The organism is Nocardia arthritidis (assembly GCF_011801145.1).
GTDB lineage: Bacteria > Actinomycetota > Actinomycetes > Mycobacteriales > Mycobacteriaceae > Nocardia > Nocardia arthritidis_A.
Genome location: NZ_CP046172.1, coordinates 5,618,938 through 5,676,608 on the forward strand (window position 1 = coordinate 5,618,938; position 57,671 = coordinate 5,676,608).

Genomic DNA, 57,671 nt, shown 5'->3' on the forward strand with positions numbered 1-57,671 from the left:
GCGATCCTCGGCGGGGTCCCGGCCGCGCACACCGCCGCCGCGGCGGGGGTGAAGGAGGCGGTCGGGGAGATCGGCGGCACGATCGGCATCGCCGGGTTCGGCACACTGCTCGGCTCGGTCGTCGGTTTCGTGCTACCGGGCGCACTGCGCGGCACGCTCGGCGATACCGCGCTCACCGAGCTGCTGATGGCCGACCACTCGTTGCGCGCGGATGTCGAACTGGGCTTCGCACCGGCCGCCCGGGATGCCCTGCTCGGCAGGCTCATCGAGACCGGTATACCGGCCGACGCCGCCGCGCGCGCCGCCGCGGCGGTGACCGCGGCGGCGCATCGCGCCTTCGTCGACGGCATGCACGCCGTATATGCCGTCTGCGTCGGCGCGGCTATCCTGGCGAGCCTGCTCGCGCTGCTGCTACGCGACCCCCGAGCCGACTGATCAGCTCAGTCCTTCACCAATTCCGGTGCGGCCGTTTCGGCATCGTCGTGCGCCGGGGCGGTCGACCGGTTCGGCAGCAGCACCGCCATGACGATCACGATCAAGGCCAGCGCGGCCGAGAGCCCGAACGCCAGGCGCATACCGTCGAGGTGCGCGGTGACCGGATCGGTGCCCCGCTCGGCCAGCGCGTTGCTGCGGGCGGACATCACGGTCACCACCATCGCGGTACCGAAGGCCGCCGCCACCTGCTGCAGGGTGGCCAGTATCGAGCTGCCATGCGAGTACAGATGCTGCGGGAGCGCACCGAGACCCAGGGTGAACACCGGGGTGAAGGCGGCGGCCAGCGACACCATCAGCAGCATGTGCAGCGCGAGCAGCACCGCGTACGGGATGGTCGGCGAGACCTGGGTGAATCCGGCCAGTGCGACCGTGACGCCGATGGCGCCGGGAATCACCAGCACCCGCCCGCCGAACCGGTCGTAGATCCGTCCGACGGTCGGGCCGAGCAGACCCATGGCCAGCCCGCCCGGCATCATCAGCAGACCGGTCGCCAGCGGGCTCAGGCCGCGCAGGTTCTGCAGGTACAGCGGCAGCAGGATCATCGAGCCCATCATCGCCAGGAACGCGATCGCCATCAGCACCAGCGCTTTGGCGTAGGTGCCGAACAGCAGTGTCCGCAGATCGAGCAGCGGCGTGCCGGTGCGCTGCAGCCGCAGCTGCCGGGCCACGAACACGCCGACGAGGGCCAGTCCGGCCGCGACGATCAGTGCGGGTTCGATGGCGCTGCCCGCGCCGAACCGGCTGAGCCCGTACACCAGGCCGCCGAAGCCGAGCGCCGCGAAAGCCACACTGGACCAGTCGATCTCGCCGGCCTGCGGTTCGCCGATATTGTCGAGATTGCGCAGGCCGAACCAGGTGGCCGCGGCGGCGATCGGCAGCACCAGCGCGAAAAGCCAACGCCACGAAGCGATCTGCAACACCAGGCCGGAGATCACCGGTCCCATCGCAGGCGCGACCGACATGGCGAGGGTGACATTGCCCATGACCCGGCCGCGGTCCTGCTCGGCCACCACCGTCATCAGCGTTGTCATCAGCAGCGGCATCATCACGGCGGTGCCGCCCGCCTGCACGACCCGTCCGAGCAACAGCACCGGGAACGACGGCGCGACCGCGGCGAGCGCGGTGCCCGTCAGGAATACGCCCATCGCGATCGTGTAGGCCCGCCGGGTGGTGACCCGCTGCAGGAACCATCCGGTGACCGGAATCACCGCCGCCATGGTGAGCATGAACGCGGTGGACACCCACTGCGCCGACCGCTCGGTGACATCGAGATCGGTCATCAGGCGCGGGATCGCGTTGATCATGATGGTTTCGTTCAGGATCACCACGAAGGTCGCCGCCACCAGCAGCCGGATCACGGTCGGGGTCCGCGCCCCAGGTGGGCGCGCGGATACTTCTGCTGACATTCGGACAACCTCCCGGAGCGTTTCTTACGACAGGACCACCTGTGGGCCGCGAACTGTTCCGGCGCCACATCTGAATAGACGGGATCGTCCCCGGCAATTCATCGGCGACCGAACAGTTTCCTGTCGGCGGCGCGCAATATCAACCGGTTTTCGCGCGCCGCCATTCCCGGAACTCACCACATGGCGGGTAACCGCTCGGGTATCCGCTTCATGAACCGAGTGCGCCAGACCAGCTGATCAATGGGCACAGCCAGCCGCGGTGCCGGCACGCGCGCGAGCAACGCCTCGATGCCGATCTGGGCATGGCGTCGGCCGAGCGCGGTGGCCGGGCAGTAGTGCCTGCCGCCGCCGAACGAGAGGTGGGCGCTCGCGTTCGGTCGCGCGAGATCGACGGACTCCGGATCCGGGAAGACCGCAGGATCGAAGTTCGCGCCCTCGACCAGCACCAGCACCAATTCCCCGCGCCGGACCAGGATTTCGCCGAGCCGCACGTCCTCGGTGGCCAGGCGCGGCAGGCCGTCGCCGATCGAGAGGTTGATCCGCAGCAACTCCTCGACCCCGGCGGGGATGAGCGCGGGTTCGGCGGCCAACCGGGCCGAAAGGTCCGGATTTCGCAGGAGCGAGAACAGCGCCATGGTGAGGAATCCGCCGGTGGAGATCACCCCGGCGCCGAAGAGGGTGACGCCGACGGTGGCCAGCAGTTCCTCGGGCACCCGCGCGTACTCGGGATCGGTACGCAGCGCGGCCAATTCGGCCATCAGGCCGGTGGTCGCCGGATCGTCGAGCCGCTCGCGCATGTAAGCGATGTCACGATCCCAGTTGAGTTTCGCGGCCGGAATGGGTTCGGCGGAGTTCATGAACGCGATGTGCAGGCTGCGCATCAGCTTCGGCGCGTCGTCCTGCGGGATGCCGAGGATGTGGCAGTGCAGCGCGGCGGCGTACGGGTCGGCGTAATCGTTGCGCAGGTCGGCCGGTGCGCCCTCGGCGAGCAAGCGATCCACCAGCGCTGCGGCCGTCGCCCGCAGGAATTCCTCGAGCCCGGGCGCTTTCGGGTTGAGCGCCTTCATGACGGCCCTGCGCAGTCCGGCGCCGGTGATGTTGCCCATATTGTTGACCACCTCCGGTGGGATGGTCAGCGCGTACTGTCTCGGCACGCCCGGCGCCGAGGTCTCCTTCAGCGAGAAGCGGGGATCCTCCAGCACCTGCCTGCACAGTTCGTAGGAGCTCACCAGCCAGGCCGGATCGCCCGCGATGGTGCGCACCCGCCGAACCGGTTGCGCCGCACGCAGTTCCGCGACCTCCGCGGGGATACGATCGCCGCGCGCCGAGAACGGGAAATCGAGCATGGTTTCGGTGGCGGTCATCGGGACGCTCCTTCGGAACCGGTGTCGGGGGTGACGATGGCGTGGCCCTGGTTGCGCGACGCGCGCAGCCCGGCGCCACGCGCGTAGAGCAGGTCGGCCATCGGCAGCAGCTGGTGATAGCAGTTCAGCGAGGAGGGCACGCCGAGGATCGCCGGGGTGTCGAGGAATAGCGGCGCCTCGGCGCAGATGTAATCCAGACATACCTCGAGCTGGCGCCGCGTCGCTTGTCCGGCAACGGTTTTCGTTGCCAGGAAGCGGGCCACCAGCGAGTGGCAGACCGCGCGGAAGTCGGCGTCGGCGGCCAGCCTGCCGGTGATATCGCGATGGAGTTCCCGGTAGGCGGCGTTCGAGCGCAGCTCCGACATCGGGCGGACGAAGATCCGGGTGCGATCCGGATCGACGGCGGCGGCCGCCGCGGTGATCTTCGCGCGAACGCCGCGCAGGTTCTTCACCGCCTTACGGCGCGCCTCCTGCGCGGAATACCCTGACGCCTCGAACATTTCGGCGACATGGATATCGGTGTACACGAAGTCGACCCGGTCGAAACGGGCGCGGCCCCAGTGCGCGAGATCGCGCAGCCGCCGAGTCGAGAAGTAGCTGTTGCCCGGCGAGACCCCGATGACGGCGTGATCGGCATCGCGGTAGATGACCTCGCAGTGCGGTGTGAACGGGCGGACGAGAAAGCTTGGCGTAACAGCGAGAGCGGGTGATGTCACGAACAGTGCACCTTTCGTCGAAGGCTACCGATTCGATATCTCGCCGGCCGGCGGTGCCGACGGGACGGTTCGCGACATCGTCGGCGGCGGCCGATCCCGTTGGGCCCCTTGATCTTCCCGTCGCAGAACCATTGGCGGCCACCGTCGGACGCGCCGAACCGGCGACGACATCCGTTGCGCTTCTTGTACTTTCGAACAATGGTTGGTGCTCGCGGTATGCGCTACATCCCCGGGGTGCCGACATGTCACCGGCCCGGTATCGGTGACGGGTTCGTCACCGATACCGGGCCGGGTCGGATGTTGTTGGTAGATAAGTTATTTCATGCGCCGCCGGTTATCCGCGGCGATGATCAGTGGGCGTGCTTGTCCGACTGCTTGTCGGTCGCTACCTGCTGATCGGGTGCGGCCGTCTGCTTGTAAGGCGCGGCCGCGGACTGGGCGGCGGTAATGAACGACCGCTTCAGCTCCGGCCAGAAGGTGTTCGTGACGCAGGAATACTCTGGCATGAAACCACCGCAGTTCGACGCGTCATTCGGGCCGATTTCGATGGTGAAGGAGGCGAGCCCCAGTCCGCTGAACGCCTGATCGGTCGTCGTTCCCGTCGTCGAATATCCGACGGTCTCCAGATCGGTGCCGACGGTGAATCCGCGCGGCACGACCTTGGTGGTCAACGCGCGCAATTGGGCCGTATTCGTCGGGGTGGCATTGTTCGGAATGATCCCGTAATTCCCGTAGGAATGCAGATCGATCATTATTCCGGTCGCGGTATCCGGGACGTCACCGCCACCCGAGGGACGCTGATCGGGGAACAGGCTCGCGTAGAGCTGCTGAATATTCTGCGTTTCCGGTTCGGAGCCGCCCTGCGTGCCCTGATAGGTCTCGGCACAGGGGTCGTTCGAATCACCGCCCCAATTGACGGTGAAATTGCGGTTCAGGTCCACGCCGGGTCCCTGGCCGGATCCGTCGACGACGGAGCAGGACGGCGGCGTGTCACTGTTGTCGACATTCTTGCGCTGCATCAGCGGGCTGTCCCCGCCGCTGGCCACCACGTCGACGCCGTCCGGGTTGGTCACCGGGACCACCCAGACCTCGGTGTTGTTCAGGATCGATGTCGCGGTGGCATCGGTGCCGTAGCCGTCGGCGAGGTAGTCGATCCACTTCCAGCCCACCTCACCGGTCGCCAGCTCACGGGCGTGGATCTGCACGGTGAGCAGGAACCGAGGTTTGCTCGAGGTGGGCGAGAGCGCGCAACCCGCCGGTGCGGCAGCCGTTTTCGCCTGGTCCGACGAACCGCTGCCGGTCAGGCAGATCACGTCCATGGTGTGCCCGCCCTGACCCTGCCCTGCCAGCCAGGTTTTCCCGATGTCGTACACCTTCGCGATGCCCGGATATTTGGTCGCCACATTCCGGGCGTGGTCGAGCATATCCTGCGCCGTGTGATAGCCGCCGTAATAGGTATCGTCCGGAGCTTTCCGGTCCTGCGGCGAAATTTTGTATACCGGAGCCTTTTTCGTCGGCTCCAGTCCCTGATCGCGCAGGGCCTGGGCGTGCGCCTCGTCGACGGCGATGGTCACCTTGTCCGGGCCCGCCGGAACCATTTCGATACCGGCGTGGGCGATGATGTCCCGCTGCGCCTGCGACGTGACCGGCACGTCCCAGTAGTAGGGCGTGTTATCGGCGGCGTGCGCCAATACCGGATTCAGCGCGAGCGTAGTGAAACCACCGATAACCAGTGCGGAAATTGATGCAATGATATTGCGGGGACTGCTCATAGGACTTCCCTTGTCTACCGAGCCACTTTCAGATTCAGCGATACCGTGGACAACCGCACGGCCTAATACCGCGAGCCCGACCGACCTTCGCGACACATGAAAGTTCAATCAGCGCAAGCGGATTGCCTTCGTGCGCCCATGATATGTCCGGGGACATCGCGCACACCGCTCGTGGACCGGGGAAACTCCTCCCCATACGACAGGGCCCTGCCCGCGGATACGCTCGTGTCCGCGGGCAGGGCCCCGCGTCAGTTCCAGCTGTCGATCTTGACGTCGCGCGGATCCGGTGCGCCGGTTCCGGTTTCGATCAACTGCTTCAGGCTGACCAGGTAGACCGCCCACTTGGTGCTGCAGTGGTGCATGAATTCCACCGGCTCCCGCCAACCTTCGTGTTTGAACAGCACGCTGGTGTAGTCGCCGTCCTGGCCGAGCCGCCAGTTCACGTGGGTGCCGATCCATTCGTCCGGCCCGCCGACCACCTCCCACCGCACATGCTCGCCCGGCTCGAGCTCCAGCACCTTCATATCGAATCCGCCCGGCCCGAAACGGAATTCGAGCACGCCACCGATATCGTCACCCTTGCCACTGGTGCCGGTCGTCCACCAACCGGCCAATCCCTCGGTGGTGGTCAGGGCCGAATAGACCGCGGCCACCGGCGATTTGATGCCGACCTTGTGCAGGATGTCTACCATTCTTTTCTTCCTTCTTCCTGGTAATGAATCGAAGCGAGATCCGCACCGCGCCGACGCCGAGCGGTACCGGCCGTGACCATGCGGTGCGTTTCAGGACTGTTGGCCGCGATGATCGCCGGCGCGCTGGATGGCCTCGGCGATCCGCTTGATGCGCCGGAGCCTGGCATCCCATGCGGCCCCGACCGCGGACAGTTGCGCGATCGCGCGGGCGAGTTGCGCCTCGTCGACCCGATAGCGTTTCTCGCGGCCGGCGGGGGTGGCGTGCACCAGGCCGACACGATCCAGCACGGCGAGGTGTTTCGCGACGGCCTGCCTGGTCACGGGCAGCCGCTCGCTGAGGCCGGTGGCGGTGCCGTCGCCGTCGGTCAGCAGCAGATCGAGCATTCGCCGCCGGGTCGGATCGCCGATGGCGGACCACAGATCGTCGTCGACCGCGGTGCTCATCGCTTCGACACCAGCCGCCCGGTGTATTCGCCCAATCGGGGCACGAAGGTGTCCCAGCCGTTGCTGTGATCGCGGTACACCTCTTCCAATTTCGCTGCTTCCCAGCCCATTTCGCGAAATCCGGTCTCGGTGAGCCGGATTCGGGTCCCGCCGCCCGCCGGGGTGAGTTCGAAGGTGACCAGCAGGGAATCCGCGGTGTCGTCGACCTTGTCGCCGGGATAGCACCAGCGGAACGCGAACAGCCGGTGCGGTTCGGCGCGAACCACCATAATCGGCGCCACCTGCGCCCTGTCGCCCCAGACGAGTTCGCCGACGGCGCCAGGTGCTGCCACGAAATCCGCGTCGTCGCTCCACCATTCGCTGATGTGTTCCGGACTGCTGACGACCTGGTAGACCACCTCGGGCGTGGCGTCGACGTGAATTTCTCGCTCGATGCTGCCGAACTCCATCTGCTTTCCTCCATATGCAACGTTTGGTTGCTTATGAGATTAGGTGATCGTCGGCAATCGCGCAACCATTAGTTGCTCATAAGCCGATCCGGCCGACGCGGGGCGACCGCATTGGGTAACGTTCGCCCCGGCAGCCCCGATATCGCAGAGCGACAACCCGTTCGGGTCCACCGCAGAGCCGAGGAGTGCGACTTGAAACAGCTGGCCCGCCCCGCATTCCGCGCCGCAGTGCTGGCGCTGGTCGCCGCACCGGCCGTCGCGGCGGCCGCGATCGCCGCCGCCGACGAGCCGTTCCTGACGGTGTCCGGCACCGCCCACTGCGTCAACCAGACGTACACGCTCACCGTGCCGCGCATCAAAATCCAGTCGGGCACCACGTCCTATTACTTCCTGGACGGCCCCAACCTGACCAACGCCACCACGGTCGGCTCCGAGCAACCGCTCGAACCCGGCAAGGACGCCACCGCCGCATGGACCCCGGCCACGCCCGGGTCACACAACCTCTACTTCCGCGGCAGCGCGAGCGGTTCGGCGTTCGTCATCGGTCCGCAGGCCGTCGACGTCTCCGATGCGACATCCCCAGCCTGCCTCGCGGGCAACTCCGGAAGTACGAATCCCGGAGCTCGCTGAGCTACCGGCCCGAGGCCGTCGGCACCCGGCGGGTGGATCCTCGCCGACGCGACCGTCCACCGCCTCACGCAGCAGATCGGCGTGCCCGGTGTGCCGCCCGTACTCCTCGATCAGATCGCAGACCAGCCTGCGCAGGCTGATATGTCTGCCATCGGGCCAGGCGAGATGGACCAGCTGATCCAGCCCGCCAGCGGCGGCTCCCACGGGCAATCGATCACGGTGCCACCATACGCGAGCCGCGAAAACCATTCGAGCCGATCCACGACGCCCGCCTAATATCGCTCGGTGACGGAAAAGGTCAATCGGCAATGGATTCTGCGACGCAGGCCCGAAGGCGCATTGCGGGATGAGGATTTCGAACTGCGCCACTCCCCCGTACCCGATCCGGGTCCCGGCGAGGCGCTGATCCGGGTGCACTGGCTCGGCATCGATCCGACACAGCGCGGCTGGCTCAACGACGCCGACAACTACATCGAGGCGATGCCGCTCGACGCGGTGATGCGCGGCAGCGGCGTCGGACAGGTCGTGCGCTCGGACAACCCCGCGTATCCGGAGGGCAGCTGGGTCGCCGGGATGGTCGGCTGGCAGGACTATCTCGTCGCCTCCGAGGGTGGGCTCTTCGGCCTGAACGTCGTCCCCGACGGTGTGCCGCCGAAGCTGATGCTGAGCCTGTTCGGGCCGCCGGGACTCACCGCGTACTTCGGCATGCTCGATGTCGGCAGGCCGGAACCGGGACAGACCGTGCTGGTGTCGGCCGCGGCGGGCGCCACCGGCTCGCTGGCGGGTCAGATCGCGAAAACCTTGGGCTGCAAGGTGATCGGGATCGCGGGCGGCCCGGTGAAATGCGCCTGGCTCACCGAGCGGGCCGGATTCGACGCCGCCATCGACCACCGTGCCGACGATATCGACGCCCGCCTGCGCGAGCTGGCCCCCGACGGCGTAGACGTCTTCTGGGACGGCGTCGGCGGCCGAATCCTCGAATACGGCCTGGCGCATCTGGCGCGCCACGCCCGCGTCGTCCTGTGCGGCGCCATCGCGACCGGCTATCAGGGCACCGACCCCGATCAGGGCCCGCGCAACTACATGCGGCTCGCCATCGATCGGGCCCGCATGGAGGGTTTCATCTTCCTCGACTACGTCGATCGCTTCCCGGAGGCGTTCGCGGCGCTGCTCGACTGGTACCGGCAGGACAAGCTGACCATCGCCGAAACCATAAGCGGCGGACTGGAATCCGCGCCGAGCGCGCTGCGCGCGGTCTTCGAGGGCGGCAACCTCGGCAAGCAGCTCGTCGAGGTCGCCGCCTGCTGACGGCTCAGCCGACGTAGGCCGCCAGGTGTTCACCGGTGACGGTGGAGCGGGTGGCGACGAGTTCGGCTGGGGTGCCCTCGAAGACGATCCGGCCGCCGTCGTGGCCGGCGCCGGGACCGAGATCGATGATCCAGTCGGCATGGGCCATCACCGCCTGATGATGCTCGATGACGATCACCGATTTGCCCGCGTCGACGAGCCGGTCCAGCAGGCCGAGCAGCTGTTCGACATCGGCGAGGTGCAGTCCGGTGGTCGGCTCGTCGAGCACGTAGACGCCGCCCTTGTCGCCCATGTGGGTGGCCAGTTTCAGCCGCTGCCGCTCACCGCCGGACAGCGTTGTGAGCGGTTGACCGAGGGTGAGATAGCCGAGCCCGACATCGGCGAGCCGGTCCAGAATGGCTTGGGCGGCCGGTATTCGCGCCTCGCCGGTGGCGAAGAATTCCTTCGCCTCGTCCACCGGCATCGCGAGCACCTCGCTGATATCGCGCCCGCCCAAGTGGTATTCGAGTACCGCCTGCTGAAAACGCTTGCCCTCGCACACCTCACAGGTGACCGCGACACCCGCCATCATCGCCAGGTCGGTGTATACGACGCCCGCGCCGTTACAGTTCGGGCACGCGCCCTCCGAATTGGCGCTGAACAGTGCGGGTTTCACGTCGTTGGCCTTCGCGAAGGCCTTGCGGATCGGTTCGAGCAGTCCGGTGTAGGTCGCCGGATTGCTGCGCCGCGAGCCGCGGATCGCGCCCTGATCCACCGAAACCACGCCTTCGCCCGCCGGAATCGACCCGTGCACCAGCGAACTCTTACCCGAGCCCGCGACACCGGTGACGACCACCAGCATCCCGAGCGGGATATCGACGTTCACATTCCGCAGGTTGTTGGTTTTCGCACCGCGAATCGCCAACTTGCCCTTGGCCTTTCGCACCTTCGCCTTGAGCGCCGCCCGATCGTCGAAGTGGCGGCCGGTAATGGTGCCGCTGGCCCGCAGCTTGGCCACCGTGCCCTCGAAGCAGACCGTGCCGCCCGCCGCGCCCGCGCCCGGCCCGAGATCGACCACATGGTCGGCGATTTCGATCATCTCCGGTTTGTGCTCGACGACGAGCACCGTATTCCCCTTGTCCCGCAACCGCAGCAGCAGCTCGTTCATCCGCTGGATATCGTGCGGGTGCAGGCCGATGGTCGGTTCGTCGAAGACATAGGTGACGTCGGTGAGCGCGGAGCCGAGATGCCGAATCATCTTGACCCGCTGCGCCTCACCGCCCGACAGCGTGCCCGCCGGCCGGTCCAGCGAGAGGTAGCCCAACCCGATCTCGACGAACGAATCCATGGTGTGCCGCAACGCGTCGAGCAGCGGCTTCACCGAAGGCTCGTCGAGTCCGCCCACCCACTCGGCCAGATCGCTGATCTGCATCGCGCACGCGTCGGCGATGCTGACGCCCTTGATCTTCGAGGATCTGGCCGCCGCGCTCAGCCGGGTGCCATCGCATTCCGGACAGGTCATGAAGGTGACGGCCCGGTCGACGAACGCCCGGATATGCGGCTGCATACCCTCCGGATCCTTGGACAGCATCGACTTCTGGATTCGCGGGATCAGACCCTCGTAGGTCATGTTGATCCCGGCGATCTTCATCCGGACCGGCTCTTTGTACAGGAAATCATTGCGCTGCTGCTTGGTGTACCTGCGGATCGGCTTGTCCGGGTCCACGAAGCCGGATTCCTTGTACAGCCGCATATTCCAGCTGTCCGCGCCGTAGCCGGGGATGGTGACCGCGCCGTCGTCGAGCGATTTGGCGTCGTCGAAGAGCTGGGCCAGATCGATATCGGTGACCGAGCCCCGGCCCTCGCAGCGCGGGCACATGCCGCCGGTGATGCTGAAGCTGCGGCGCTCCTTGATGGTCTGCCCGCCGCGTTCGACCGTGACCGCGCCCGCGCCGCTGATCGATGCGACGTTGAAAGAGTATGCTTGCGGCGAGCCGATATGCGGTTTTCCCAAGCGGCTGAACAGGATTCGCAGCATGGCATTGGCATCGGTCGCGGTGCCGACGGTGGAGCGCGGGTCGGCGCCCATCCGCTCCTGGTCGACGATGATCGCGGTGGTGAGCCCCTCCAACACGTCCACGTCGGGCCGGGCCAGCGTCTGCATGAACCCCTGTATGAAAGCGCTGTACGTCTCGTTGATCAGCCGCTGCGATTCCGCGGCGATGGTGCCGAATACCAGCGAACTCTTGCCCGAGCCGGAGACACCGGTGAATACCGTCAGCCGCCGCTTCGGGATCTCGATGCTGACATCCTTCAGATTGTTCACGCGCGCGCCGTGCACGCGGATCAGCTCGTGGCTGTCGGCGGCTCGCTTACCGGACTTGGCAGTGCTCATGATGTCTCCATCCGTTGCTCGACCGCGTTCACCGAGATCTAACCAGCCTCGGGCGGCGCGGCCGGGTAGGTGCGGCTCAGCGCTGGTGATTGATGCGGACCAGGTTCCCCGACGGGTCGCGGAACGCGCAGTCGCGGACCCCGTACGGCTGCTCGGTCGGCTCCTGCACCACCTCGGCGCCGCGGGCCTGCACCTGCTCGAACACATCGTCCAAATCCTTGGTGGACAGGATGATGTGCCCGAAGGTGCCCTTCGCCATCATCTCCGCGATCACCCGGCGCTCCTCCTCGGTGATACCTGGATTCGCCTCCGGTGGATACAGCACGATCGAGGTGCCGGGCTGACCGACCGGCCCGACGGTGATCCAGCGCATACCGTTGTAGCCGACGTCGTTACGCACCTCGAAGCCGAGGATGTCGCGGTAGAACGCCAGCGTGGCGTCCGGATCGTTGTGCGGAAGGAAAGTGTTGTGAATGGTGATGTCCATGGCGATCACGCTATGTGCGGCGCGTGGCCGCGCGCTTCTCGATTCCTGATCGGTGTGGAACCTGCTGCGGGCATCACACAGCGGTGAGTGCGCTCGTCGATCCGGCCCCGCTGCGGTCGCCGCCGTTCCGGCGGCTGTGGGTGGGGCGGACCCTGTCCGGATTCGGCAGTCAGATGACCTTCGTCGCGGTGCTGTACCAGATCTGGCAGAGCACGCACAGCACCGTGTGGACCGGTGCGCTCGGCATCGCGCTCGCGGCGCCGATCATCGTATTCGGGCTGTTCGCCGGATCGATCGTGGATCGAACCGACCGCAGGGCCTTCTATCTGGTCACCGTCACGGGTCAGGCGGTGTGTTCGCTGGCGCTGGCCGCGCAGGGCGTCTTCGGGCAGCTCCCGGTGCTCGGGGTGCTGCTGTTGGTCGCGGCGCAGTCCACCTTCGTCGCGGGCAGCGGCCCGGCGGCGCACACCTTCGTCGCGCGGCTGCTGCCCAGATCGGAGGTGGCCGCCGGTTTGGCGTTGAACCGGATCTCCATGCAGGGCGCGATGCTCGCGGGACCGGCGCTGGGCGGCGTACTGCTCGGCTGGATCGGCCTCGGCGGGTGCTACCTCATCGATGCGCTCACCTTCGGACTGGCGTTCTACGGCGCGTTCGGATTACCGCCGATGCCACCGGAGGGCGAGCCGTCGCGGCCGGGTCTGGGCGGGGTGCTGGACGGCCTCACCTTCCTGGTCGGAAGTCCGATCGTGCGCGGCGCGCTGCTCACCGACCTCGCGACCACCGTGCTCTCCATGCCGATCAGCCTGTTCCCGCTGATCAATGCCGAGCGATTCGGGAACAACCCGCGCACCCTCGGACTGTTCCTTTCCGCCATAGCGGTCGGCGGGACCATTGCCTCGATCCTGTCCGGCGCCTTCACCCGGCTGCCCCGGCCCGGACTCGTAATGCTTTGCGGCTCAGCGGTTTGGGGTGCGGCGCTGGCACTGTTCGGCATCTCGCCGAACGCCTGGCTCGGGCTCGGCTTCCTGGTGCTCGCGGGCGCCGCCGATACCGTCGCGGTGGTGTCGCGCGGCACGATCGTGCAGTTGCACACCCCGGACGCGCTGCTCGGGCGGGTGGCCGCCGCCGAGCAGATCGTCGGTCAGGCCGGGCCGGACGTCGGAAATGTGCGGGCCGGACTCGTCGCCGGATTCACTTCGGGGACAACGGCATTGGTCAGCGGCGGGCTGCTGTGCCTGGCCGCCGTCGCCGCCATCGGCACGACGACGCCCGGTCTGCGGCGGACAATATCCGTGGCCCCGCGGCCGGATCGAGCGTAGTTTTCCGCCGTGCCTGTCTTCTCACTCTGTTGGAGCGCGTTACGCGCGACGGTCGCCGAACTACCGGACGACGCGTTCGCACAGCCGTCCGGCTGCACCGGTTGGCTCGTGCGAGATCTGGTGTGCCACTTGGTTATCGACGCTCAGGACGTGCTGATCACCCTCGTCACGCCCGCGACCGGGGAACCCACCCGCGATGCCGTGACCTACTGGGAGGTCGGCGCCACCCCGCCCGACGGCGCCGATCCGCTCGACGCGCTCACCGTCCGGCTGGCCGCCGCGTACCAGGAACCGGGCCTGCTGAAATTCCACCTCGACGATGTCGGCTCGGCCGCGGGGCGCGCCGCCGAACTCGCCGACCCGGACCTGCGGGTCGGCACCCGCGGCGAGGTGCTCACCGTCGGCGACTATCTGTCCGCGTACGTCATGGAGTGGACCCTGCACCACCTCGACCTGATCGCCCACCTCCCCGGCGCGACCGAACCGCCCGCGGCCGGACTCGCCCGGTCCCGCGAGATGCTGGAACAGATTGCGGGAGCACGGTTTCCGGCTACGTTCCCGGATAAGGACGCGCTGCTGATCGGCACCGGGCGACGAGCGCCGACGGAGGCGGAGCGTGCCCGACTCGGTTCGCTCACTATGAAACTCCCGATCATCCTCGCGTGAGCGTGTGCGTGCGTGAACACGGCTACAGCCGCAGCACAACCCGGTGGGTGTGCGCGTAGACGGCGGCGTGCACGCGGTCGCGGACGCCCAGTTTGGCCAGCACATTGGAGACGTGCGTCTTCACCGTCTGTTCGCCGACGCCGAGCGCGCGGGCGATCTCGGGATTGGTGTATGCCTTCGCGATCAGCAGCAACACCTGATGTTCACGGGCGGTGAGGGTTTCGAGTTCCGGTGCGGCCGGGAACGGTTCGATGCCGTCGGTGAGCCGGGTGATCAGGCGACGGGTCAGGCGCGGATCGATCAGCGCGTCACCGCGGGCCGCGGTGCGGACGGCGGCGACCAGATCCCGCGACGGCAGCGCCTTGGTGAGGAATCCGCTCGCACCGAGACGTAGTGCGCGATATAGGTTTTCGTCGGTATCGCGATCCGCGATGGTGAGGATGCGGGTGCCGGAGCCGAGCGCGGCGACGGAGTCGATGGCGGCGGGGTCGGCGAGTCCGGGCATATCGAGGTCGAGGATCGCGACATCCGGATCGAGCCGCCGCATCTCGGCGATGGCGGCCGCACCGTCGCCGACCTCCGCGACGCATCGCAGATCCGGCTGGGCACCGAGCACCGCGCGCAAACCGGACCGAAAGACGGTGTGCTCATTGGCGAGCAGCACCGAGATCGTCGAATTCCGCGGTACGGCCACGGGTTCCGGCTGGGGCCGCACCGGTTCGGCACCGTGCGGCAGCACGTCGGCGGGCAGTTGGCTCTCGGCGAGCGCCGAACCGACCGACAGCGTCGCCGCGGTGATCCCGAGCACGAGCGACGAAACCACCCGGAGCAGGCGGCGTTTCGAGGTAGTCGTGGCCATGTCTACCGACCGTAGATCACGCGTGCCCGCGGGTCCATCGGCCCGCGGCAGCATCCGGACTCCCCCGATGGAGGGAGTCAGCGCAGGAATCCGGTGTAGTTCTTCGTCATCAGCTGGCTTTCCAGCTGTTTGATCGTGTCGAGGCCGACGCTCACCACGATCAGCACCGAGGTGCCGCCGAATGCGAGATTCTGCGCCGGACCGGCCGCGCCGAAGTGCGCCAGCAGATTCGGCAGCACGGCGACGACGCCGAGGTAGACCGACCCCGGCAGCGTGATCCGCGTGAGCACATGACTCAGATAGTCGGCGGTCGCCTTACCGGGACGGTAGCCGGGTACGAAGCCGCCGAACTTCCGCATCTCATCCGCCCGCTCGGCCGGATCGACCGTCACCGAGACGTAGAAGTAGGTGAAGAACACGATCAGCGCGATATAGACCGCGACATGGACCGGATTTCCGGGATCGACCAGATACCGCTGAACCACCCGCTGCCATCCGGTCTGCTCGCCCGGGCCCCGCTGGGTCAGCTGCGTCAGCAGATTCGGCAGATACAGCAGTGACGAGCCGAAGATGACCGGAACGACACCGGCCTGGTTGACCTTCAGCGGCAGATAGGTCGAGGATCCGCCGTACATTTTCCGGCCAACCACGCGCTTGGCGTACTGCACCGGAATCCGGCGCTGACCCTGCTCGACGAAGATCACGCCGACGATCATCAGCAAAACCGCGGCACAGACGCCGATGAAGATCAACACGCCGCTGCTGTTCAGAATCGATCTGCCCTGGCTGGGGATTCGCGCGGCGATCCCGGCGAAGATCAGCAGCGACATACCGTTGCCGATACCGCGTTCGGTGATCTGCTCGCCGAACCACATGGCAAGGGCCGCACCCGCGGTCATCACCAGCACGATCACGAGCATCGCGAAAATGCCGTTGTCGGCGAGCACTTCCTTCGGACAGCCGCGCAGCAGCTGTTTGCGCGCGGCCAACGCCACCAGCGTCGAGGCCTGCAATGCCCCGAGCGCCACCGCCAGATAGCGGGTGTACTGGGTGATCTTCGCCTGTCCCGCTTGACCTTCCGCGCGCAGATCCGCGAACCGCGGGATCACCACCGTCAGCAGCTGGGTGACGATACTCGCGGTGATATACGGCACGATGCCCACCGCGAACACCGTGAGTTGCAGCATCGCGCCACCGGAGAACACATCGATGAGCTGATAAATACCCGCCGACTCGCCGCCGGATACGACGTCGATACAGTCGCGAACCGACCGATAGTCCACCCCCGGCGACGGCAGCGTCGCCCCGAGCCGGAACAGCGCGAGCAGTCCGAGCGTCCACAGTATCCGCCGCCGCAGATCCGGGGTACGGAAGGCCGGAACAAGGGCGGATAGCACGAAACCTCCTGATAGCCAACGATTCTGGGACCGCAGTGCGGACCTCCCACGCTACGGAGATCCGCCCCCGCCGACGTCGCCCACGAGTCGGACTTCGGACTCCCCCGATCGCGGGAAAGTCCTGTCGGGCGGGCTCGGGCGATGGCACGTGGAAACGGGACCCGTCCGGCGACCGCGCGGATACGAATAACCACCAGCCCTGTGCCACATACGAACTCGGCGACGAATGGAGTGAGCTGACTATGGGTCTGGTCCGGAACGGGATGCTGGTGTTCCTGGCGTCGGTATTGTTCGCTACGGGCAGTTCGGTGGAGGCCGTGGCGGCGGGCCCATTCCAAGACCCGGTTGTGGTGGGGTACAGGGCTTTCGAGCCGTCGATCGAGATAGCGCCCGACGGGACGGTGTACATAGCCGGACCGGAAGGTGTGCTTTCGAATGGTATTTCCAGCCCCAGCACCATCTTTCGGTCGACGGATGCGGGCGCGAGCTGGGTCGCCACCCCGCCGACCATGCGCGGGTTCTGGCCCGGTGGCGGCGACGCGGCGCTGGCGATCGCCCCCAACGGCAGCCTGGCCGTGGCCGATCTGTGGGCGGGCAGCTCGACGGCGGGCCGGTCGGGCGACCGGTCCGACAGCTGGATCGCGCTGCCGATCGCCGGCCTGCCGATCCAGGACCGGCCGTGGCTGGCGAGCACCGGATCGTCGACTTACCTTGCCTACCACCAGATCCCGAGCGGTATCGCGGTGTCGAAGTCGATCGACGGCGGCCTCACCTACCCGCTGACCACCGTCGCCGCCACCGCTATCGATCAGGGCGGATGCGTTACCTGTTCGGCGGGCAGCGTTATCGCGAGCGATGGCGGCGGCCCGCTCACCGATAAGGTCGGCGTCATCTTCAACGCGGCGAACGGCGGAGTCGGATTCAGCCGCTCGACCGACGGCGGCATCACGTGGTCGGTGAAAACCGTAGCAGCGTCCGGCAATTCGGATAACACCCTGGTCTTCCCGACGGTCGCCGACTCCGGCGACGGCCGCCTCGTCGCCGTGTGGCTGCGGGTGGCGGGCGGGCGCAGCGCGGTGCAGACGGCCGTATCCGCCGACTGGGGTCAGACCTGGTCCGAGCCGAAAACCGTTGTCGGAAACGGCACTTCGGTCTATCCGTGGGTTGCCGCGAAGGGTGACAAGGTCGCGATCTCGCTGTACTGGAACAACACCGACGGCACCGCCGACGGCACCGCTCCCGGCGTGCCCTGGTACGAGTCCTACCTGGAGAGCGACGATTTCGCGGCGAGCTTCGGCCCGCTGCAGACGGCCGACCCGACGCCGGTGAAGTTCGGTCCGATCTGTACGGGCGGTACGAGCTGCCAGGCCAACCGGGAGCTCGGCGATTTCCAATCGGTCGCCCTCGATAACGCGGGCCGGGCCAACCTCGCCTACAACCGGTCGATCGATAACGGAGCCAATGTCGAGGTGCGATTCACTCGGCAGAGCTGAACGGACCGCCGCGATTGATCCCCGCCCTACAATGCCCATCATGAGCACGCGAGCTGTGCACTTCGTCGGCAGCTATCCGGCAGGCAGCCCTGACGAGGCGATGCGGGCGATGCTCGACGGCGCGGGCGCGCGGATGCGCACCCTACCCAATGGCGAAACCGACAGGTACGAACTGTATGTGCTGCCGATCATCGACGATCTGGTCCGGCAGGGGGCACTCGAGGTGAAACAGGTGGGTCGCTGGAGTCCGGGCTGGCGCAGGACCATTCACCGGGTTCCGCCGGGCAAGACGCTCACCGGCGACATGATGGATCTCGGCTACCTGCGCGAGGCCGAGCAGGCGCTGCCCGCATTCACCGCGTTGCGGCGGGAGTACGAATTGCCCGGGCTCACAATGCAGGTCGGCATGCCGACCGACCTCAGCCTGACCTTCGTCGCGGTCGGCGCCGCCGGGGTGCGGTCGCATCGCAAAGCCTTCGCCGACGCCAGCCTCCGCGATATCCCGACGATCCGCGAATCGACCGGCGACAACGTCGTTTTCCAGCTGGAGGCCACCGCCGAACTGGTGTTGATGGCGCTCGCCCAGCCCCTGCACCGACAGGTCGACGCCCGGTTCGGCCTGGCCGCCGGGATCGCCGCGATGGCCGCCGCCGCGCCCGCGGGCACCCGGTTCGGCGTGCACATGTGCCTCGGCAGCTTGAACAACAAGGCCGCCACCGGGTTGCGCTCCGCGGCACCGCTCGTCGACCTTGCCAATTCCATTGCGCGACAATGGCCGTCAGGGCGAACGCTGGAGTACGTACACGGCCCGTTCGCCGCGGGTGCCATCCCGCCCTCCACCAAACCCGAATTCTATGAACCACTTTCGCGTCTCGCACTGCCGCGGGGCACCGCCTTCTACGCGGGGTTCGTACACGATGTCCCCACCGAGGCAGAGCAACGCCATACCCTGCACATGATCGAGGAGCGCCTCGGCCGCCCGGTGGACGGTGTCGCGAGCCCCTGCGGCCTCGGCCGTCGTCCGCGCGACATTGCCGACGCAATGGTGGCCCGTGCCGACATCCTCGCCGGGGCGGACTGACCCACTCCGAGGGTGTCGGCATACTCGATGCGTTCGGCGACTATCGCGGCAGGCGCATCTCGGGCAGCATCAGATCAACCAGCTTGGCGGCGACCGCGGCGGGCGTCTCCCGGTCGGTGTCGATGACCAGCGCCCCATCGCGGTCGCCGCGCAGCGCGGCCGACTCGGCCGTCGCCCGGGCAAGCAGCCGATCCTGTTGTGGCGCAGCGACCCCGACCAGCGAATCGCCCGCGAGCCGAGGGCCCTCACCGTTGCCGCGGCGGGCGATGCGGCGCGCGAGTTCGCCCGGTGACGCCTCCAGGTACACGGTGGTGACGAGTTCGCCTGCCAGCGCACGGAGGTACGTTTCCGGCGCGCCCCTCGCGACGACTATCAGCGCCTGCGCGTCCGCGCCGCGATAGCCGTTCCAGGCATGAATCATGTTCTCGGCCTTGATATCCGGAAGATATTCCGACGGATGGAAGCCGAACTGATCGGCGTCGACGTACCCGGTGCGGATGCCGCGCGCCGACAGTGCCCGCAGCACTTCCCAGCCGACGGTCGATTTCCCCACCGCCGTCGGACCGGCGAGCAGCAGCACCGGCATCCCCGCGCCGGGCACGGGCGGCATGGGCGACGGAACGGTATCCACCTGCGCGGCAGGGCTTATCCGATCGGCAAGCGCATCGATCACCGCCTCCGGCGACAACCCGGTCGTATCGAAGACCGAGCCGATCGCATTGCGGTCCAACGTATCCGCGATACCCATCAGTTCATCGATCTGCTCCTCGGGCGAACCACGCCCGAGGAACCGGCGACGCAATTCCGCGCGATCACAGCGGAGCCGAATCAGTTGAAGGTCGAAATCAGTTGTGCTGGGCAGGTATTCGTCGATTCCCCGCTCCGGGTCGACCACACCGGACACGATGACCTGTCGCGCGCCGTACCGCCGGAAGGTCTCGAGCACCGGAACGAGATTACCGCTCGCCAACCGGTGGTACCGGGGATCGCCGGGCGGCGCGGGCAGCAGCAGACCCAACTGGTCGATGTCGACATAGGCGACCGGCCGCCCCGCCGCCCGCTCGTACAGCCCCCACGCGACCGTCGACTTGCCGACACCCGGTGCACCCGTCACCCACAGCACAGAAACCGGCAGCACCCCATACCCCTTCGCATCGCTCATCGAGACCCCATCCTCGGGCCGACTCCCGATCAACTCAACCGAATTTCCGGCCGCACCGGACACTCTGTCCCCTCGGCCGGATTCACCACCCGGAGTAGATCCCATCGACGAGCCTCGGCGCCACGGTGCTCGAGTTCAGCTCGGCGGCCAGGCGCACATCGGCGGCCATATCGATCTCGGCCAGTTCCCGCCCCGATATCGAATCCGCCAGCAGGGTATCGAGTTCGGCGGCGGCGGACCGGAAAGCATAAGCGGCCAAACATATTTCGGGCGACGGATGATCGCATCGGTCCAGCAGCGCGGCGGCGATGGCTCCGGCGCCGAGGTAGTCCTCGATGCCGGGGCGCAGCGGACCCTCGATGACACCCCAGCGCTCACCCGCCGGAATCACGCCGATCGGCCGCCCGCCCGCCGCATCGGCCGCCGCCTTCGCGACCGCATCGGCATTGCGCAGCGATCCGGCGAATACCGCGGTGGCGAATCCGGCCGCCCGGGCGGACAGCGTCGCACCATTCGGCGACGGCAGCGCCAGCAGCGCGCCCGCGGGCAGGTCCAGCAGCGATGCCGGGCTCAGCGACCAGCCCGGCTCACCTTTCGCCGCCGCGAGCACCGCGCCCGCCGCCTGTGCCGCGCGTTGCGCGCGCGGATCGGTGTGCCTGTGCGGTAGCGGCAGCACCCGGGCGCCGCGCCCGACCGCGATATCCACCGACGTGGAGAACGAGAGCACGTCGACGATGATCACCGCACCGCATTCCGGCGCGAGCGCGTCGACTCCCTCGCCGCCCCACTCCAATCGGACCGCATAGCCGTCCTGGCCGAAAACGCCGGAGTTCATTCATCCCCCTGATGGTCCGCGCCGATCCTGGACGGCGGGTTCACTGTTCGAACGATGGGACGATACCCGCCCGCGAGCCCGGATCCGCAGGCGCGTAAGCACTTCGGCCACCGTGGCGCTCCCGGCTTCGGCACCGCCGCATGCCGATCCAATTCGCTGCATCGATAGCGAATCCAGGACCGCGAGAAAATCAAGATCCGCTGCCGTGATTGGTTCGAGATAATGATCCCTACGGTCTCACATAATCAGAAAAACATGGTTGACCAGCAGATATATCAATCCATATCCACCCGATGACCGGCATTAAACTCAACTGTGATCGTTATCACACTCATCTTTGTCGGGCCGGTGCGCCGGGTACCCGAAAAATACTTCGGAAAAATTCCAGAGGAGGTGTCACGGTGGCCACCGAATTCGTCGCTGATGCCACTGACTTTTCGCCAGCGCGGCGGGGCCGGGATTCATACGACGATATCGAGCCGTGGTTCGACAAGCTCGCGGCGCTCGACACGCTCGATCCGCACCGTAATGCGTTGCGCGAGCACATCATCGAGCTGTGCCTGCCGCTGGCGGATCACATCGCCCGCCGCTTCGCCGGCCGGGGTGAGGCGTATGAGGACCTCGTACAGGTCGCGCGGGTCGGATTGCTGCTCGCCGTCGACCGGTTCGATCTGACGCGCGGCAACAGCTTCCTCTCGTTCGCGGTACCGACCGTGATGGGCGAGGTGCGCAGATACTTCCGTGACAGCGGCTGGGCGGTGCGGGTGCCGCGCCGCCTCAAGGAGTTGCAGCAGCGGATCGCTTCCGTCACACCGGAATTGGCGCAGCGGCTGGGCCGCCAGCCCACGGCGACCGACCTCGCCGCCGAGCTCGGCACCGATCACGAGGAGATCGCCCAGGCGCTGATCGCCGCCAACGGCTACACCTGCGACTCCATCGACGCCGGAACCGACGGCGGCGAGGACGCGGCGGCCGCGTTCCATGAGGACCCGCTGGCCACCATCGACCCCAACTACGAGCTGGTGGAGAACGCGATAGCCGTCGCCCCGCTCATCGCCGAACTGCCCGAACGCGAACGCAGGGTGCTGGAACTACGCTTCGGCGAGTCGCAGACGCAGACGCAGATCGCCGAGCGGCTCGGCCTTTCGCAGATGCATATCTCCCGCATCCTCAACCGCACCCTGCGCGAACTGCGCGAGCGAGCGCTGGAGAGCCAACCCGCCTGAACCCCGGCCGCGAAATCCGGTTCAGGACTGGTCGATTCGGGCCGCGAGGCCGCGCTCGAGGTGGTCGAGCAAGGCGCGCGTGCGGCGCGGGACGGCCGGTGCGGCGGCGTAGGTGGCGTAGATATCGGCGCTGGGCGTATCGATCTCGGGCAGCACCCGCACCAGTGCGCCCGCCCGTAGCAGCGGCCCGACATGCCACAGCGAGCGCATGATCAGCCCGCGGCCCTCCAGACACCAGCCGACGATGACGTCCCCGTCGTTGCTCACCAGATTGCCGGTGACCCGGACCGCGCTTTCCTTTCCGTCGGGTTCGACGAAACGCCAAAGGGCATAGTCGCTTTCGTTCTCGCGCAGCACGATGCAGTTGTGCCGGTCCAGCTCCGCCGTCGTCGCGGGGGCGCCGTGCTCGCGTAGGTATTCCGGTGCGGCACAGACGATCCGGCGGTTGCGGCAGAGCCGGGTGGCGGTGAGCCGGGAATCGGGCAGCGCGCCGACATGGATATCGATATCGAATCCGGTGCCCGCGATATTGAGCGGCGCCGACGACAACTCCAGGTCGATCTGCGACTGCGGGTGGGCGCCGACGAATTCGGCCACCAGATCGGCGATATGGGCCCGCCCGAGCCCGATGGTCGACCGCACGTGCAACCGGCCGCGCAGTTCGCCGTGCTGCTCGGCCACCGAATCCTCCAGCTGTTCCAGTTCGGCCGCGATCCGCGCCGCGCCCGCGGCATAACGTTCGCCCTCGGGCGTGAGCGACAGCCTGCGGGTGGTGCGCTGGATCAGCGGGACGCCGAGCCGGGATTCGATCTGCGCGAGCCGCTTGCTCACCGCCGACACCGAGACGCCGAATTCGCGCGCGGCCTCGGTCAGGCTGCGCGAGCGGGCGACGATATCGAAAAACAGTACGTCGTCGCTCAAACCACCACGCACGCGATCCTCCTGTCGATTGTTTCCGCTCGGGAAAGAGTCTCTTGCGCTCTCGGTACTATCGCCCGCCGGCTATCGGAGCCTACCGTTGTGGGCCAGCCGACAACAAAGCACGCGGCTCGTCAGCAAGGAGGTCCGCAACGATGGGGACGATGCATCGAATCGCCGTCATTCCCGGTGACGGTATCGGGAAAGAGGTTGTCCCGGAGGGAATCCGGATATTGCGGGCCGCCGCGGCGGCCTACGATTTCACCGTCGATCTCGAATATTTCGACTATGCCTGCGCCGACTACTACACCGCGCACGGAAAAATGCTGCCGGACGGCTGGTTCGACGAATTGAAGCGGTTCGACGCGATCTTCTTCGGCGCCGTCGGCTGGCCCGAGGTCGTGCCGGACCACATCTCGCTGTGGGGCAGCCTGCTGCAGTTCCGGCGGCATTTCGACCAGTACGCGAACCTGCGCCCGGTGCGGCTGCTGCCCGGCGTCGCAGGCCCGCTGGCCGGGCGCGCGCCCGGCGATATCGATTTCTATGTGGTGCGGGAGAATACGGAGGGCGAATACTCCAGCATCGGCGGGCGCATCTTCGAGGGCACCGAACGCGAAACCGTCCTACAGGAAACGGTGATGACCAGAACCGGGGTCGACCGCATCCTGAAGTATGCCTTCGAATTGGCGGCCCGCCGCCCGCGCAGACATCTCACCTCGGCGACGAAGAGCAATGGGATTTCCATCTCCATGCCCTACTGGGACGAGCGGGTGACCGAAATGTCCGCGGCCTATCCGGATATCACGGTGGACAAATACCACATCGATATCCTGACCGCGAATTTCGTCCTGCACCCGGACTGGTTCGACGTGGTGGTGGCCAGCAACCTCTTCGGCGATATCCTCTCCGATCTCGGGCCCGCGTGCACGGGCACGATCGGTATCGCGCCGAGCGGAAATATCAACCCGGAACGCCGCTTTCCCAGCCTGTTCGAACCGGTGCACGGTTCGGCCCCCGATATCGCGGGCCGCGGCATCGCCAACCCGATCGGCCAGATTTGGAGCGCGTCGATGATGCTCGATCATCTCGGCGAGCACACCGCGGCCGCCGCCGTCCTCGCCGCGATCGAATCCGTGCTCGCCCAGGGCGGTAGCGCGCTCACCCCCGATATGGGCGGCACCGGCACCACCGAATCGCTCGGCAAGGCGATCCGGGCCGCGCTCGAAATCCGGTGAGCCGATATGAGTTCCACGGACGAGACCGAGCGCACCGCCCGGCACTGGATGCTCGACGGCGTTCCGCTGCTCGTGCCCGTCCTGCTCACCGCGCTGGTGCTGTTGGCCGGGCTGCGACATGCGGTGCCGGAGAATATGATCGGCGGGCTCGCGGTGATTGTCGGGCTCGGCGTGCTGCTCGGTCCGCTCGGCAACCGGCTGCCGGGCATCGCCAAAATCGGTGGCGGGGCACTGGTCTGCCTCATGGTGCCGTCGATCCTGGTGTACCTGCGGATATTCGACACCAGTACGGTGCGGGCCGTGACCATGCTGATGAAGCAGGCCAACTTCCTGTACTTCGTGATCGCCACCCTGGTGGTCGGCAGCATCCTCGGCATGAATCGCAGGCTGATGGTCGGCGGGCTCATCCGGATCTTTCCGCCGCTGCTCACCGGAACGGCCGTCGCCGTCGCGGTGGGTGTCGGTGTCGCGATGGCCTTCGGCTACGGATTCCATCGCTCGCTGTTCTATATCGTGGTGCCGATCATCGGCGGCGGCATCGGCGAGGGCGTGATACCGCTCTCCTCGGCGTATGCCTCCGCGCTCGGTGGAGAAGCGGGAAGCTATGTGGCGGAACTGGTTCCGGCCGCGATCATCGGGAATATCGTCGCGATCGTCAGCGCCGGCGTGCTGCGCAGGCTCGGCGACCGGCGGCCGCGGCTCGACGGCGGCGGGCGGCTCGTGCGCGATCCCGCGCGTGAACCACTTGTGCCACAGGTTCATTCGCCATCCGTCGACCGGGAACCGAACTACGCGTTCGGCGTGCTCACCATCACCGCCCTCTTCGTCTGCGCCACGCTGCTGGAGCAGCTGATACATCTGCCCGCGCCAGTGCTGGTGATCATTCTGTCGGTGCTGTGCAAACTGTTCGACATCGTGCCGGCGGCGGTCGAGGCCGACGTGCGGGCCGTATACGCGATCATCGCCCGCCACTTCATCTTTCCGACGATGATCGGGCTCGGCATGGTCTATCTGCCACTGAACAACGTGCTCGGTGTGCTGTCGCCCGGTTACGTGATCGCCTGCGCCGCGGTGGTCGTCGCCATGGCGCTCACCGGATTCCTCGTCGGCCGCGCCATCGCCATGTACCCGGTCGACGCGGCACTGGTCACGGTATGTCACAGCGGTCTGGGCGGAACCGGCGACGTGGCAATCCTTTCCGCGTCGAACCGGATGAATCTCATGCCGTTCGCGCAGATCTCGACCCGGATCGGCGGTGTCGCGACGGTGCTCACCGCCACCTGGCTGATCCGCGTCCTCGACTGAGCTGTGCGGTGCTGTTCGGTGCGGCTTCGCCGCAGGCCGTGGGCAGGAAAGGTGTCCCACCTTCGTGAGAACTGTCCACGGCGACTTCGCAATTCGCCGTGGACACCGCCCAATATTCGTGAGATCAGGAGAGTCGGTCATGCGGGTGCTCGTCGCACCGGACAAGTTCAAGGGCAGCCTGCCCGCCGCGGCCGTCGCGCGGTGCCTGGCGCGCGGGCTCGCCGCGGGCGGGGCGCATCCGGTCGAACTGCCGCTCGCCGACGGCGGCGACGGCAGTGTCGCCGCGGCCGTCGCGGCCGGGTACACCGCGCACCCCGTGACCGTCGCGGGCGCGACCGGCCTGCCGCATCGCGGCCGGATCGCCGTCCGGGGCCGGACCGCGCTGGTGGAGGTCGCCGACACCTGCGGGCTTTCGACACTGCCGGGCGGGCGGCCGCGCCCGCTCGACGCGTCGAGTCTCGGATTCGGGCAGGTGGTCCGGCACAACCCGAATCGGCTCGTGCTCGCCCTCGGCGGCAGCGCGAGCACCGACGGCGGGCTCGGCCTGCTCACCGCGCTCGGCGTGCGCTGCCTCGACGACGCCGGACACCCGGTCTACCCGCGCGGGCGGGCGCTGCACACGGTGGCGCGGATCAATATGGGGTCGGCGGTCACGCTGTCGGGTGTCGACCTGGTGGTGGCCTCCGATGTCACCAACCCGTTGACCGGTCCGAACGGGGCGGCGGCGGTTTTCGGTCCGCAGAAGGGCGCGTCGGCCGCGCAGGTGCACCGGCTGGATCGCGGGCTCACCCACCTCGTCGACGTTCTCACCGACTCCGGCTACCCGCGGGCTCGGGTGCTCGCGGCGGCAGCGGGTGCGGGCAGCGCGGGCGGGATCGGCTTCGCCGCGGCCCTGCTCGGCGCCCGCATAGTCTCCGGCGCCGAATTCTTCTTGGATCTACTGGATTTCGACGCCCACCTGGCCGCAGCCGACCTCGTGATCACCGGCGAGGGCTGCCTCGACGAACAGTCCACCCAGGGCAAACTGCCCACCGCGGTGGCCCGCCGCGCGGCCCCGACCCCGGTGATCGCCGTCGCCGGGCGGCGTACCCTTTCTCGAAGCGACTGGGCTACATCGGGTTTCGCCGACGTCCATACACTTGCCGAGTACACGTCTGCCGATACGAGCCGGGATCCCGCGCTCACCGAGCAGCTGCTCAGCCGCATCGGCGAACGCATCGCCTCGTCCGTCCGCGCCGCCCCGAAACCCGTCGCGCCACAGGGATTTCCGACCGCATGACCGAGCGGCGGTCACAGCTTGCGAGCGATCGCTTTACTCAGCGCGGCAATATTTTTCGGGGTGATGCGGAACCAGAACGCGAGATAGCAACCGTTGGTGCGGAAGTCGGGGTTCTTGGCGATATAAACCCGCGCGGCTGGCTTTTCGAAGAAGGAATCCGGGTACTGGGCCAGCGTTTCCGGCGTCGTGTAGATGTCGACGAAGAACAGTCCCGTCTCGGGCCGGAACTCGTAGTGGTTGCGTTCGGCCCAGGCGAGCACCGCATCGCGGATAGCGCCCGCGTCGCCGGTCGTGCGTGCCGGATCGAACAGTTCGTACTCGGCGATCGCCCCGGTGAGCGAGACGAACCCGAACAGGCTCGCCAGCGAGGCCCGATAGTAGCGGGTGCGCGGATGCCGAATCCGGTGTTGCAGCAGGAAGATCAGCCCCGAGACCAGATGCAGTCCCCGGTTCCGGAACGCCGGATCCATCCGCAGTTTGCCGCCGGTGATGATGCGGCCGCCGGGTCGGGACGCAGGCATTGATCCCCAGAACTGGAAGCCGACGATCTCCCCCGTATCGGCCCGCCGGAAAACATGCACCACCTCGTTCGTCCGCGCATGCACCGCGAAGTGATCGAACTCCTCGGCCGCCAATCGGTTTGCCATCGCATGCAATTCGCGCAGCCGCTGCTCGGTGAACTCGGAACGCCGCACCGACTCCATCCGCACCCGCACCCCACGCCTCGACGCGGCGAGCAGACCGGTGGCGAACAGTTCGGCGGGACGGATGCGTATCGAACTCGGCATACCGACCATGATCGCCCGGCCGTTCGACGGATACGCTCCATTTCGGGGAACAACCTACGCGCACAAGGCCCGTGGGGTCATACCGAATCCGAGGCAGCCGAATCATGCTGTCGCGATACCGATTCCAGTGCCGGATCGGCCGAATCTCCCAGCGCCGCCGAATCTCCCAGCGCCGCCCGCTCGACGGCGCGCCGGGCGTTGGCGATCACGACCCGGCCGAGCGCCCGGTTGCCGACGCCGCCGATGATCGCGCCGAGTCCGGCGGGCAGCACCCGGCCGAAGATCAGCACACCGCGTTTGGCCAGGAACTGCACGAGGTAGCGCTTGGCGAACGAATCGTCCATCCGGCGCAGGCCCGGAATGCGGTCGGCCAGCCAGCCGGACCAGTTGCGCGCCGAACCCGCCGCATTCGTCTCGGCCAGCCTCATGCCGCCTTCGCCGAGCACCACGCCGAGCACCAGCTCGCGCCGATGCCGCTTATCCGGCGCGACGCCGTACGCGGCGGCCGTCGCGATCGTGAACAGCGCCGACACATCGAGGAAGAACGCGGCCTCGATACCCGTCGCCACCAGCCCGGCCAGCGTGCCGACACCGGGCACCGCCGCGATGACGCCGACCGCGACGCCGCTGGCGGTCACGGTCCACAGATAGCGGCGTTCCAGCCGACGCACCAACCGGTCCGCAGTGTCCGCAGGGTACATGCGGCGCAGCCGATCCACATATCGCGCCGCCATCGGCGACTGCCATCGGGCGGCGCGGTCCAGCAGCGCGATCGCCGACTTCTGTCCGACACCTTCGAACATCTGACCGTCCTATCGTCGAAACGAGCAATGATTGCTCCAAGTTTGCACAAATCGCTGCGGCATGACGAGCGCCACGATCAGAACATCGCACCGAATCCCCCGTGAACCGCCGACCGGGCGATACCCGGGCGGCGCGCCGGTAAACCCGCCCGCACCTCGCGGCTCGAGCGATTCCACGAGGTGGGTAGCGCTAGTGAACTGACCCGGCTACCCTTCATCCATGACGGAATGGCAGCCGACGGCCTGCATCCTCTGCGAGTGCAATTGCGGGATCCAGGTCCTGCTCGGCCCCGACGGCAGATCCTTCGAGAAGATCCGCGGCGACAAACTGCATCCGGCCTCGGCCGGCTACACCTGCAACAAGGCACTGCGGCTCGATCACTATCAGAACGGACGCACCGGCAGGATCACCGCACCGCTGCGCCGCCGTGCGGACGGCACATTCGAGGAAATCGACTGGGACACAGCCATTTCCGAGGTGACGGCGCGGTTGCTAGAGATCGGCGAGCGGCACGGCGGCGCATCGGTGTTCTATTACGGCGGCGGCGGGCAGGGCAATCATCTCGGGGGCGCGTACGCCACCGCCACCATGGCCGCCTTCGGGATTCGCTACCGCTCCAGCGCACTGGCCCAGGAGAAGACCGGCGATTTCTGGGTCGGTGCGCGAATGGCCGGGCATCCGGTGCGCGCCGATGTCGAACATGCCGAGGTCGCGCTGTTCGTCGGCAAGAATCCCTATCAGTCGCACGGCTTTCCGCGTGCCCGCACGGTGCTGAAGGAGATCGCCCGCGACCCGGCACGGTCGATGGTGGTGCTGGATCCGGTGCGCACCGAAACCGCCGAACTGGCCGACTATCATCTGCAGCTGCGGCCGGGCACCGATGTGTACCTGCTCACCGCCATGGCGGCAATCCTGGTGCGCGACAACCTGATCGACACGCAATGGCTGGCCGAACACGCCGACGGCGTCGCCGAGGTACTCGCGGTGCTGCGTGCGGTGCCGATCGAAAAGTACTGCGCCATCGCCGATGTCGAGCTGGACCTGGTCACCGCGGCGACGCACCGGATCGGCCGCGCCGCCTCCGTCGCCGCGCTGGAAGATCTCGGCGTGCAGATGAACCGGTACTCGACGGTGGTGAGCTACGTCGAGAAACTGGTGTGGCTGCTCACCGGCAATCTGGCCAAACCCGGCACCCAATACGCGTTCACCGGACTGTCGAATATCGGTTTCGACCGCGGCCATCCGGCGGGCGCCGGCCCGAAGAGCCCGGTGGTGGGCGCGCCGATCGTCAGCGGGCTGGTGCCGTGCAATGTGATCAGCGAGGAGATACTCACCGATCACCCCGACCGGTATCGCGCGATGTTCGTCGAGAGCGCCAATCCCGCGCATTCCCTTGCCGATTCGGCACGGATGCGGGCGGCGCTCGCGGAACTGGAGCTGCTGGTCGTCGTCGACGTGGCCATGACGGAGACCGCGCGGCTGGCCCACTACGTGTTGCCCGCTCCGACGCAGTTCGAGAAGTACGAGGCCACTTTCTTCAATTTCGACTTCCCGCGCAACATCTTCCATCTGCGCCATCCCGTGCTGCCCGCGCCCGAGAGCGTGCTGCCGGAGCCGGAGATCCATGCCCGACTGGTCGAGGCGGCGGGCGCGCTGTCCGAGGACGATTACGCTCCCCTGCGTGCCGCGCTCGAACAGGGACGGGAGGCCTTCGCCATGGCGTTCCTCGGCATCATGGCCGACCGGAACAAGGCGAAATACGCTCCGGTGCTGCTGTATCGGACGCTCGGGCCGACACTGCCAGACGATGCCGCCGCGGCCGCACTGCTGTGGCTCGCCGCGTACAACTGTGTGCGCAAATTCCCGCACAGCGTCGAACGCGCGGGCTACGGCACCGGCCTCACCGCCGGTGAGCGCCTGTTCGAGGCGATACTCACCGGCTCGCACGGCGTGGTGATCACCGAGGACGACTACGACGAGACGTGGAACAGGCTGCGTGACAACAGGGTTCAGCTGAATATTCCGGAGCTGCTCGATGTCGTCGCGAATCTGCCCGAGCCGCTGGGCGATTCCGGCGAATGGCCGTTCGTGCTCGCCGCCGGTGAGCGCCGCGCGTTCACCGCGAACACCATCATCCGGGATCCCGAGTGGCGCAAGCGCGACGACGGCGGCGCGTTGCGCATCAGCGCCGCCGATGCGCAGCGCCTCGGCCTGTCCGCGGGCGACCGGGTGCGGCTGACCACCGGCCGCGGCAGCACGGAGGTCAGCGTCGAGCCCACCGACCGGATGCGCGCCGGACATCTGTCCCTGCCGAACGGCTTGGGGCTCACCGTCGTCGCCGCCGACGGCAGCGCCGTGACCACCGGTGTCGCGCCGAACGAGCTGACCGCGGCGGACTCCCGCGACGAATGGGTCGGCACCCCGTGGCACAAGTACGTGCCCGCCAGGCTGGAGGCCATCGACGCATGAAACGCACGACCTTCGCGAACTGGCCGTGTTCGGTGGCCCGCACCGTCGACCTGCTCGGCGACTGGTGGACGCCACTGATTCTGCGCGAATCATTTTACGGCACAACACGTTTCGATGACTTCGAAAAGGTGCTCGGGCTGAGCAGGAATATACTCACCCAGCGGCTGGCGCGCCTGGTCGACGAGCAGATGCTCGAACGGGTGCCGTATCAGCAGCGTCCGGTGCGCTACGAATACCGGCTCACCGACAAGGGCCGCGACTTCTTCCCCGTCCTCACCGCCATGATGCGGTGGGGCGACCGCTGGCTGGCCCCGGCGGGAGCGCCGATCACCCTGCACCACAACGCCTGTGACCACGACACCCATGCCGAGGTGGTGTGCGCACACTGCCGCGAACCGCTGCGCCACGGCGAGATGTCGGCACGGTTGGGTCCGGGCTTCCCGGACCGCCTCCGCGAAAAGACAACGACTATGGGTCGTTTCGCTGACGGAGATCGGTGATTCACCGCGCCAGAATCTCTTTGGCGACGATGTACCCGGAGCTACCGGATATACCCGCGCCCGGCCAGGTTCCCGCGCCGACGACATGCAGATTCGGTATGAACGTGCGGTGACCGGGCGCGGCCGCCATCGGGCGCAGGAGGAAACTCTGCGCGAGATCCTGTGCGCCGCTGTACGGATCGCCGTGACCGCTGTTGGGGTTGTACGCGGCGAGGGTGGCCGGGGTGACGGTCGCCCTGGCGAGCACCGAGTCGGTCAGCCCGGGCAGGTGCCGTTCGGCGACCCCGAGCACCCGATCGGCGAAATGGTTTGTCACATCGGCATTCCAGGTGCCGTCGGTATCGATCCGGCCCGCGGCGTCACCGCGCGGCCGCGGCGGCACATCGGTGACCTGGAGGCGGACCACGGAGGTGCCGACAGGCGCCCTGGTCGGATCGTGCGCGGTCGGGCAGTCGATGGTCATCGTCGGCGATGCGGGCAGCAGACCCGCCCGCGCCTGCGCGACGTGCAGCGATAATCCGTCGAGCGAATCGGTGAGGAAGGGTTGGCCGATCCGCTCGAACCGCTTGTCCGGCCATGGCAGCGGTCCCGCCACGGCCAGATGCAGCTGAAAGATGCCGCTGCCGTAGCGATATCGCCGTGCCTGCGCCCGGATACGTTCGGGCACCTCGGTTTCCGCGAGCAGCCACTCGTACAACTGGTCCGGATTCACCGAGGCGATCACGCCGAGCCGGGCTCGGTACCCGGTGCCGTCGGACAATTCGGCGCCGACCGCGCGCCCGCCCTCGACCCGGATCCGGGTGACGGTCGCGCCGGTGTGCAAGGTACCGCCCTTGGACGTGACGAGCCCGCCGAGCGCGTCGGCGAGCCTGCCGACGCCGCCCTGCGGAATCGGCATACCCGATACGGCGAATCCGGCGGGGAAGAGCGTGGTCCACAGCGCGCCGCCCGCATCGTCCGGGCCTTTGCTCCCATGCGCCGGCCACGAGCCGAAAAGGCTTCGCATGGCCGGGGATCCGAGTTCGGCGACGGCCGAGCGGGCCGTGTCGAGGGCGAGCGCGGCCAGCTCGGACCAGCCGTCGCCGTCGCGCACCAGCCGCGCGATGGTGGCGCGGGCCTGCGCGGAGGTCAGATCCTGACACATCAACCCGAGCACGTCGCCGGTCGCCGGACCGAGCGCCGACATGATCGCGGCCACGGCCGCCCCGTCGCCCGGATGCAGGCGCTCGGCCTCCTCGGTGAGCACGGCGGAATCCTGCGGGAAGATCGCGGTGGTGCCGTCCTCCAGCGAGATGCCGGTGGGATGTTCGGTGTGCAGGATCACCAGCCCCTGCTTCTCCAACTCGGCGCCGAGGTCCGGCCACACCGGGCCGCCGACGAACAGCGGCACCGCCGAGGCGAACGGGTCGTACACCACCCCGGGCGCGAGCTCCGCGCTGTGCACATATCCGCCGACCCGGTCGTTGCGCTCGACGACCACGACCTCGTACCCGGCTCGACTCAGGTAGGCCGCCGCGACCAGCGCATTGTGTCCACCGCCAACGATGACGTAATCGAATACCCGCATATCGTCCAGTTGACCATGGTCGCGCGCGAGCGTCTATATCCAGTTCGCTCAACAGAATTCGGCCGTGCGATAGTGGCGCTACCGCGCGGGCCCGTCCAGCCAGGCCCGCACATCGGCGGAGTCGGCGCCCAGTAGCGGTGGTCTGCTGCGATAGCGAATCGGATTGCGCGACAACGTGATCGGATCGGCGACCACCGAAACCGCCGGATCGGACTCCACCTTCGCGCGCGGTCCGAGACCGAGGCGGTCGGCGAGTTCGAAGGCGCCCGCCAGATCGTTGACGGGCCCGCACGGCACGCCGAGCGGGGTCAGCAATGCATCCCAGTGCGCGGCGGGCCGGGTGACCAGGATGGCACCGAGCCGGTCGGCGAGTTCGTCGGCGTAGCGCACCCGGGAAGTGTTGTCCGCGAACCGATCATCGGTCGCCAGTTCCGCCACGCCGAGCGCGCGGCACAGGGCGGCGAACTGACCGTCGTTGCCCACGGCGAGCGCGAGCGGCCGGTCGGCGGTATCGAACACCTGATACGGCGCGATCGACGGATGCCGGTTGCCGAGGATGCCGGGCACCACCCCGGCCAGCGCGTATCCGGCGCTCTGATTCACCATGCCGGACAACAGACTCGACAGCAGGTTCACCTCCACCAGCTGACCGGCGCCGGTGCGGTCCCGCTCGCGCAGCGCGGCGAGCACGCCGACGGTCGCGTGCAGCCCGGCGAGCACATCCACAAGCGCCACACCGGTTTTCGTCGGTGCGCCCGGTTCCGGCCCGGTGACGCTCATCAACCCGCCCACCGCCTGCACCAGCAGGTCGTATCCAGGACGGTCCGCGCCCGCGCCCGGACCGAACGCCGAGACCGAGCAATAGACCAGGCGCGGGTTCAGCTCCCTGGCCCGCGGATAGTCCAGCCCGTACTTCGCCATCGTGCCGGGCCGGAAGTTCTCGAACAGCACATCGGCGCGCCGCACCAACTCCCGCGCGTAACGCAGATCGGCCGGGTCGCGCAGATCCAGGGTGACCGATTTCTTGTTCCGGTTCACCGAGAGGTAATAGGTGGCCGCGCCGTCGGCGAACGGCGGACCCCACGCGCGGGTGTCGTCCCCGGTTCCCGGTCGCTCGACCTTGATCACCTCCGCGCCGAGATCGGCCAGCAGCATGGTCGCGTAGGGCGCCGCGAGCACCCGGCCGAAATCGGCGACGACGATGCCGGACAGCGCGCCGGAACTGTGTTCATCTGCCATGTCGTTCACCTTTCCCGAACCAGGGCGAACCGGCCGCTCCGGGGTCGGTTCGCCCTGCCCCCACTTACCGCGTATACACGCGCTGTTCATACCGTATTTACGATGTACCGATGCTTGTGGACGGGATGCCGGGGAGATCGACTTCAGCGGCCGATGATGCGGATGTCGACGGTTCGCGAAGTGATCGGTTCCGGCCGATCGCCGTCTGGGGTGGGCTGGCCGCCGCGCTGATCGCGCTGGTCGGCGGCGAGCTCATGGCCGCGCACATCCAAGCGCTCGGCCCGCTGACCAGCCTTTTGCGCGATTACGCCGGGGTGCCCAAATCGGCGACGACACCGTGGGCCGGATTCCTGCTCGCGCTGGTCGGGGTCACCGCAAGGGCCCGGATCGGCGCACTCGCCGCCGCGGTGGCCATCGATCTGATCTTCGTGCTCATCCGGACGTTCGAGGGCAGGCCGTTCACCGTCGGCAACGGCCCGACCATCGCGCTCACCGCGCTCGTGCTGATCGCCGTATTCCGGTGGGATGGGGTGCGGCGGCGAACCGCGCTGCGCACCATCGCCTTCGGCGCGCTGCTGATCTTCGCGACGAAGGTGAGCGAGATCTGGCTCGATATCACGGCGTGGGCCTGCCCACAGGTGCTCGACCCCTATGTGCAACTCACCGACCGCGCGCTCGGCAACCCGTCGTGGTTGGTCGGACAGGCGCTGGACGCGGCGGGACCGGTGGCGACGGGGGTGGTGCGCTGGGTCTATTTCGAGCTGCCGATGGCGGCGATCGTCGTCGCGGCCTGGCAGCTGCGCAATGTCACCAAGGCGCGCTGGCCGCGGCACTACCTGGTGCGCACCTTCCTCACCCTGGGCCTGATCGGGCCGATCTTCTACGTCGTCTTCCCGGTGGTGGGGCCGATTCTCGCGTACGGGACGCTCGGCAACGGTTTCGAGATCGCCGACGCCTGGCCGGATGTGGTTCCGGCGCAGCCGGATTCGCTCGGCCCGCTGCTGTTCGACGCGATAACGCCGCGCAACTGCATGCCGTCACTGCATACGGCATGGGCGCTTTCGCTGTTCATCCATTCCCGGCGCGGTCCGCTGTGGTTGCGCTGGGGCGGCGCGTTCTGGCTGGTGTGCACGCTGATCGCGACGCTAGGGCTCGGCGCGCACTACGGCATCGACCTCGTCGTCGGCGCGACGCTGTGCCTGACCGTCGAATCCGCGCTGCGCGATCCGGATCGCGGCTGGGACCGGGCGCGGATGCGGATCGTCGCGGCGGGCGCCGCGGTGTTCGGCTGCCTGCTGCTGTGCATCCGCTTCCTCGCCGAAACGCTTGCGGCACATCCGGTTCCGTCCGGTGCGGCGATCCTCGGCGCGCTGGCCGCGCTGGTGGCGCTGTTCTACCGCACCTGGTTCGCGAATGCGCCCGAGCGCGAAACGGCGGCCGCCGCAACGCGATAGAAACCGCCGTACCACGAATGGCCGAGCGCGACCGCCTGATATCTATCCCACGGTTGCGGCGGTAATGGTGACCGGCTCGGCGGGCAGCCCGTCGCGCGGACCGCGTTCGGTCGGGACGATGCCTGCCGCCACCATGCGGTCCAAGACGTCCATCCCGCTGACGACCGTGCCGAGTACCGAATAGTTCGCCGGGATATGCGCGAACGAGTGCACGATGAAGAATTCGCTGCCGTTGGTGCCCGGCCCCTGATTGCCCATCGCGACGGTGCCGCGCTCATAGGTTTCGGTGCCGTCCACCTCGTCCGGGAATTTGTAGCCGGGCCCGCCCTTCTCCACCTCGTGGATATCGCCGCACTGCAGTACGCCGAGCCGGGCGCTGTCGGTCAGCCGCCAGCACCGGCTCTGATCGTAGAAGTGTTGCAGCACAAGGCTGGTCATATTCTGCACGGCGCAGGGCGCGGCGCCGGCGCGGTTCAGTCGCACCGTGACGGGTCCGCCGTCGAATCGGAAGGTGATGTCGATGGCGCCGATGGTCGGCGCGACCGGCGGCGGCGCGAGCACCGGGCGCGCCGCCGGATTGTCCGGGGTGGGCGCGAAATCGCACCACACGACGGGTGCGGAGGGCGTCGCCGACGCGGAACCCGCGCCCGCGACGAGACCGGATAGGAGGGCAACGGCGGCGCCGATCGCGGCGCCCGAGCGCGACTTCATGGTCTGCAAATTAGCCGACGCCGTCGGAACTTGTTCAGCGAATCACTCGTCGAGCAGAAAATCCTTGGCGGCGGCCAGGATTCGCTCGGAGACCGGATCACCGGCGCTGGCCCGCGCCAGCATCAGCGCACCGGCCAGCACCGAAACCTCCACCAGCACCTCGTGTTCGAGTTCGGCGCCGTCGGCGGGGCGATCGCCGAATTCGCCGAGTTTGCCGATCATGTTCCGGATGCCGTCGCGGTAGGCCCGGCGCAGCGCGCTGTCGGATTCGGCGCGCGCCACATCCCCGGCGAGCGCGGCGATTCCGCAGCCGCGGGACGCGGTGTCGCGGTGTTCGACGGACAAATATCGTTCGATGAAGGTCCGGCGCGCCGCCGCCGCGTCGGGGGCGGCCGCGATGATTCGCTCCATCTCCCCGATCTTCTCGACGTACGCGGCGGTGCACGCCTGCGCGATCAGGTCGTCCTTGGAGCGGAAGTGCCGGTAGAAACCGCCGTGTGTGAGTCCGGCGGCGGCCATCACCTCCGGCACCGTCACCCCGTTCGCACCGCGGGCCCGCACCTGCGCCGCGGCCGCGTCGACGACCTCCCTGCGATGCGATTGCGCCTCGGCCTTCGAAGCTCGCGCCATGTGGACTCCTTCCGTCGGATCGCGCGCCGGGGTGCGGGCGATCGGGTCCAGTCTTGCGCAATTCTTTAGATGATGAGCATAATCTAAAAGTCCCCGGGGCGGCAGCCCCACCCCTACATCCCGGGGCGGCAGCCCCCACCCCTACATCCCAGGGCGGCAGCCCCCACCCCTACGAATGATTGGGCAGTCATGACCACCATCGATGGCACGATCGCGCTGGTGACCGGCGGGCAGCGCGGTCTCGGACGGGCATTCGTCGCGGAACTGCTGCGCCGCGGCGCGACCAAGGTCTATGCCACCGCGCGCGCACCGGAACCGAGTGACGACCCGCGCGTCGTACCGCTGGCGCTCGAGGTCACCGACCCGGATTCCGTCGCGGCCGTCGCGGCACAGGCCGCAGACGTCGCCGTCATCGTCAACAATGCGGGCGTGCTGCGCCCGGCACCGTTGCTGGAGGCCGAAATGGCCGATGTGGTGGCCACTTTCGAGACGAATGTCTTCGGCCCGCTGCGCATCGCCCAGGCCTTCGCGCCGATATTGGCGGCCAATGGCGGTGGCGCGCTGGTGGATATCCATTCGGTGCTGTCGTGGAGTGCGGGCGCGGCGGCATACGGCGCCTCGAAGGCGGCGTTCTGGTCGCTCACCAATTCACTGCGTATCGAATTGGCGGAGCAGCGAACCCAGGTGGTCGGGGTGCACCTCGGCTTCGCCGACACCGACATGGTCAAGGCGCTCGCGGTGGCGAAGATCGATCCTGCGCAGGTCGCCGCCACGGTATTCGACGGCGTCGAGGCGGGCGCGCAGGAGGTGCTCGTCGACGAGCTCACCCGGCGGGTCAAGGCGGCGCTGTCCGGCCCGGTCGCCGATCTGGCGCTGCCCGTCCGGCGCTGAGCCACCGCACTTTTCACTCCCGGCAGTCCCTGACAAGAGAGAAGGCGAACCGATGCCACTATGGCATATCTACCACCCCGCGAATGTCTACTCCGACAGCGACAAACAAGCTTTCGCGCGCGACATCACGGATCTGTACACGAGTTTCGGCCTGCCGGCGTTCTACGTCGTCGTGCTGTTCCAGGAGATCCCGGAATCCGGCTTCTTCGTCGGCGGTGAGCGGTCGGGCGACACCGTGCGCGTCGTCGTCGAGCACCTGGCCCGCCATCTGGACGACCCGGACATGCGCAGGCGTTCCACCGACCGACTCGATTCGATCATGGTGCCCTACACCCGGGATCGCGGACTGCACTGGGAATTCCACACCTACGAGTCGCCGAGGGACCTGTGGAAGATCGCCGGGCTGTGGCCGCCCGGCGCGGGCACCGAGGCCGAGCGGGCCTGGGCCGAGGCGAACAAACCGATCCCGTACTGATCGCGATGCCCCTGGCCGCCGCCAGGGGCATCCGTCCGGGTTTCAGAACCGGCGCACACCCGCGATCGGCATCGAGAACAGCGGTGACTCGATCACGCCGACACCCTCGGTCGAGGCATGGATCACCCGCCCGTTACCGGCGTAGATCGCCGAATGACTGCCGCCGTAGTAGGACACCATGTCGCCCGGCAATATCTCGTCGACCGGCACGCCGTCGCCCGCGTAGCGCTGTTCGTAGCTGGTGCGCGGAATATCGACTCCCGCTTGCCGATACGCCCACTGCACCAGGCCCGAGCAATCGAAGGCGTCGGGACCCGTCGCGCCGTAGACGTAATCCGAACCGATCTTCTGGTGCGCGACCTCGTAGGCGATCTCCCGAGCGGATTTGACCACCGGGGCCGGTGGCGGACCCGGCGGCAGCAGTTCCGGCGGCGGGACCGGCAACCCGATGGGCGGCCCGGGCGGCAATCCGGGCGGCAATCCGGGTGGCGGCCCGGGCGGCAGCGCCGGAAAACCCGGTGGCGGCCCCGGCGGCGGCAACGGCATCGCCGCGGGCGGTGGAAAGTCGAAGTGCGGCAACTCGATTCCGAATGGCAGCTGCAGCCACGGCGGCAGCTGTGGCGGCCCGCCCGGTGGCGGAGCGGATATATCCGGCTCCGCGGGTGCACCGCCCGCCGAAATCGAGGTCCCCGCGACCGGGATGTCGTCGGCGTGCCGAGGTGACGCGAATTCGGCCCCGATGACCAGTGCGCCGACGGCGATCGCCAGCGGGACCGCCCGGCGCATATATCGGCGCCGACGCCCCGGACGCACACCGGTGAAGAATTCCATGATGCCGTCCTCCGATATCCATATCGGCGACCGCGGTGCGTCGAACGGGTATCGCACCTCGGCCACCAGTTGATTCGAGAACAATCACGGTCTGCCCAGCGGATCCGGGCGTCCATATTTCACCACCGGAACCCGAATGCGAAGCGCAACACGCATCGAACAGGTAACGAACTGGCAAATGCCGATATCAATGCCCGAGGTGATAAACGATTACGGTCTCTCCGCAGCGCTCGCCTTCTCTTATCGGATATACCGTGCGGCGCGCTCGCCGCCCGGAGAATACTGATTCGATTGTGCGCAAATCTGTGGCATCCAGATAATCCACATGAAAGGCGGCACCGAAATCGGGTCCGTTGTCGGTGAACCAGGACGGGCGCATGCCGTAATTGGCGATCGCGTCGATCGCCGCGGTCAACAGCCGGTACAGCCGCCGCGGGCGGCGCGGATCATCCCGGTCGGCGAAATCCCCCTGCTCGACCAGCACGAAATGCCCACCGTCGGCCAGGCCGGACAGGCATGCGGTGAGCGGCGCCCAGCGCTGGGCGGGTTCGACGTGATGCAACACCCAGCGCGCCGTCACCAGGTCCAGGTCGTCGGAGAGTCGATTCAGCTGGGCCGCATCGAGATCGATGATGTCCGCGCGCGGCGGCGCATACCGATCGAAGCGGTGGATCCGGTGGCCGGACGCACCGTGCACGCGGGCGATATCGTATTCGAATTCGCTGGAGTCAGCGCCATAACCCAAGATGCGCAACGGTTCTCGGGACGGCGCGCAGCCGGACAACGCGGCGTCGACGGTCGCGGTCACCGCGCGAGCGCCCGGCTGGAGTTCGGCGCGGCAGCGCACCGGATCGAGCGCACCCGCGTATTCCGGCAGGCATCCGATGAACATGCGGACGATATCGGCGAAGCGAACGTCACCGGCCAGATAGCCCGTCACGGCCGCACGCCGGTCCGTCGCGAATCCGGAGACGGTGCGGCAGAACGCATCCCGCAACCGACCGTCCGGCGCCGCCCAGACGGTGCGCGCCCAGTACCGGCCCAACCGGCCGATATCGGTCAGCTCGGCCGCCGACCCGCCGCCGAGACCCGCCGCGCCCAATGCCGTTGCCGCATAGTCGAGTTCCATCGTCCTCCCGAAGTCCCTTCGATCCTCCCCCAGGGCGGGACGACGCGGCCACCCCGGGCGAGTGATCCGGCGTTACCGGACGGCGGTGCCGACGGGCGGACGCAATCCCCGCTGCCGCACCGACGCCCGCCCGGGGTGCCCCCGGCCCAGCCTGATGATGGGAACCACTGCGCGAGAAGCCTTTTCGTCCGGCGAACGCAGTGTCGGATCGTGCCGCAGGATGCGCAACTCCAGTTCGCCGGTCTCCGGCGCCGGCTCCACCCCGAACTGTTCGGTGAGCCCGCGCCGCAGCGCACGCAACCGGTCGAGCGCGTCGAGCTGGCTGCCCGCCCGGTAGAGCGCCGCGGCATGCAACCGGGCCAGCGGCTCGTGCAATGGATGCTCACCGGCCAAAATCCCGAACTCCCTGAGCAATTCGGATCCGGACCCGAGGCACAGCGCGGCCTCCAGCCCGGCGACCGCCAACTCCAACCGCCACTGCGCCAACCGATCTGCCTCCGCCGCCGCGAACGGCGCCCACAGCAGATCGGCCAGCGCGGGCCCGCGCCAGAGCCGCAGCGCCGCATCGGCTGCGGCACGGACCACCGCGGGCTGTCCGGCTCGCCGCGCCGCGTACATCCGCTCGGCCGCCGTCTCCGCAGCACGCAGATCGCCCACCGGAAGCGTGGTGCGGTACCCGGCCTGCGTCCGCTGCACCGCACCCCGATGCGGGCCGAGCGCGGATCGCAACCGGGACACCAGCACACGCAGACGCTCGATGGGGCGGTTGAGTTCACCATCGCCCCACAGGTCGGCGGCCAGCCGCCGGTCCGGTACCGGCGCACCGCCCGCCAGCGTCAGCCGCACCAGCACCGCGCGCTCCAACGGCCGGTCGACGGCGCTGCCGGCCCCGATGATCAGCACCGGCCCGAGGATATTCACTTGTGGAACCGAAATTGCCTGTGGCACAGACATATTCACCCCTCAGATCGATCCGCATCGAGCACCGTCACACCGTATCGCGCGAATTCGGCCGCCACCTCGGCCGCGGCGGGCGCGGCCAGCCACGCCGGCGGCAGCGCCCGGTCGGTCGCCGCCGTCCCGAACGCCCGCAGCGCCTTCTCCACACCCGCCGGGGTGTACAACCGCAGCATCCGCACCGTCGCGCCGCGCACCGCGAACCCGTGCGGAATCCCGCGTGGCAACCACACCGACGTGCCCGGCCCGGCGTCGAACCAGGCCGGGCCGCGGCGAACGGTCACCGCGCCGTCCAGGATGTAGCACATTTCGTCCTCCCTCGAATGCACATGTACCGGCGGCTCACCGCCTTTCGGCATCAGCACCTCCGCCGCGGCCAGCATCCCGCCCGTGGTCTCGGCGAGCTGATGCCAGACCATCAGGCAGCCGAACGCCCACTCCGCGATCGGCGGATACTGCCCCAACTCGCTGCGGCGTTCTCGGTGCACCGTATGGCCTCCACTATCCGAACCAGCGGATACGGTCCGCCTCGCACCGATGCCGCCGCCGCACTGTTCACCCCCCACACCGACGTGCTCGCGAGGCTGTTCCCGCGATCCGAAACCCGCCGGCATCCATGGTCTGCGCAGTGTGAACAGAACGGAAACACCGATCCGCTGTCGGATCTACAATCCGCAGTTGTGGACGTGGAACTGCGGCATCTGCGTGCCTTCCATGTGCTGGCGACCGAGCTGAATTTCACCAGGGCCGCCGCGCGACTGCACCTGAGCCAGCAGGCGCTGAGCAATCAGATCAAACAGCTCGAAACCCGAATCGGCGCAACGCTTTTCCTGCGCAACACCCGGCAGGTGACGCTCACCGAGGCCGGGCGGACGCTGCTGAACCGGGTGCCCGCGATCCTCGAAACGGTCGGCGCGGCGATCTCCGACACCAGGGAGACCGAATCCGGTCAGCGCGTCGAATTCGTCATCGGCGTACGCGGTATCACCGGATTGGATATCACCCCGCGTGTGCTTCGCGCGTTCTCCGCCGAGCATCCGCACGTCGCGGTCACCGTCGGCCGCGTCGAATTCGACGACTGGAGCGCGGGCCTGATCTCCGGCGCGGCCGATGCCGGATTGCTGTGGCTGCCCGCACCCGACGGCGTCGAGGTGACGCCGCTGCTCACCGAGGAGCGCATCGCGCTGCTGCCCGCCGATCATCCCTTGGCGGCGCTGCCCGCCGTCCCGCCCGCGGAATTGGCCAAGGAGCCGTTCGCCTGGTGGGTGGGCAACCGGGACCAGGCCACCCGTGACTACAGCACCCTCGCCGAATATCGCGACGGCCCACCGACGATCGGCGCACAGGTCGCAACGGCCGAGGATCTGCTGGCCGCGGTGGGCAACGGCAATGCCGTCGCGGTCTCGGTCGCCTCGATTTCCCGCTTCTTCCCCTGGGCGGGCGTCGTTACCCGTCCGCTGCTCGATGTCGCACCCTCGGTGCTCGCGGTGGCCTGCCGCACCGGAGATACCCGTCCGCTGGTGGCCGCGTTCATCCGGACCGCGGTCGAGGTCGCCGCCGAGCTGATCGCCGAACTCGCGGAATGAAATCGAGCATCACGCGAATTCCGGGTGCGCCCAGCGGGGTTGGACCTCGGCCAGTTTCGCGTTGGCGAGACGGGCGAGGACCTGCTGCACCGGAATGCCGATGGTTCCGGCCAATTCGGCGATCACCCGCAGCGTTGTCGTGCTGTCGAGTTCGTGGACCACCAGGATCTCGTCGACGATCATGGCGCAGATCGCCTGCTCCCGAGTGAAGGCCCGCCCCGGCAGCCAGCTCAGCGCCCACCGCTCACCGCCGGCGTCGTCGGCGAGCCGCGCGGCGAACAGGCTCGACCTCGGGCTGGTGATCCGCAGTTCGGTGATCGTGAGGCAGCCGCGGTATTCGCCGATCACCGCGCGCAGCACCGGATCGGTCACGCCGCCCATACCGCGCCGTAATCGCGCGAATCCGGCCGCGACGTCATAACGGAAAGCCGGATCGCTTTCGGCGAGATAGCTGTCCAGTTCCCGGAACACCCGGCCGATGGTGATCGTTCTCGTTGTCGCGCTAGCTGTTTCGGTGTTCATGCCGACACCTCTCCTCCGTTGCCCGGCTCCGTCGGCGGCTCCCCCGACCGGTCGTCATCGAATTCGATACGGTGTGTCTCGTCGTTGACGATCGCCTGAATCTTCTTGCGCGCGTTGCTCTTGTGCGAATACACCGTGGACAGGCTGCGGCCGAGGTCGCGCGCGATCTCGGCATCGGAAAGCCCGAGATCCCATGCCAGCAGGGCGATCCGGTACTCGCTCTCGGTGAGCCGGCGCATCAGGATCTGCCACAGCCGCGCCAATTCCTGTTCGGTGAGCACCCGGTCCAGCGGGTTGCCGAATTCGGCACCGCGGGCGAAGACCGGAACGGCGTCGTCGAGGTAGCGGCCGATCGGGATCGGGCGGCGCCGGTCCTGTCGCCAAACGTCTTTCACGCGGCAGTGCGCCATCCGCATGATGAGCGGGAGCACCCGATCGTCCGGCGTGCCCCGGAAGTCGCGATCGAACTGCTGCCATACGGCGAGGAAGACCTGCTGGACGATCTCGTTCGCCATATCCGTATCGCCGCGGAAGGCGCGTAGCGCGTAGCGATAGACGGCGGGCGAATAGTCTTGGAACAGATCGCGATACCGGTCCGGCTCGCTCGGTGGCCGGTTATCTGTCATCGCGACGGAACCTGCTTCGGGGTCATGCCATGTATTCGCCGATCCCCCATGGAATCTCGAGATCGGAGCCTACATCTTCGGCGATTGCGGCCGAATTCGGTGCACAACGGCCGTATCGCGCCGGACCGTTCCTGGTTTACTGGACGGTCGCTTTAGATCGCCTCGGTGCCCGGGTGCGCCCGAACCTCACACGGCACCACGCCGCCATGGTCCGCGCCGATTGTGCGGCCGGTCGCGGCCCGCCCAGCGCGGATTGGTTTCGTCGCGACGGTAGACGGTGATCCGGCCCGCCCCGCCGAAACGCAGGCGGGTGGCCTTGCCCGCGACCTCGCCGTCGGTGGCCACCGCCTCCGGCGCGGGCAGCTCGACGAACAGCTCGCCGAGTTGCCGCTCGCCGTACACCCTGCTGCGGCCGATCGCCGCGAGCAGCAGGGCCAGCACCGCACGGATGCGGGACCAGCGCAGATCGGCGCGCAGCCAGCGCACGTCGAGCATGCCCGCGTCGAGCCGGTCCCGGAAGGCCGGTATCGCGCCGCGCGGGTGATACATACCGTTGCCGACGAACAGGAACCACACGGTGCGCCACCGCCCGTCCACCCGGATCCGGATCGGTTCGGTCCGCCGCAGCGTCACGACGAGCGCGGCGACGAAGGCGGGCCACTTACCCCAGCGCGCCTGCCACCGCTCGCGCAGCCGCACCAGCTCCGGATATGCGCCGAGGCTTGCGGTATTTATCAAATATCTTGTGCGCGAGCCTGTTTCGTCGTCCAGCTCGACGCGAGCGATATCGACCGCCACCGCCTCGCCCGCACCCGTCGCATCGATCACCTCGCGCAGATCGTATACGCCGAGGTCGCGGGCGAAATGGTTCAGCGTGCCCGCGGGGATGACCGCGAGCGGCAGCCCGTGCCGCAGCGCCACCGCGGCCACCGCCGCGACAGTGCCGTCGCCGCCCGCCGCGCCGACCGCCCGCACCGGTTCGGTCGCGCGGGCCAGCGCATGCTCCAACTGTTCGGCGGCGTCGCGATCCGGCTCGGTGCGCAGCACGGCGGCCGCGGGCAGCGCGGCGGCGATCTCGGCGGTCGGGTCGTGGCCAGGATCACCCGCGGCCGGATTCACCAGCACCACAAGGCCTTTGCCGTCCACCAGCGACGGCGCGCCGGGGACGGGCGCCGCCTGGGCCTCATCCGATTCACGGATTGGCCACCAACGCCTGGTGGCCAACGCGATGCCCGAGCCGATCGCCGCGCCGACGAGCACATCCGAGCTCCAGTGCACGCCGGTATGCACCCGTGAATAGGCGACGGTGGCCGCCAGCGGCGCGACAATCATTGCGGCGCGCGGACTTTCGAGCGCGACGGCGGTCGCGAACGCCGCCGAGCACGCGCTGTGCCCCGACGGGAACGACGACGAGGACGGCGCCGGAACCAGCCGTCGATGCATCGGCAGCGGATCCGCGGCCGGACGGCGGCGGCCGACAAGCGTTTTCAGCCCGACGTTGACGGTGAGGCTCGCCGCGGCGAGCGAGACCACGCCGCGCGCCGCGCCCCGGCGAGTGGCGCCCTCCCGCGCGGCGAGCAGCGCGGCGATCGCCAGCCAGAGCGCCCCGAAATCCGCGGAACGGGTGAGCAGCAGCAGCGCCGGATCCAGCCGGGACGCGGGCAACCTGCCGACCGCACCCTCCACCGCACGGTCGAATCGCCCTACGTCACCGAACTTTCGGCGTAGCCAGCTGCGCACACTGTCCGACACTACCGATCGCCGCGGCCGGGTTCGCGCGATGCCAAGGGGTGCAGGGCATTTCGCGGGTACGACGCCTTCTCGTCGGCGGGCCGTGTGCGTGGGCCGCCGTTGGATTGGCCAGCCCGCGTTCGATCATGGTTCAATGCCGGGGAATTGCTGAGTCCGCGCATGCGGAGGGGGAGGAAATCGTGCGGTATTGGATCACGGCCGTCTTGTCGTGCCTGGCGTTGGTCGTCAGCGGCTGCTCGGGCGACTCGGCCGCGAAATCGGTCGACCAGGGCGACTGCGTGCAGCAGAGCGGCGACGATTTCACGAAGGTCGATTGTTCGTCGGCGCAGGCCAAATACGTCGTGCTGAAGAAGCTCAGCGGGTCCGAATACACCTGCAAGGACGTCGCGGGCGTCACATACACCTACTACAACGACTCGCGGCAGGTCTGCCTCGGCGACAAGGGCGCCGATCCGCAACAGGCCAGCAACACCGCGCGCAAGGGCGACTGCCTCACCGATTCCAGTGCGCCGCCGGTACACAAATTCCCGTGCACCGACTCGCGGACGATCTACAAGGTTCTCGAACGCAAGGACGGCGGGTTGACCAATTTCGCCTGTGACGGCGTCGCGGGCACGGAGGTCACCTACACCTGGGAACTCAAGCAGATCGGCAACGGCACCAAACTGCCCAAGCTCGGCCCCGACCTGATCTTCTGCCTCGCGCACAAGGAGGTCGATCCGGCACGGGCGCTGGAGAACGCGAAAGCCGGTGACTGCCTGCGGGATACGACGATCAAACCCAACCTCGAGATCACCGGCTGCGGTGCGGGCGACGCGAAGTACCGGGTGCTCAAAGTGGTCGTGCAGAGCAGCCAATGCGATAACGTCCACGGCGCGACCAGCTCCTTCACCTTCACCCCCGGCGGCCTGGCCCTCCCCCGCGTGTACTGCGTCGCCAAACTGCGCTGAGCAGTATCAGCAGGTCAACGGAACACCACGCAGGTGGCGGCGGGGGTTTGCAGGGCTCCCGACGACGGACCGGGGATGCCGGTGACGGGGTCGAGGTCGAACCAGGTGACCGAATCGGATTTCTGGTTGGCGGCGTAGAGGCGGCGGGCGCCGGGGTCCAACGTCAAGTGGCGCGGGAACTTTCCGCCGCAGGGGGTGGTGGTCAGCAGGACCGGGGCGACGCCGAGAAGGGTGAAGGTCGCGATATTGTCGTGGCCGCGGTTGGCCAGGTACAGGAAACGCCCGTCGGGCGAGATGACCGGCTCGGACGGATAATTGCGGTCGCCGCCGGCGTCCGGGTCGGCGGCCACCGAATCGCCCGGACGCAGCTCACCGGTTTCCGGTGACCAATCACAAACGGTGACAGTCGAATTCAGTTCGTTGGCGAGGTAGGCGCGGCGGCCGTCCGGATGGAACGCCAGATGCCGGGGGCCGCTGCCGGGCGTCATGGCGACCTGCGCGTGCCGGGCCAGTTTGCCGTCGGTGAGCCGGTAGACGTAGACCGAATCGACGCCGAGGTCGACGGCGAGCACCCAACGCCCGGACGGATCCACCAACACCTGATGCGCGTGCGGCCCCTCCTGGCGCTCCGGATCCGGGCCGCTGCCACTGTGTTGCGCGACATCGGTGACCGCGCCGAGCCGCCCGTCCCCCGCCACCGCGAGCACGCTGACGCTGCCGGAGTCGTAGTTGGCGGTGAGCACCCAGCGACCGTCCGGTGTCACGCACAGGTGCGTCGGCCCGTTGCCCTGCACCGCAACGGTATTCAGTACCGTCGGGCGGTCGGTGTCCAGGCAGATCGCGGTTGCCCTTCCCGCACCGGCACTTTCGTCGACCGCGTAGAGGTATCGGCCGTCCGGCGAGAGGGCGAGGAAGGACGGGTCCGCGACCCCGTCGACGGTGTCCTCGATGGCCAATCCGCCGGTCGCCGGATCCACTGCGGCGACGCCGATCCCGCGGCCGCCCGCGCCCGCCGACGTGTAACAGCCCAGATAGGCCCGCATTCCGTCGACCGCACGGGCCGGCGGCGGTGTGAGCACGCCCGCGGCGACGCCCGCCCCGACACTCAGTGCCCCGCCGAGTATTCCGAGGAACTGCCGCCGCCCAATTTCACCGTTCCGCACGGCCTGTCCTTCCGCCCAATCGAATATTGCGCGTCAGAATGACCCAAGTCACAACATCTTAGCAAGGGGTGCAACTCAGATTGCGTAAAATGCAACACAATTCGAGGGGTCGGGCCACGGATATGAGCTGATAAACGCCCGCGCACCCGCATTCGACCGCGGCGAACTGGGGACCGTCTGGGTAACGCAGCGAACTGAACGGTTTTACGGTTAACCCGACACGCCCACGGGTACACTCCCCAGCACCGGTGATGGCTTAGCGCACAAACCTTTTCGGGGGAGCCGTGGTTCCACGGAGAGCTCTGTTACAGGCGGGTCTGGTCCTGCCGCTGGCCTCCGCGTGTGGATCCGGTCTGCTCACCGGCGAGCCGGGGATGGTGCGAATCGCGGTGCCGTGGAGCGGTTACGAGCTCGCGGCCTTCCGTAAGGTACTGCGGGACAGGCGGATCGACGGCGCCGTCGAGGTGCTGCCGCTCGGCGACGATATCGATCTCGCGCTCGACGCCCGCGGCAGCTCGGCGCCGGATATCGTACTGCTGCCCGAGGCGGGCCGGATCCGCCAACTCGCCGACAGCGTGCTGCGCCCCGTCGACGAGCAGCTGTGGCTGGACACCGACGGCTGGCGATACGCCGATGAATGGCGGAACCTGCTGTGGCACAACGGTAAACCTTACGGCGTACCGTTCAAGGCCGCGAACAAATCCTTGGTCTGGTACGACCGCTACGCCTTCGGCCGCGAACCGTCCGACGAACCGCGCGGCTGGACGCTCGCGGATTGGCCGCGGCGGATGGAGGAGGATTTCTCCGCCCGCGGCAAACCCCGGCTACTCGCCCTCGGCGCCGCCGACGGCTGGGTGCTGGCGAATATGTTCTCGAACGTGCTGTTCGACGTCTCGCTGACGTTGAACGGATCGCCATGGGACTACGAGGATCTGGCCGGACCTGGCCGGGGACCGTGGGCGCGCACCTGGGATCGCGGCTCGGTGCGGGCCACCCTGGCCATGCTCGGCCGGATCTGGAGCAATAAGTACGCCTTTCCCGGCGGCGTCGCCCAAACGCTGACCCGCCAATTCCCGGACGCGATCCGCGATGTCTTCGAGCTGCGCCGGGCCGCGCTGGTGGTCGCGCCCGACTTCGCCGAACCGGTGGTGCGCCGCTGTCTACAGCGCACCGGGCGACCGGCGGACTGCGTCGGCGTCATGCAATTCCCGCCGGTCGCATCGGGTTTCCACCGTCCACTGATCGCGGGCGGCGACGTCATCACGGTCACCGCCGCCGCACGGGAGGAGGCGGGGCGGGTGGTGGCCGCGCTCGCCGATCCGCTGGCCCCGCTGCCGTGGCTGAAGGACGAAGGCGGCTTCCTGGCCCCGAATCGGCGCACGCCGATCCGGGTTTCGAGCATGGTCGCGGCACTGGAGCCCGAGATGCTCACCTGGCTGGACTCCTGGACCGAATTCGATCTCGCCGACCTGGTCGGCACCGTCGGCAGACGAAACGGACTGTGGCGCATCCTCACCCAATTCCTGATCGAGATCGGCGACGGACAGGTCGACCGGCTGCCCGACCAGATCGACTGGGCCATCGACGAACTCGACCGGTTCGAACGGAGTTCCGCATGACGGCGGGCGAATTCGATGCCAACGGACTGACCGTCGAGCTGGCGCCACGGCGGATGGCAGGCCCGCTGGTGCCGGGCTGGAATCTGTGGGACCGGCTGGCCTGGATCATGCTGCTGCCCGCCGCGGCGCTCACCGTGGTGCTGGTGATCCCGCTCGGCGCGACGGTGCTCGACGCGGCGCACGCCCGCTGGGCGGTGGTCCTCTGGTGTGTGGTGATAGTCGTTGTCGCCGTTGCGATCAGGACGGCATGGCGGCGTTATCTGCCCGCCGCGCTCTCGCGCTGGAACAGGCCGCGGCGGGTGGCCGCGGGTACGGCGGGCGGGCTGGGGGCCGCCGTCGCGATCTGGCTGCTCGAGCTGGTGCTCGGCGCGGACGGATTCCTGGCCTACGCCAGAACCACGGCGGGTGTGGTCGTCGCGATGGTCATCCTGGGGCTTGCGCTGCTCGCCGCGCGCCGGTTCCGGCGGACGTGGATTCCGTGGTGGCCGTTGATCGTTCCGTTCGGGATCGCGGCCTTCGTGGCCGGGCTGGCCTTCCGCCTGATCTTCGCGGTACCGGTGGATCTGGTGAATGTCCTTGTCACGCAGACGATGCGGGTGCAGGCGCAGTGGCTCCTGTACGCCGTGCTGCTCGGCGCCGCGTTCGGGTGGACCTGGGCCGGTGCGCTTTTCGTGCTCTTCCGGTCGGCGATCACCGCGATCGAGGCCGATCCGGTACAGGCCGCGTACGTCAGGGGCCCGGACGGCACGCCGACCATCCGTGGTCTCTATCAGCTGCTGCGGCCGATGCTGTGGGTATTCGGGTTGGTCGTCGGGGTGGCCGCGGCGCGCATCTTCGACGTCGTGCTGGTCGCGGTGCCGGGCTCCCGGCAGTATTCGCTGGACAGCGCGACGGTGCACTGGTGGCGGCTCACCACCGACGGCTCCGATCCCGGTGCGGCCGCGGCGTTTTCGCTACCGCTCGCGGTGCTCATCGGGCTGGCGGCCTGGCTCTCGCAGTCGCACGGGCCGCAGGGCGTGCGACCGCGGCCGCTGGCCGCCGCGGTTCCGGTGCAGGTCCGGCTCAGCCCGGGGATATCCCGCACGAAGCGGTTCCTCCAGGGCGCCCGGCCGCTGCTGCGGGTGACGGCCATCGCGGTATTCTTCCTCGCGCCGGTCCTGGTGCTGATCGTGATCGGCTGGGCCGGGCTCGACGGACCCGCGTTCACCGGTGACGCCAGCATCTGGCACGACCGCGAGATGTGGCGGTCGCTGCGCAAGACCGCGCTCGTGGCCGGGGTGGCGACCTGCCTGCTGGTGACCGCGGCGGTGCCCGCCGCCTACTACGCCGCCTCCCTCGATCCGGATCGACGGCGGTCGCGAATCGTGGTGGCCGCCTTGGTCGTACTGACCGTGATGCCCGCGCAGGTGTATGTCGGGCCCATCCGCGGCGCCATCGAACACCTCGGGCTCACCGGCACCTCGCTGCCGCTCATCGTCACGCACGCCGCGATCGGCCTGCCGATCTCCACGCTCATCCTGCGCACCGCGCTGCTCGCGCCCGCCGACGCCCCCGACCCCGACGCGCTGCGCGGGCGCACCGTTCCGGCCATGGTGTTCCAGCGGATCCGGACCACCGCGGGGCGGGCGCTCGGTGCGGTGGCGGTACTCGAGCTGGTCCAGGTGTGGAACGATTTCTTCGTCGGGCTGCTGGTGAGCGGGGCCGATATCAGCCCGTGGTCGCTGCTGCTGTGGGGCGAGGCGCGCCAATTCAACGAGGGCGCGGCGCATTTGGCGGCCGGGGCGCTGCTCAGCGCCATCCCGCCGGTGGTGCTGGTGCTGCTCACCTGGCGTCGCTTCCTGGTACCCGGTCTGACCGGAGGTGTGCTGCGATGAACGGCCCTGAGCCGCCGCGCGATCCGCGTCCGCCCTCACCCGAGTCCGCGGCCTCGGTACTGGCGAAATCGTCGGTCTGGCAGGGCTTTCTGGGTATCGCGTGGGTGATCTCCACCTCGATGATCCTGGAGATCGGGTCGAAGCTGCTCGAGGGCTGGGTGGGCGCGAGCCATCTGCTGGCCCCGGTCGCGGGCTGGCTGAGCGGGGTGGCCGTATTCCTCATCGTCTTCGGCGCCGCGTACGCGCTGTGGGTGAAGGTGACCGAACTGCGGCGGCGCGCGGAACTGCTGCGCATCACCAACACCACCGCCGATCTGGTGCAACCGGGCCTGCTCGTGCGCGCCCGCGCCGCGCAGTTCGAACCCGAAGCGCCGGAGCTGGATCCGGATCTGCCGTACAACCTGATCGCGGCGATCCTGCGGGATCTGGGATTTCGCACATTCGAAACGGCCGCGCTGTACGAGGTGGTCGCGGCGGCGCTGGCCGCGCCGGCCCGGGTGCCCGACGCGCCCATCGACGACCGGACACCGGGAACGGTGCTCACCGATCTGGTCGAGCGCGGCATCCTGGTGCGCGGCGTGCAGGATCAGGTGCGGCTGGCCCGCGTGCCCCTACTCCCGGATTCCGCGGAGGTGCAAGCGGATCCGGCGTGGGCGGCCGCCCTGCCGACCCTGGTCCGCCACTACGCGGACCGGGCGACGCAATGGTCGGTCGCGCTGGATTCCACCGCGCTGAGCCCCGGCGCGCAGCGGTGGTTCGACACCGAGGGGCCCGGCCTGTGCGAACTCGTACTGGCCTGCGCCGGAATGGATCCCGAAATCGCCCGGCTATTGGTCCCCGAATTGTCCAGGATCGCCGACGCATTGGATACGTGGTTCGCCCGCAAGGGCTGGGATGAGGCGGAATACGGTGTAGCGCAGACACTTTCGCGTCTCGCCGCCGAAACCGGATGTGCCGTCGAGCGGGAACTCGCCGAGATACGCAACGGCACGGCCGAGGTGAAATCGCTCGTCTCGCCACTGCACCGGTACTCGGTCGCGCTGCGCGCCCGCCGGGCGCTGCGGTCCGCACTGCGCGAACTCGCCGAACCGTCTCCGGAACTGGTTGTCGCGCAACGGTATCTGGATACGGCGTGGCGGCAGGTGCCACACACCGACATCCCGGGCCGGGTGTGCGTGCTGATCGACCTCGCCGAGGTGCACTTACGGCAGTGGCAGCTCGACACCGCACAGCATTGCCTGCAGTTGGCGGAATCGCTCACCTCGGACGGCCGCGATCCGGCGGGGCGGGCGCAGGTGCACGAGACGCTCGGCGTGCTGCTGTGGGCGCGCGGCGAACCGCGCCGGGGGCTGCGCTACTGGCAGTGGGCGCTGGCGGGCTACCGGGAATTGGACCATGAGCTCGGCACCGCGCGCTGTCTGCAGCACCTCGGCTCCGCGGTGGTCGTCGCCCCGCCATACGGCAGCCTCCTGCTCGGTGACGAGACCGAGGTCACCGAGGCGGAGGTGTTGCGGCAGGCCACCGGCTGGCTCGCGGAATCCATGAACCTGCGGCCGCCGCATCAGCCGCTGGCCGAGCGCTATTGGGAGGCGGCGCGCGCCAGGCTGGCCCGGCTGCGGCCGTTCGATCCGGACGAACCCGAGGCGTGGCTGCCCCTCGACCGGATCGATCGGTGGCCGCTGCCGGACGTCGCCTGAGCTACCTCAGCGACCCTGATGGATCTGTTTCATCGGCGCACCGGCTGTGAGCAACCGGCCTCCGGGATATCCCGCGGCCGATATGCTGGACGCCATGACTGCTGTCGGGGTGCTGTTGGCCTCGGTCGCCGACGGATCGACCGAGATCGTCGACCTCACGGCGCCACTGCACCGCCACACCCCAATTATTCAACTGCCGCAGCCGTTTTCGAACACCATCCCGTTCGATCTGGAACGGATCAGCGCCTACGACGCGCCGGGGCCCGCCTGGTACTGGAACAATATCCACACCGGTGAACACACCGGGACCCACCTCGACGCGCCGGTGCACTGGATCACCGGGCGCGACGGCGTCGACGCGGCCAATGTGCCACTGCGCGCATTGTTCGCCCCGGCGGTGGTGGTCGATGTCAGCGAGCGGGTCGCGGACAATCCGGACTTTCTGCTCGAGGTGGACGACCTGCGATCTTGGCAGGATCGGCACGGCCCGCTGCCCTCGGGCGGCTGGCTGCTGCTGCGCACCGGATGGGCCGAGCGCGCCGACGATCCGGTCTCCTTCCTCAACACCGACGAATCCGGCTCGCACACACCGGGAATCTCGGTGGCATGCGCCGAATGGCTGGCTGCACAAGCAATTTGCGGAATGGGAGTGGAGACGGTCGGCACCGATGCCGGTGCCGCGGCCGGATTCGACCCACCCTTCCCCTGCCACCATTTCCTGCTCGGCGCGGGCAAATTCGGGCTGACCCAGCTGCGCAACCTGGATCGCCTACCGACGACCGGGGCCGGTTTGATCGTCTGCCCGCTGCCGATCGTCGGCGGATCCGGCAGTCCCGCACGGGTTCTCGCGCTGGTCGGCCGGTAGCCGTGCCGACGGTCGCCGAAGTGGTCGGGGCGGCATTGGCCGACCTCGGGCTCGCACGGGCGTTCGGCGTGGTCGGCAGCGGCAATTTCGCCGTGACGAACGCGTTACGGGCCAACGGTGTTCGGTATATCGCCGCGCGCCACGAATGCGGCGCGACCACCATGGCCGACGCGTACGCGCGGATGAGCGGGACGGTCGCGGCCGTATCGCTGCACCAGGGCCCCGGATTCACCAACGCGCTCACCGGAATCGCCGAGGCCGCCAAGAGCCGGACCCCGCTGCTCGTCCTCGCCGCCGACACCCCGGATGCGGCCGCCCTGTCGAATTTCCGGATCGATCAGGACGCCGCGGCCAGGGCGGTCGGCGCGGTCACCGAACGCGTCCACCATGCGGACAGCGCCGTCGCCGACACCGTCCGCGCCTACCGCACCGCCCGCGACGAACGCCGTTGCGTGGTGCTGCGATTGCCGCTGGACGTGCAGGCGGCCCCGGCCGCGCCGCCACACCCGATTCGGTTACCCGAACCGCCGCCGCCGATGCGGCCCACCGCCGCGGCGGTCGTGGAATTGGCCGCGCTGCTCGCCGATTCGCGGCGGCCGGTCTTCCTCGCCGGACGCGGCGCCCTGCCGTACCCGGCCGAGCTGCGCGCACTCGCCGAGGCCGCGGGTGCGCTGCTCGCCACCTCCGCTGTCGCGCACGGACTTTTTCACGACGATCGGTGGAACCTCGGCATATCCGGTGGATTCGCCTCCGCGACCGCCGCCGAGCTGATCGGAAACGCCGACCTGATCGTCGGCTGGGGTTGCGCGCTCACCAGGTGGACCACCAGGAACGGCCGCCTCATCGGACCGGAAACCCGGGTGGTCCAAGTGGATTCGGATCCGGCGGCGCTCGGCGCGCATCGGCCGGTGCACCTCGGCGTGCCCGGCGATGTCGGTGCGACCGCGCGAGATGTGTTGGGCGAGTGCGCGCCTCGCACCGGCTACCGCACGCCCGAGGTGGCCGCGCTGCTCGCGCGGGGTCAGCGCGGTGTGCCGTATACGGATCTGTCCACCGCCGACCGGATCGACCCGCGCACGCTCACCGCCGCATTGAACGAGCTGTTGCCCGCCGAACGCGTCGTCGCGGTCGATTCCGGCAATTTCATGGGCTATCCGAGCGCCTACCTCGACGTGCCGGACCACTTCGGCTTCTGCTTCACCCAAGGGTTCCAATCGATCGGCCTCGGCCTGGCGACCGCGATCGGGGCGGCGCTGGCCCGGCCCGACCGGCTGGCCGTCGCGGCATTGGGCGACGGCGGCGCGCTCATGAGCGCCGCCGAACTGGAAACCGTTGTGCGCCTCGGCATTCCACTGCTAGCCGTGGTGTACAACGATCACGCCTACGGTGCGGAGGTGCACCACTTCACCGACGCCGACCTGGACACGGTCACCTTCCCGGATACCGATATCGCGGCGCTGGCCCGCGGCGCCGGATTCGACGCGGCGACCGTCCGCACCGTCACCGATCTCGGCATCGTCCCGGAATGGCTTGCCGGACAGCGTGATCGGCCGCTACTGCTGGATGCGAAAATCGCGAGCGACGGCGGGGCCTGGTGGTTGAGCGAGGCGTTCGGCGGACGCTGATTTTCCCGGGGTGATCCTCATTCCGCGCGGCGGTCCAATTCCGCACGCAGCGCGGCATTTTCGGCGCGCAACCGCTCGATCTCGGCGGCCTGCTCGGCCGCGGCGGCTCGCTCCAGCGCGACGGCCTCGTCGAGCCGCTGCTTGTCGTAGCGGGGGTGAATATGCCTGCTGCAATTCCAGTCGTAGCCCTCGACCGTCACCAGGATAGAACGCTCCGCCCTGCTCCGAATGGTCGAGGAGCCGATGGTGAGCAGGCGTCGCAGCAGGTCCGGATCCTCGTCGCGTTCCACCACCCGGGCCAGCCCGAACAGCTTCAGCCGTTGGCGCAGCGGATAATCCACGAAGAACAGCGCGACCCGAGGATTGTCGGCCAGGTTGCCGACGGTGACGTACTGCTGGTTGCCGGTGAGGTCGGCGAATCCGATCGTCGACGAATCCAGCACCTGCGCAAAGCCTTTCGGACCACCGCGATGCTGGATATAGGGCCAGCCGCCGGGTGTCGCGGTGGCGAGGAAGAACGAGTCGGCGGCGCGCACGAAACCGGCGCGGCGGGTGTCGAGCGGGATGTCCCGCTCCGCGATCCGGCCCGGCTCCAGTTGCGCGCCGTAATCCACGTAGCTGCCGGTGCGTCGCTGGTGCTCCATGGCGGCCGGGCCGAAGGCGATCTCGGGGTAGCGGTTCGCGGCTCTCACATAGCCCGACATTAGCGGCCGGGTGCGTTATTCGTGAATGCCGTTTACGGTGCGCCTATGCCGTAGGCGCATAGATCGCGGCCGGTTGCCCCAACAATGTCCGGCATCACACCACGAAACGGCGCGCGGCCGGGTCCAGCGGCGGGAAGGCCGTGGAGATCTGGGCGCACAGCCGCCACGGCCGGTCGCCATCGATCGTCGCCTTACCGCTGGTCAGGATCGCGCCGGACAGCTCGCGGGCCGGGTCGGCCCAGCCGTACTGGGTGGTCAGACCGCTTCGGCCGAAATGGTTTTCGGTGTGTGCGCCGAATTTGGAACGGCGCCCGCCCAATTCGTATCCGGCGCGGCTGACCCGTCCGGCCAGGCCGGGCATCCGGTCGGCGGGTTCGATCGCGCGGCGCAGCGTCGCCGCGCTCATCATCCGCACCCCGTCGAGTTCGCCGCCGCGGCACAGGATTTCGTAGAAGCGGGACAGTTCGTTCGCGGTGGTGACGAGATTGCCCGACGGAAGCTCGGCGGTGAGGAATGCCTTGGTGGCATCGGCATCCGTCCTGCTGTCCATTCGCCCGCCCAAAGCCTTGCGCGCCAACAGCGCCGACAGCCGCGAGGGGCGCGGCCCGGTCTTCACGCTCGGCACCACCAGATCCACGTCGCCGGGGCTGACACCGAAATTCGTCCAGCGGAAGCCGAGTGGGTCGAGCACCCGTTCCCGCAGATGGTCCCGCATGGCCCGGCCGGTGGCCCGCTTGACCAGCAGCCGCTGGATCAGGCCGCTGGTGAGCGCGTGATAGACCCGGAAACGGCCGGGCCCCCAACTCGGCTTCAGATCGGCGAGGGCCCGCACCGCGAGCTCCTCGTCCACCACCACGTCGAATCCACGGTGCGGCGCGGTGAGGAACGGCACACCCGCCGAATGCGACAACACGTCGCCGATGGTGATCGCCGCCTTGCCGTTGGCGGCGAATTCCGGAATGTAGCGGCACACCGGCTCATCCGGCGCGAACGCACCGTCCTCGATCAGCATGTACAGCACCGCCGCCGCGACGCCCTTGGCCGTCGAGAATCCGCACAGCGGCATATCCGGCGTCAGCGGGACGCGTTCGGCGTCGGGTCCGTCGGTGGGCGCATTGCCCCAGCCGTGCCCGATCGCCCGGTTCAGCACCACATTTCCGCTGCGCCGCAGGCACACCTGGATGGCGGGCGTGGTACCCATCCGGTACCAGTCCTGTACCGAGGCCCACACCGCCGCCACCGCACCGGGATCGAGTCCGGCCGCCGCCGGATCGTCCTCGTACCCGACGGTGGTCACCGAGTCGAGATCGGCCGCCACCGTCACCAACGAA

Annotated in this window: 53 protein-coding genes and 1 pseudogene (2 of these 54 only partly in view); 23 read left to right on the forward strand and 31 right to left on the reverse strand. The window is 68.2% G+C overall.

Features of this window, described 5'->3' with window-relative positions:
- A protein-coding gene (locus F5544_RS25260; protein ID WP_167475485.1) for an MFS transporter crosses the window boundary here: on the forward strand, positions 1-435 show its final stretch. The gene continues 1,161 nt to the left of window position 1, outside the view; the window shows 435 of its 1,596 coding nt (coding positions 1,162-1,596); its start codon lies off the left edge, out of view; it ends in the stop codon at positions 433-435.
- Between the two features lie 5 nt (positions 436-440).
- Here F5544_RS25260 and F5544_RS25265 read toward each other — a convergent pair whose 3' ends face one another.
- The 7 genes from F5544_RS25265 to F5544_RS25295 form a co-directional block, all read right to left on the reverse strand.
- Positions 441-1,901 carry an MDR family MFS transporter gene (locus F5544_RS25265; protein ID WP_167475486.1) on the reverse strand — a complete coding sequence of 487 codons (1,461 nt, stop codon included), beginning with the start codon at positions 1,899-1,901 and terminating at the stop codon, positions 441-443.
- Positions 1,902-2,074: 173 nt separating this feature from the next.
- Positions 2,075-3,265, reverse strand: a complete 1,191-nt coding sequence (locus F5544_RS25270; RefSeq protein ID WP_167475487.1) for a cytochrome P450 — start codon at positions 3,263-3,265, stop codon at positions 2,075-2,077.
- Positions 3,262-3,981: a tRNA-dependent cyclodipeptide synthase gene (locus F5544_RS25275; RefSeq protein ID WP_167475488.1), complete on the reverse strand. Its 720-nt coding sequence runs from the start codon at positions 3,979-3,981 to the stop codon at positions 3,262-3,264. Before F5544_RS25275 ends, F5544_RS25270 begins: the two co-directional genes overlap by 4 nt.
- Positions 3,982-4,331: 350 nt before the next feature.
- A complete protein-coding gene (locus F5544_RS25280; RefSeq protein ID WP_167475489.1) occupies positions 4,332-5,753 on the reverse strand; it encodes a M14 family zinc carboxypeptidase in 1,422 nt (473 codons plus the stop codon).
- Between the two features lie 248 nt (positions 5,754-6,001).
- Positions 6,002-6,445 carry an SRPBCC family protein gene (locus F5544_RS25285; protein ID WP_167475490.1) on the reverse strand — a complete coding sequence of 148 codons (444 nt, stop codon included), beginning with the start codon at positions 6,443-6,445 and terminating at the stop codon, positions 6,002-6,004.
- 90 nt (positions 6,446-6,535) lie between these two features.
- A complete protein-coding gene (locus F5544_RS25290) occupies positions 6,536-6,889 on the reverse strand; it encodes an ArsR/SmtB family transcription factor (RefSeq protein ID WP_167475491.1) in 354 nt (117 codons plus the stop codon).
- On the reverse strand, positions 6,886-7,338 hold the full coding sequence (locus tag F5544_RS25295; RefSeq protein ID WP_167475492.1) for an SRPBCC family protein: 453 nt from the start codon (positions 7,336-7,338) through the stop codon (positions 6,886-6,888). Before F5544_RS25295 ends, F5544_RS25290 begins: the two co-directional genes overlap by 4 nt.
- 192 nt (positions 7,339-7,530) lie before the next feature.
- Between F5544_RS25295 and F5544_RS46525 the strand changes: the two genes are divergently transcribed.
- Entirely contained in the window at positions 7,531-7,968 is a 438-nt protein-coding gene (locus F5544_RS46525; RefSeq protein WP_167475493.1) for a hypothetical protein, read from the forward strand.
- 63 nt (positions 7,969-8,031) lie between these two features.
- Here F5544_RS46525 and F5544_RS46530 read toward each other — a convergent pair.
- Positions 8,032-8,217 (reverse strand): annotated as a pseudogene (locus F5544_RS46530) (DUF664 domain-containing protein); the annotation flags it as partial.
- Positions 8,218-8,253: 36 nt separating this feature from the next.
- On the opposite strand from F5544_RS46530, the gene F5544_RS25310 reads away from it, so the two are divergent.
- Complete coding sequence (locus F5544_RS25310) at positions 8,254-9,276, forward strand: NADP-dependent oxidoreductase (protein ID WP_167475494.1); 1,023 nt, start codon at positions 8,254-8,256, stop codon at positions 9,274-9,276.
- Positions 9,277-9,280: 4 nt separating this feature from the next.
- Here the strand turns inward: F5544_RS25310 and F5544_RS25315 are convergent, their stop codons facing one another.
- Both F5544_RS25315 and F5544_RS25320 read right to left on the reverse strand, forming a co-directional pair.
- Entirely contained in the window at positions 9,281-11,650 is a 2,370-nt protein-coding gene (locus F5544_RS25315) for an ATP-binding cassette domain-containing protein (protein WP_167475495.1), read from the reverse strand.
- A 76-nt stretch (positions 11,651-11,726) separates the two neighbouring features.
- Complete coding sequence (locus F5544_RS25320; protein ID WP_167475496.1) at positions 11,727-12,137, reverse strand: VOC family protein; 411 nt, start codon at positions 12,135-12,137, stop codon at positions 11,727-11,729.
- Between the two features lie 83 nt (positions 12,138-12,220).
- Between F5544_RS25320 and F5544_RS25325 the strand changes: the two genes are divergently transcribed.
- The gene (locus F5544_RS25325) at positions 12,221-13,456 is read left to right on the forward strand and encodes an MFS transporter (RefSeq protein ID WP_167475497.1); all 1,236 of its coding nucleotides are present in this window, start codon (positions 12,221-12,223) and stop codon (positions 13,454-13,456) included.
- A 9-nt stretch (positions 13,457-13,465) separates the two neighbouring features.
- A complete protein-coding gene (locus F5544_RS25330) occupies positions 13,466-14,122 on the forward strand; it encodes a maleylpyruvate isomerase N-terminal domain-containing protein (RefSeq protein WP_167475498.1) in 657 nt (218 codons plus the stop codon).
- 22 nt (positions 14,123-14,144) lie between these two features.
- Here F5544_RS25330 and F5544_RS25335 read toward each other — a convergent pair whose 3' ends face one another.
- Both F5544_RS25335 and secY read right to left on the reverse strand, forming a co-directional pair.
- The gene (locus F5544_RS25335; protein ID WP_167475499.1) at positions 14,145-14,981 is read right to left on the reverse strand and encodes a LuxR C-terminal-related transcriptional regulator; all 837 of its coding nucleotides are present in this window, start codon (positions 14,979-14,981) and stop codon (positions 14,145-14,147) included.
- A gap of 77 nt (positions 14,982-15,058) precedes the next feature.
- On the reverse strand, positions 15,059-16,378 hold the full coding sequence (gene secY / locus F5544_RS25340) for a preprotein translocase subunit SecY (RefSeq protein ID WP_167475500.1): 1,320 nt from the start codon (positions 16,376-16,378) through the stop codon (positions 15,059-15,061).
- Positions 16,379-16,620: 242 nt separating this feature from the next.
- Here secY and F5544_RS25345 point away from each other — a divergent pair, with 242 nt between their 5' ends.
- Positions 16,621-17,871, forward strand: coding sequence for a sialidase family protein (locus F5544_RS25345; protein WP_167475501.1), 1,251 nt, complete (start codon positions 16,621-16,623; stop codon positions 17,869-17,871).
- Between the two features lie 40 nt (positions 17,872-17,911).
- Positions 17,912-18,952 (forward strand): hypothetical protein, encoded by a 1,041-nt coding sequence (locus F5544_RS25350; protein WP_167475502.1) that lies wholly within the window; start codon positions 17,912-17,914, stop codon positions 18,950-18,952.
- A 40-nt stretch (positions 18,953-18,992) separates the two neighbouring features.
- On the opposite strand, the gene F5544_RS25355 is transcribed toward F5544_RS25350, so the two are convergent.
- Complete coding sequence (locus tag F5544_RS25355; protein WP_167475503.1) at positions 18,993-20,114, reverse strand: AAA family ATPase; 1,122 nt, start codon at positions 20,112-20,114, stop codon at positions 18,993-18,995.
- An 82-nt stretch (positions 20,115-20,196) separates the two neighbouring features.
- Positions 20,197-20,949 (reverse strand): 2-phosphosulfolactate phosphatase, encoded by a 753-nt coding sequence (locus F5544_RS25360; protein WP_167475504.1) that lies wholly within the window; start codon positions 20,947-20,949, stop codon positions 20,197-20,199.
- Positions 20,950-21,350: 401 nt separating this feature from the next.
- Here F5544_RS25360 and F5544_RS25365 point away from each other — a divergent pair, with 401 nt between their 5' ends.
- Entirely contained in the window at positions 21,351-22,175 is an 825-nt protein-coding gene (locus F5544_RS25365; protein ID WP_238846652.1) for a SigB/SigF/SigG family RNA polymerase sigma factor, read from the forward strand.
- A 21-nt stretch (positions 22,176-22,196) separates the two neighbouring features.
- Here F5544_RS25365 and F5544_RS25370 read toward each other — a convergent pair whose 3' ends face one another.
- Entirely contained in the window at positions 22,197-23,108 is a 912-nt protein-coding gene (locus F5544_RS25370) for a LysR family transcriptional regulator (protein WP_167475506.1), read from the reverse strand.
- Positions 23,109-23,248: 140 nt separating this feature from the next.
- On the opposite strand from F5544_RS25370, the gene F5544_RS25375 reads away from it, so the two are divergent.
- The 3 genes from F5544_RS25375 (at position 23,249) to F5544_RS25385 (ending at position 26,912) form a co-directional block, all read left to right on the forward strand.
- Complete coding sequence (locus F5544_RS25375) at positions 23,249-24,328, forward strand: tartrate dehydrogenase (RefSeq protein WP_167475507.1); 1,080 nt, start codon at positions 23,249-23,251, stop codon at positions 24,326-24,328.
- Between the two features lie 6 nt (positions 24,329-24,334).
- Complete coding sequence (locus F5544_RS25380; protein ID WP_167475508.1) at positions 24,335-25,633, forward strand: 2-hydroxycarboxylate transporter family protein; 1,299 nt, start codon at positions 24,335-24,337, stop codon at positions 25,631-25,633.
- 139 nt (positions 25,634-25,772) lie between these two features.
- Positions 25,773-26,912 carry a glycerate kinase gene (locus F5544_RS25385; protein ID WP_167475509.1) on the forward strand — a complete coding sequence of 380 codons (1,140 nt, stop codon included), beginning with the start codon at positions 25,773-25,775 and terminating at the stop codon, positions 26,910-26,912.
- Positions 26,913-26,923: 11 nt separating this feature from the next.
- On the opposite strand, the gene F5544_RS25390 is transcribed toward F5544_RS25385, so the two are convergent.
- Both F5544_RS25390 and F5544_RS25395 read right to left on the reverse strand, forming a co-directional pair.
- Positions 26,924-27,700 carry a hypothetical protein gene (locus F5544_RS25390; protein ID WP_203217347.1) on the reverse strand — a complete coding sequence of 259 codons (777 nt, stop codon included), beginning with the start codon at positions 27,698-27,700 and terminating at the stop codon, positions 26,924-26,926.
- Between the two features lie 77 nt (positions 27,701-27,777).
- Positions 27,778-28,503, reverse strand: a complete 726-nt coding sequence (locus tag F5544_RS25395; protein WP_174867403.1) for a hypothetical protein — start codon at positions 28,501-28,503, stop codon at positions 27,778-27,780.
- Positions 28,504-28,723: 220 nt separating this feature from the next.
- On the opposite strand from F5544_RS25395, the gene F5544_RS25400 reads away from it, so the two are divergent.
- Together F5544_RS25400 and F5544_RS25405 are read left to right on the forward strand one after the other, a co-directional pair.
- Positions 28,724-30,973, forward strand: coding sequence for a molybdopterin-dependent oxidoreductase (locus tag F5544_RS25400; RefSeq protein ID WP_167475510.1), 2,250 nt, complete (start codon positions 28,724-28,726; stop codon positions 30,971-30,973).
- The gene (locus tag F5544_RS25405; RefSeq protein WP_167475511.1) at positions 30,970-31,473 is read left to right on the forward strand and encodes a winged helix-turn-helix transcriptional regulator; all 504 of its coding nucleotides are present in this window, start codon (positions 30,970-30,972) and stop codon (positions 31,471-31,473) included. Before F5544_RS25400 ends, F5544_RS25405 begins: the two co-directional genes overlap by 4 nt.
- A gap of 1 nt (position 31,474) precedes the next feature.
- Here F5544_RS25405 and F5544_RS25410 read toward each other — a convergent pair whose 3' ends face one another.
- Both F5544_RS25410 and F5544_RS25415 read right to left on the reverse strand, forming a co-directional pair.
- Positions 31,475-33,040, reverse strand: a complete 1,566-nt coding sequence (locus F5544_RS25410) for a phytoene desaturase family protein (RefSeq protein ID WP_167475512.1) — start codon at positions 33,038-33,040, stop codon at positions 31,475-31,477.
- A gap of 78 nt (positions 33,041-33,118) precedes the next feature.
- A complete protein-coding gene (locus tag F5544_RS25415; RefSeq protein WP_167475513.1) occupies positions 33,119-34,279 on the reverse strand; it encodes a CaiB/BaiF CoA transferase family protein in 1,161 nt (386 codons plus the stop codon).
- A gap of 110 nt (positions 34,280-34,389) precedes the next feature.
- On the opposite strand from F5544_RS25415, the gene F5544_RS25420 reads away from it, so the two are divergent.
- Complete coding sequence (locus F5544_RS25420; protein ID WP_167475514.1) at positions 34,390-35,733, forward strand: phosphatase PAP2 family protein; 1,344 nt, start codon at positions 34,390-34,392, stop codon at positions 35,731-35,733.
- A gap of 42 nt (positions 35,734-35,775) precedes the next feature.
- On the opposite strand, the gene F5544_RS25425 is transcribed toward F5544_RS25420, so the two are convergent.
- On the reverse strand, positions 35,776-36,444 hold the full coding sequence (locus F5544_RS25425) for a peptidylprolyl isomerase (RefSeq protein ID WP_167475515.1): 669 nt from the start codon (positions 36,442-36,444) through the stop codon (positions 35,776-35,778).
- Positions 36,445-36,486: 42 nt separating this feature from the next.
- On the reverse strand, positions 36,487-37,074 hold the full coding sequence (locus F5544_RS25430) for a TetR/AcrR family transcriptional regulator (protein ID WP_167475516.1): 588 nt from the start codon (positions 37,072-37,074) through the stop codon (positions 36,487-36,489).
- Between the two features lie 189 nt (positions 37,075-37,263).
- Between F5544_RS25430 and F5544_RS25435 the strand changes: the two genes are divergently transcribed.
- Positions 37,264-37,965 carry an SDR family oxidoreductase gene (locus F5544_RS25435; RefSeq protein ID WP_167475517.1) on the forward strand — a complete coding sequence of 234 codons (702 nt, stop codon included), beginning with the start codon at positions 37,264-37,266 and terminating at the stop codon, positions 37,963-37,965.
- A gap of 52 nt (positions 37,966-38,017) precedes the next feature.
- Positions 38,018-38,440, forward strand: a complete 423-nt coding sequence (locus F5544_RS25440; protein ID WP_167475518.1) for a tautomerase family protein — start codon at positions 38,018-38,020, stop codon at positions 38,438-38,440.
- Between the two features lie 42 nt (positions 38,441-38,482).
- Here F5544_RS25440 and F5544_RS46535 read toward each other — a convergent pair whose 3' ends face one another.
- The 4 genes from F5544_RS46535 to F5544_RS25460 form a co-directional block, all read right to left on the reverse strand.
- Complete coding sequence (locus tag F5544_RS46535; protein WP_238846653.1) at positions 38,483-39,337, reverse strand: C40 family peptidase; 855 nt, start codon at positions 39,335-39,337, stop codon at positions 38,483-38,485.
- 121 nt (positions 39,338-39,458) lie between these two features.
- Complete coding sequence (locus F5544_RS25450; RefSeq protein ID WP_167475519.1) at positions 39,459-40,400, reverse strand: class I SAM-dependent methyltransferase; 942 nt, start codon at positions 40,398-40,400, stop codon at positions 39,459-39,461.
- Positions 40,401-40,472: 72 nt separating this feature from the next.
- Positions 40,473-41,303: an AfsR/SARP family transcriptional regulator gene (locus F5544_RS25455; protein ID WP_167475520.1), complete on the reverse strand. Its 831-nt coding sequence runs from the start codon at positions 41,301-41,303 to the stop codon at positions 40,473-40,475.
- A 53-nt stretch (positions 41,304-41,356) separates the two neighbouring features.
- Positions 41,357-41,845: a cupin domain-containing protein gene (locus tag F5544_RS25460; protein WP_167475521.1), complete on the reverse strand. Its 489-nt coding sequence runs from the start codon at positions 41,843-41,845 to the stop codon at positions 41,357-41,359.
- Between the two features lie 192 nt (positions 41,846-42,037).
- On the opposite strand from F5544_RS25460, the gene F5544_RS25465 reads away from it, so the two are divergent.
- Entirely contained in the window at positions 42,038-42,943 is a 906-nt protein-coding gene (locus F5544_RS25465; protein ID WP_167475522.1) for a LysR family transcriptional regulator, read from the forward strand.
- 9 nt (positions 42,944-42,952) lie between these two features.
- On the opposite strand, the gene F5544_RS25470 is transcribed toward F5544_RS25465, so the two are convergent.
- The 3 genes from F5544_RS25470 to F5544_RS25480 all read right to left on the reverse strand — a co-directional run bounded on the left by F5544_RS25470 (position 42,953) and on the right by F5544_RS25480 (position 45,831).
- Positions 42,953-43,465 carry a hypothetical protein gene (locus tag F5544_RS25470; protein WP_167475523.1) on the reverse strand — a complete coding sequence of 171 codons (513 nt, stop codon included), beginning with the start codon at positions 43,463-43,465 and terminating at the stop codon, positions 42,953-42,955.
- Entirely contained in the window at positions 43,462-44,091 is a 630-nt protein-coding gene (locus F5544_RS25475) for an RNA polymerase sigma factor (protein ID WP_167475524.1), read from the reverse strand. Before F5544_RS25475 ends, F5544_RS25470 begins: the two co-directional genes overlap by 4 nt.
- Positions 44,092-44,277: 186 nt before the next feature.
- Positions 44,278-45,831 (reverse strand): phosphatase PAP2 family protein, encoded by a 1,554-nt coding sequence (locus tag F5544_RS25480; RefSeq protein ID WP_203217348.1) that lies wholly within the window; start codon positions 45,829-45,831, stop codon positions 44,278-44,280.
- A gap of 191 nt (positions 45,832-46,022) precedes the next feature.
- On the opposite strand from F5544_RS25480, the gene F5544_RS25485 reads away from it, so the two are divergent.
- Positions 46,023-46,793: an LppU/SCO3897 family protein gene (locus F5544_RS25485; RefSeq protein WP_167475525.1), complete on the forward strand. Its 771-nt coding sequence runs from the start codon at positions 46,023-46,025 to the stop codon at positions 46,791-46,793.
- Positions 46,794-46,807: 14 nt separating this feature from the next.
- On the opposite strand, the gene F5544_RS25490 is transcribed toward F5544_RS25485, so the two are convergent.
- Positions 46,808-47,956 (reverse strand): lactonase family protein, encoded by a 1,149-nt coding sequence (locus tag F5544_RS25490; protein WP_203217349.1) that lies wholly within the window; start codon positions 47,954-47,956, stop codon positions 46,808-46,810.
- Positions 47,957-48,240: 284 nt separating this feature from the next.
- Here F5544_RS25490 and F5544_RS25495 point away from each other — a divergent pair, with 284 nt between their 5' ends.
- From F5544_RS25495 to F5544_RS25515, 5 genes are all read left to right on the forward strand, one after another.
- A complete protein-coding gene (locus F5544_RS25495) occupies positions 48,241-49,575 on the forward strand; it encodes an ABC transporter substrate-binding protein (protein WP_238846654.1) in 1,335 nt (444 codons plus the stop codon).
- Positions 49,572-51,449, forward strand: a complete 1,878-nt coding sequence (locus F5544_RS25500) for a hypothetical protein (protein ID WP_167475526.1) — start codon at positions 49,572-49,574, stop codon at positions 51,447-51,449. The genes F5544_RS25495 and F5544_RS25500 overlap by 4 nt, the downstream gene beginning before the upstream one ends.
- Positions 51,446-53,146 carry a hypothetical protein gene (locus F5544_RS25505; protein ID WP_167475527.1) on the forward strand — a complete coding sequence of 567 codons (1,701 nt, stop codon included), beginning with the start codon at positions 51,446-51,448 and terminating at the stop codon, positions 53,144-53,146. Before F5544_RS25500 ends, F5544_RS25505 begins: the two co-directional genes overlap by 4 nt.
- A 94-nt stretch (positions 53,147-53,240) precedes the next feature.
- Positions 53,241-54,011, forward strand: coding sequence for a cyclase family protein (locus tag F5544_RS25510; protein ID WP_167475528.1), 771 nt, complete (start codon positions 53,241-53,243; stop codon positions 54,009-54,011).
- Between the two features lie 2 nt (positions 54,012-54,013).
- Entirely contained in the window at positions 54,014-55,636 is a 1,623-nt protein-coding gene (locus tag F5544_RS25515; protein WP_167475529.1) for a thiamine pyrophosphate-binding protein, read from the forward strand.
- A 17-nt stretch (positions 55,637-55,653) separates the two neighbouring features.
- Here F5544_RS25515 and F5544_RS25520 read toward each other — a convergent pair whose 3' ends face one another.
- Both F5544_RS25520 and F5544_RS25525 read right to left on the reverse strand, forming a co-directional pair.
- The gene (locus F5544_RS25520; RefSeq protein ID WP_238846655.1) at positions 55,654-56,328 is read right to left on the reverse strand and encodes a pyridoxamine 5'-phosphate oxidase family protein; all 675 of its coding nucleotides are present in this window, start codon (positions 56,326-56,328) and stop codon (positions 55,654-55,656) included.
- A gap of 106 nt (positions 56,329-56,434) precedes the next feature.
- Positions 56,435-57,671, reverse strand: the 3' portion of a protein-coding gene (locus tag F5544_RS25525; RefSeq protein ID WP_167475531.1) for a serine hydrolase domain-containing protein. The gene runs 17 nt beyond the window's last position; 1,237 of the gene's 1,254 nt are visible here — the last part of the coding sequence; its start codon lies off the right edge, out of view — the gene reads right to left on this strand; it ends in the stop codon at positions 56,435-56,437.

Bases quoted from the DNA above. Each gene is read 5' to 3' on its own strand.
- F5544_RS25265 (WP_167475486.1), bottom strand. From the start codon at position 1,901: ATGTCAGCAGAAGTATCCGCGCGCCCACCTGGGGCGCGGACCCCGACC.
- F5544_RS25270 (WP_167475487.1), bottom strand. From the start codon at position 3,265: ATGACCGCCACCGAAACCATGCTCGATTTCCCGTTCTCGGCGCGCGGC.
- F5544_RS25280 (WP_167475489.1), bottom strand. From the start codon at position 5,753: ATGAGCAGTCCCCGCAATATCATTGCATCAATTTCCGCACTGGTTATC.
- F5544_RS25285 (WP_167475490.1), bottom strand. From the start codon at position 6,445: ATGGTAGACATCCTGCACAAGGTCGGCATCAAATCGCCGGTGGCCGCG.
- F5544_RS25290 (WP_167475491.1), bottom strand. From the start codon at position 6,889: ATGAGCACCGCGGTCGACGACGATCTGTGGTCCGCCATCGGCGATCCG.
- F5544_RS25295 (WP_167475492.1), bottom strand. From the start codon at position 7,338: ATGGAGTTCGGCAGCATCGAGCGAGAAATTCACGTCGACGCCACGCCC.
- F5544_RS25315 (WP_167475495.1), bottom strand. From the start codon at position 11,650: ATGAGCACTGCCAAGTCCGGTAAGCGAGCCGCCGACAGCCACGAGCTG.
- F5544_RS25320 (WP_167475496.1), bottom strand. From the start codon at position 12,137: ATGGACATCACCATTCACAACACTTTCCTTCCGCACAACGATCCGGAC.
- F5544_RS25335 (WP_167475499.1), bottom strand. From the start codon at position 14,981: ATGGCCACGACTACCTCGAAACGCCGCCTGCTCCGGGTGGTTTCGTCG.
- F5544_RS25345 (WP_167475501.1), top strand. From the start codon at position 16,621: ATGGGTCTGGTCCGGAACGGGATGCTGGTGTTCCTGGCGTCGGTATTG.
- F5544_RS25350 (WP_167475502.1), top strand. From the start codon at position 17,912: ATGAGCACGCGAGCTGTGCACTTCGTCGGCAGCTATCCGGCAGGCAGC.
- F5544_RS25355 (WP_167475503.1), bottom strand. From the start codon at position 20,114: ATGAGCGATGCGAAGGGGTATGGGGTGCTGCCGGTTTCTGTGCTGTGG.
- F5544_RS25360 (WP_167475504.1), bottom strand. From the start codon at position 20,949: ATGAACTCCGGCGTTTTCGGCCAGGACGGCTATGCGGTCCGATTGGAG.
- F5544_RS25375 (WP_167475507.1), top strand. From the start codon at position 23,249: ATGGGGACGATGCATCGAATCGCCGTCATTCCCGGTGACGGTATCGGG.
- F5544_RS25380 (WP_167475508.1), top strand. From the start codon at position 24,335: ATGAGTTCCACGGACGAGACCGAGCGCACCGCCCGGCACTGGATGCTC.
- F5544_RS25385 (WP_167475509.1), top strand. From the start codon at position 25,773: ATGCGGGTGCTCGTCGCACCGGACAAGTTCAAGGGCAGCCTGCCCGCC.
- F5544_RS25390 (WP_203217347.1), bottom strand. From the start codon at position 27,700: ATGCCGAGTTCGATACGCATCCGTCCCGCCGAACTGTTCGCCACCGGT.
- F5544_RS25395 (WP_174867403.1), bottom strand. From the start codon at position 28,503: ATGTTCGAAGGTGTCGGACAGAAGTCGGCGATCGCGCTGCTGGACCGC.
- F5544_RS25400 (WP_167475510.1), top strand. From the start codon at position 28,724: ATGACGGAATGGCAGCCGACGGCCTGCATCCTCTGCGAGTGCAATTGC.
- F5544_RS25405 (WP_167475511.1), top strand. From the start codon at position 30,970: ATGAAACGCACGACCTTCGCGAACTGGCCGTGTTCGGTGGCCCGCACC.
- F5544_RS25410 (WP_167475512.1), bottom strand. From the start codon at position 33,040: ATGCGGGTATTCGATTACGTCATCGTTGGCGGTGGACACAATGCGCTG.
- F5544_RS25415 (WP_167475513.1), bottom strand. From the start codon at position 34,279: ATGGCAGATGAACACAGTTCCGGCGCGCTGTCCGGCATCGTCGTCGCC.
- F5544_RS25420 (WP_167475514.1), top strand. From the start codon at position 34,390: ATGCTTGTGGACGGGATGCCGGGGAGATCGACTTCAGCGGCCGATGAT.
- F5544_RS25425 (WP_167475515.1), bottom strand. From the start codon at position 36,444: ATGAAGTCGCGCTCGGGCGCCGCGATCGGCGCCGCCGTTGCCCTCCTA.
- F5544_RS25430 (WP_167475516.1), bottom strand. From the start codon at position 37,074: ATGGCGCGAGCTTCGAAGGCCGAGGCGCAATCGCATCGCAGGGAGGTC.
- F5544_RS25435 (WP_167475517.1), top strand. From the start codon at position 37,264: ATGACCACCATCGATGGCACGATCGCGCTGGTGACCGGCGGGCAGCGC.
- F5544_RS25440 (WP_167475518.1), top strand. From the start codon at position 38,018: ATGCCACTATGGCATATCTACCACCCCGCGAATGTCTACTCCGACAGC.
- F5544_RS25450 (WP_167475519.1), bottom strand. From the start codon at position 40,400: ATGGAACTCGACTATGCGGCAACGGCATTGGGCGCGGCGGGTCTCGGC.
- F5544_RS25470 (WP_167475523.1), bottom strand. From the start codon at position 43,465: ATGAACACCGAAACAGCTAGCGCGACAACGAGAACGATCACCATCGGC.
- F5544_RS25475 (WP_167475524.1), bottom strand. From the start codon at position 44,091: ATGACAGATAACCGGCCACCGAGCGAGCCGGACCGGTATCGCGATCTG.
- F5544_RS25500 (WP_167475526.1), top strand. From the start codon at position 49,572: ATGACGGCGGGCGAATTCGATGCCAACGGACTGACCGTCGAGCTGGCG.
- F5544_RS25505 (WP_167475527.1), top strand. From the start codon at position 51,446: ATGAACGGCCCTGAGCCGCCGCGCGATCCGCGTCCGCCCTCACCCGAG.
- F5544_RS25510 (WP_167475528.1), top strand. From the start codon at position 53,241: ATGACTGCTGTCGGGGTGCTGTTGGCCTCGGTCGCCGACGGATCGACC.